We start from the raw sequence: 47,227 nt of genomic DNA, 5'->3' as shown, positions 1-47,227 counted from the left end.
TGTGTGGCGGTAGCAAATAGCAACCAATCTGATGTGGATGGAGATGGATTGGGTGATGCCTGTGATTCGTCGGATGATACGGATAGTGATGGCGACGGTGTAAAAGATAGTAGTGATAATTGTTCAATGGTTCCGAATCCTTTGCAAGAGGATCAAGATGGAGATGGCGAGGGTAATGAATGCGATTTAGACATTGATGGTGATGATGTAAATAATGAGGAAGATAATTGTTCAGAAATACCTAATTCCGGACAAGAAGATCAAGACAGTGACGGTTTAGGTGACGCATGTGATTTTTTAAATGTTATTGAGGAGCAGATTGTTAGCTCAGGTGAAGAGCCAAGTAATAATTATTTTGGTGGGGCGGTTTCTGTTAGTGGAGGCACCCTAATTGTGGGGGCTAAAGAAGAGAGTTCAAATAATGGAGCGGCGTATTTCTTTAGTCGAGATAATGAAGGGAATTGGGGTGAGATATTAAAAGTTGAGGCTCCTGTGGAACACCGAGATCAGCAATTTGGTACTAGTGTCGCGCTAGATGGCGATATTGCCATTGTTGGCTCCCCTCAAGGATTTAATTTTGAGAATAAAGAGACAGGTGCTGCGTATGTGTATTTTCGCTCGTCCTCTGAGACCGGGTGGAGTTTCGTCCAAAAGCTTGTTCCGGACGATTCCGTAGCTAATATAAAGTTCGGTGAATCTGTTGCTGTATCTGGTGGTGTGATCGCAGTGTCTGCGCTTTGGGGTGGGAGCGCAGACACTGCGAGGACTGGAGCCGTCTATTTGTTCGAAAGAAACTCGCAGGGGGTATGGGAGCAACAAGCGAAACTATTGGCGTCTGACGGTGAGATAAATGACTATTTTGGTAGATCTGTCGCTATAGATAACGGGATCGTTATAGTCGGCGCTGAATCGGCTGGAGCCGCATATATTTTTGAGAAGAATCTCACGAGTGGTATGTGGGTGGAGGCAAAACGGTTGGCGCCCATAGATATTTCTAATAATAGTTTTGGGTTCGATGTAGATGTCTCTGGAGAGTTAGCAATTGTATCTGACCCGCAAAGTTCAGAGTTAGGCTCCGCTGAGAGTGGTGTTGTTTATGTTTATTCTCGAAATGAGGGTGGTAGTGCAGGTAGTTGGGGACAGGTAGCGACGATTTTCTCGGATGTAAAAACGACAGGTATGCCTAAATTCGGTAAAAGTATCGCTATTGATGGGAGCAAAATCGTCGTTGGCGAGCCAGGGAATGATGGCGAAGGGGCTAATAATGGTACTACGTATGTTTTTGTAAGAGGGGTAGACCGCAATGAGTGGGTTTTGGTTTCTAAGACGGTAATTGTCGGATCATCTGAGCGCTCGGGGTGGGCAAGTGGTACAGCCGTTGATATTGACGAAAATCATTTTGTTTCTTCGTCCCCAGGTAGTGGCATAGGTTTATACAAAGGGGTTGTAGCGATATATAGTTTTTCTAATCCAGTAATGCATAGTGATGATGATAACGATAACGTACCTAATGACGTTGATAACTGTCCGTTAATTCCTAATGCTGATCAAATTGATAGCGATAATGATGGTATTGGTGACGCTTGTGAGGTGCGTGTTTGTAATTTGTTTGATATACGCACATATAGCCAGTGCTTTATTTATTGTACTGATCGAGATAGCAGTACATTGTGCCCCTTATCTATTGATGAATTTTCAGCTGTTCCCAACGACGTACTTTCTCAATTGACGGCTTGTACTGATAAAGATCCGTCAACTGCGTGCTTGATACCGGTTGATTAGTATGAAAATTACGCCTCTTTTTTAAAAAAGGGGCGTCCTCTAGTTTAGTGCTCGTACTTAACTATCGATTTGATATTTTCGTTACGACGTTGATTAATTACTTTGTCAGCATATACCAAAGCTGGCTAAGTTTTGTTCTACCGTCAGTGCGATGGGTTTGATAGCTCACCGCACTGTCGGGTGAATCGGGTGAGAGTTCGATACTCCACAGGGCGTCGAGTTCATTGGGAAGCAGGGAGTAGCGAATGTCGATAATGCGATTCGGGTCGTTTGGATCTTGAGCAATATAGCCTTTAGAGAACCAGCGGAAACGCGCTAAATCTATGGCTTGTCTGCTGTCGGCAACTAGCCAAGGCAGCTTTGCTAAATCTAGTATTGGAATACTTCCGCCGGGAAACACCTTCGCGTCATGGCCTACCCGCACCGCGTCAACGTAATAGGCGTCGTCGGTGCGATAGACAATTTTCCACAACAAAATATTTCCAAAGGATGGCTTTGCTTCTAGGTCATTCACATTATGGCCGCGTTCGGCGGCGATGTTGTGGCCGACTGCTTCAGCGCGATCCCGTTGCACGTAACCCAGTGTGGGGTAGGCGAAGACCCAGAACAGCGCTACTGATGCTGCCCAGCGTCGCTGCTTAGCCAAGCTAAGATAGAGCAATACAGCTATTGGTAGGGTGTATAGCGGGTCGATAATCGACATGATATTCCATGCGACACGCTCATTACTAAATGGCCAAAATAGCTGGGTGCCATAGGTTGTGCAGGCGTCGAGCAGCGCGTGGGTGGCGTAGCCTAGGGTGCAAAACAAGACGCTTTGCCGCCAGCTTAAGTTTTGCCGCCGCCCAATTAACTTATATAAAACTAAGCCGCAGATAAGGCCGCCAAAGGGAATAAAGATCAGCGAGTGGGTGAACTGGCGGTGATATTCTAAAAATAATAAGGGGTCGCTGTTTGAGCGAATCAGCACGTCTAAATCCGCCGCCATACCCGCTAAAAAGCCTAGCAAAACCGCACCGCCAGGTTTGGCCAGTTTGCGAGTGGTATTGCGAACGGCGACTGCGCCGAGTAAACCTTGGGTAAGAGGGTCCATGATTAGCTCAGTAATTTAAATCATGAGAGTGTAGCTGAAAACGAGCTTGGGGATCACGTTATAGGGGCTGAGCTAAGGCGGCAGCATCAGAAACATCCATGCTGCCAACCGGTGGCAGTGCGGCTAGCCTTAGCTGGCGACTGCCTCTTTGCATTGTAATACGGTGAGTAGGCTGTCCAAGTGGCGGATAACTTCTACGCCGCTATTGGTAAGGTAACCGCCGTCGGGCAGAGTAATAAGCTCTTTTTCGTAGAGGCGTTGGGTGGCGGCGATGGTGCTTGCCTCTGCGGTGTGATGAACCTTGATGCCTTCTAGGGCAGAAGCGGGGTTGAACTGGGTGAGTACACGTATTTCGTCTAAAACGTCTTTGGATAGTGGCATAGCTACAACCTTGTATTGTTATGGATTAAAGGTTTTGCATAGATCTTTTGTTGTTGATTCTGGAGGGTAGCGTTGTTATCTGCCCAGAGGCAATACTGTAGCGCGAAATTGCGCCGACGGCCAAAGGCATTTCGATTATTTGCGGATTATGGTGCATGGCTGGGATTCTTTAGGGCTTCTGCATTGTTATTGGGTGGCAATTGCTTGTTACTATCATCAAAACATAAAAGCGGGGCCGATAATGTTTAAAGAATACGGGCAATACGATGCACTTGGTTTGGCGGAATTAATTAGGTCTGCAGAGGTGACGTCGACCGAGGTGCTAGAGGCTGCAATCGCCCGTGCCAATGAGGTCAATCCAGCGATTAATGCCATTATTCATCGCTTTGACGAGCGGGCCTTTAAGCAGATTAAATCCGGCTTGGCAGACGGCCCGTTTACGGGGGTGCCCTTTGTATTAAAGGATTTACTAGCTGCCTTCGCCGGCGAGCCACTGACTATGGGTAGTCGTGGAATGACGGCTGTGCCAAATTACGATAGCGAGCTGGTGCGCCGGTACAAGGCGAGTGGAGTGAATATCTTTGCCAAAACCAATACGCCTGAGCTCGGTCTTATCATCACGACTGAACCCAAGGCCCACGGTGTTAGCCATAATCCACACAAAAGGGGATATAGCACCGGTGGTTCCTCCGGCGGCAGCGCGGCGGCGGTGGCTGCTGGTATTGTGCCTATGGCCCACGGCGGCGATGGCGGCGGTTCGATACGATTCCCCGCGTCTTGGTGCGGTGTATTCGGCTTAAAGCCTTCGCGGGGGCGCAACCCCTTAGGTCCTGATCAAGGTGAAGATTGGCAGGGCGCTGTTGCCGAGCATGTATTAACGCGCAGTGTACGCGACAGTGCCGCCATGCTTGATTGCTCCAGCGGCCATGAAATTGGTGCGCCGTATAATATTGCCCCGCCGAGTGCGTCGTTTTTGTCCGCTACCCAGCGTGAGCCTAAGTCGCTGCGCATCGCTTTGAGCAGAAGGCCTTTGGTGAATACGGACGTACATGCCGACGTAGAAGCCGCCTTAAATAAAACCGCAAAGCAGTTAAGTGAGCTTGGTCATGAGGTGGTTGAGCTTGAGCCCGATATTGATATCGAGCGATTTTGGCGCGACTTTTTTGTAGTGGTATGCGGAGAAGTCGCCGCTATGGTTGCGGGATATAAGTCTGTATACGGCGCGGCATGCGTCAATCAATTTGAGCCGGCCACTAAAAATATGGCGATGATTGGCCGCTCATTGAGTGCCGCAGATTTTGTTAGCGCAAAAAAGGGCTGGCACGATATTCAGTTGGCGATGGGGCGTTTGCTTGAAAATCACGACCTTATGTTATGCCCCACGGTGCCGACACCAGCCGTTCCACACGGACAGTTGCCAAATAGTCGTTTTGAAGAGCTACTGATGCTTGCCTCGCACCGTGTAAATGTTGGCAAATTATTGCTGCGCTCAGGCCTTGTTGAGCAAATGGCGTCGCCGGTATTAGAGAAAATGGCATTTACAATGATGGGCAATATTACTGGGCTACCGGCGATGTCGGTGCCCCTGCATATCAGTCAAGACGGTCTGCCAATTGGCATGCAATTTACCGGACGTATGAATGATGAGGAAACCTTGTTTAGTCTGGCTGCACAGCTAGAACGAGAACTGGGTTTTACATCGGTCGCGAATATGACGAGTTTATAGCAAATAAATCACAGCTTGTTTGTGGCTTATTGGGCGCTAATACTCATTGCTCGCTACTAAGTTAGCTTGGTAGATACAGCACAATTAGCGCCGCACAACATACTATTCCCCAGGCTTCACAAACAAGGCGTAGGCCCAGTGGCGCGTGATTTACTTCCATAAAATGCATAATCACGAGACGGGTTTTAAAGAACGCGATTAAAAGCATTGCCGCCGGAATATTGAGTGCGGCATCGCTACCCATATACCACGATAATACCGTTGCCAGTGCTAGTAGCGCCCATATAGCTGTATTAGTTTGTAAGAAAATTGATTTCATATTATTTAATTAAATAGAGAATTGAAAACAGCACGATCCATAATAGATCGACCATATGCCAGTATGTCGCGCCGCCCTCTAGCAGCGGCAAATCTTCAGCCAAAGGCTTATTCTTACCTAGACGCAAAATTAAATAAGCTAAAACACATAGGCCAATAATGAGGTGAAGAAAGTGAATGCCGGTGAAAATGTAGTAGTACATGAAAAAATCATTGCTGGTTAAGGTGATGCCATGCTCTATTTTTTCACCGTATTCAAAGAATTTAACGACCCCAAAACCGAAGCCGCAGAGCCAAGCTAAAGACAAACAAGCCCGAGACATCGATCTAAGATTTTTACGAATAGCACTCATGCCAATAACAACAAACCACGAACTGGTGAGCAGTAAAACGGTATTTAGGGCGCCCCAATTTTGATTGAGTTCAAGCTGAGATTGTTGAAACAGGGCGATATCTAAGCTGCGATAATAGGCAAAGGTGACGAAAAACAAGCCAAAGATAAACATATCGCCAAGCACAAATACCCATATACCGGTCTCCCCAGGTATATGTTTTTCTTTAACACTCTTATTCACACATTATTCCTATGTACAGGGATTTTATTAGGTGCGGATTTTGTAGGGCTAAATGAGCACCAGCATTTCTAAGCAGAAGTTAGCACATACCGAATGGTACGTGACAGCCTTATAAGCTAATAAGAAAATGGGTTTATAGACAAGGGCTGCGCATGTGTAGATCAAATTTAGGAGGGGCGGGGCTTTGGTGGGTTTAAGTACAAATATGAAGATATTTTTAATATGTTCTAATCACTGCACGGGCACTGCGGTTCATCATAAGCGCAGTGCCCGTGTATGACTAGAATCTCTAGTTAGCCGAGTACACTCGGCTTACTCGGGGTGTTCCTCAAGTTCGTCATTGGGTCGTGGAGAGCTAATGGATTCAGGGTCAATTACCTTGTCTATTTCACTAGGAGGACTTTCTTTGTCCTTGTCTGATTTCGGCTGATCCACTAATTGCGACGCATTGCGGGCAGCGTCTTGTACGGCCTTGCGAGCAGCCGCGCTAACTTCGGCGGGGTCGTTGCTGGTTTTGGCAGCGGTTTGTGCAGCCTCCCGCGCAACTTCCTTCATGTTCTCGGCCACGGGCTCTAGGGCTTCTGCAACGACGCTGTCTGCCACTTTGTCAGCGGCGACTTTCTTCTCATCAGCCGCAATGCCAACGTGATAGGCCGCAAAGCCTGGCATAACCATTTGGTTTAATGCGAGGCCAATTATTTGACCGTCTACATTGGTTCTAATAACCGAACTGCGGTTGGTAATAGGGTCGGTGACGGTGCCCAGAATGTCGCCTTTTTTTACGTTTTGGCCAAGCTTGGCTTCGGTAAGAAACACACCGCTTTGATCGGCGCGCAGCCAGGTAGATTTGTAAAACACGTTTTGCTTGGGTGCGCGACTGGGCTTTTGGCCGATCATATTCATGTGGTACATCACGGCTTTAATACCGTTAACGCTTTGTACCACTTCCTTAAGCTGCAGTCGCAGCGGCTCGCCGGCTTCCAGCGTTACCGCTGGAATTCCGGCATCTACAGCGGCGCGGCGCAATGTGCCGGGGGCGCCGGCACCGTCTAATACGGTAACGTCATGGAACATTTTGCTGAACTGCATCACGCTTTCTTTGCCGAGATTGCCCCGCAACTGGGTAAGGTTGGTGCGGTGAAAGGAGCCGGTGTGAATGTCTATTAAACGGTCACAATGGGTGATGATTTCATTAAAGAAACTGTGGGCGATGCGGCCAGCGGAGCTGCCCTTGGGGTCGCCAGGAAAATAGCGGTTGAGGTCGCGGCGGTCTGGTAAATACCGCGAGGTACGACGAAAGCCGTGCATATTAACGATAGGTACACCTATGACCACGCCATTGAGCTTGTCACTTTCTAAGCTGAACATCACGCGGCGTATGGCTTCTACGCCGTTGAGTTCGTCACCGTGTACCGCTGCCGTTAAGCACAGTGTGGGGCCGGGATTATTGCCCGCCGCAACGAGAATGGGGGTCGGCATGGCTAAGCCGGCGATGGCTTGGCCTGCAGTCCAATACAGGCGTTCAAAGCTGCCCCGTAAAATATCTTGCCCTAGAATGGTGAAGGCGACTTCCGAAGAGTTTTGTGAATCAGCGTTTTTATCAAAATCGCTGTTTAAAGAGGTGTTTCTACGTTTATTTGAGGTAAAGGTCGTCCCTTCCTCTTTCGTCAATTCACTGACGGTGGTGGAATTGAGCTCGCGGGACTCGTTAAGTGTCTTTGGCGATTGTTCGTTTGCCACTGCGTGTTGAGTTAGCAGTGGAAGGACGAGTGCTATGCAAAAAATAAAGATGCGTCGCATGATACAGCGGATTACTCCGTTAATTTGGGTGAGCAAACTGTTGGCTTGCTGGTTTGTTGTTAACTGTTATATCGATCAGGCCACAGTTGTGGGCTAAATTGTATACAAATTCGTCAATAGAAACGCCTGTAAATTGCGCTTTGCTTCAACTCACTTGCTGTGACCCTCCCCGAGTTTGACGTTAACAATGGCCTAAGTTCATTTACGGGCATTGGCATTTTTACCGAGTTTGGGCTGTGTTACGACGAAAAATCCCCTCTGGATGGTGAAAAGAGCCAAGAAGTCTGGCTCATGTCCGACTATAATTGCCGCATAGATTGCACGGCTGCTGTTAGCTGGCGACGAATGACGATGATGACGGGAGCTTTTCATGGCTAAAGATCGGCTGATTATTTTTGACACCACCCTGCGCGACGGCGAGCAAAGCCCTGGTGCGTCAATGACTCGTGACGAGAAAGTGCGCATAGCAAAAATGCTCGAAAAAATGGGTGTCGATGTTATTGAGGCGGGCTTTGCAATAGCTAGTGTTGGCGATTTTGAGTCAGTAAGGGCGGTGGCAGAGGCAGTTAAAGGCAGCACTATTTGCAGTTTGGCGCGTACCGGCGCTGAGGATATAGACCGCGCCGCAGAGGCTTTGCGCCCTGCGGAGTCGGGTCGTATTCATACCTTTATCGCAACATCGCCTATTCATATGGAATATAAATTGCGCATGGCGCCGGACAATGTCGTTGAGCGCGCAGTGGCTGCGGTTAAGCACGCCCGTAATTTAATCGGCGATGTTGAGTTTTCCTGCGAGGACGCCTCTCGTTCTGAACATGATTTTCTCTGCCGCATTATTGAAAAAGTGATCGACGCTGGTGCGCGTACGATCAATCTGCCAGATACCGTGGGCTATGGTGAACCTGGGGAGTATGGCGCGATGGTGGCTCGCATAATGAACTCGGTGCCGAATGCCGATAAAGCGATCTTCTCGGTGCACTGCCACAACGACCTCGGTTTGGCGGTTGCGAATTCACTGTCAGCGGTAATGCACGGTGCCCGGCAGGTGGAATGTACGATAAATGGCTTGGGTGAGCGTGCGGGTAATGCATCCTTGGAAGAGTTAGTGATGGCGGTGCGCACCCGCGCCGATATTTTCCCTGTTGAGGTCAACGTAGACGCCACTCAAATTGTGCCGACGTCGCGCTTGGTGTCGTCAATTACCGGTTTCCCTGTGCAGCCCAATAAAGCCATTGTTGGTGCGAATGCCTTTGCCCATGAGTCTGGTATTCACCAAGACGGTGTTTTAAAGCACCGCGAAACCTATGAAATTATGCGCGCGGAAGATGTGGGTTGGAACGCGAATAAATTGGTCTTGGGTAAACACTCGGGCCGCGCAGCGTTTAAAGCCAGACTGGAAGAGCTGGGTATTACCCTAGACAACCAAGCGGCATTAAATTTAGCGTTTACGCGCTTTAAAGAGCTGGCGGATAAAAAGCACGAAATTTTTGATGAAGACCTGCAAGCCTTAATGAGTGATGTGCAGCCAACCGAGCGTGAATTGCGTTATAGCTTTGTCGGTTTGGAAGCAAGTTCCCGCACCGGCGTTAAGCCCAAGGCAGATATTCAACTTTTGATTGATGGTGCTGCCCAGCAGGCATCCGCCGAGGGTGATGGCCCAGTTGATGCGGCTTTTAAAGCGGTGGAAAGCCTTGTGAGTAGCGGGGCGAACCTTCAGCTGTATTCGGTGAATGCCATTACCAGCGGCACGGATTCCCAAGGCGAAGTTCAGGTGCGTTTAGAAAAAGACGGCACTATCGTGAATGGCAACGGCGCCGATACCGACATTATCGTCGCGTCGGTCAAGGCCTATCTCGATGCGCTGAATTTACTCGCCGCCGGTGTGTTAAAAGCGCATCCTCAGCGGGGCGTGTAAGTGAACGAAGCACTGCGCTTAGATTATTTGCAGGCGATGGGCGTGGACAGCTATGTGCCACGCTTTGTGCTGGAAGGGGCGGCGGCCTCACCGCTGTGTGATCTTGATTTTCCCGTGCCGGAATACGATGACAGCGGGTCGAGCGCAGCAGACAGCTACGATATTGAAAACGAATATCAAAGTCATAGTGCCCAGCGCGATGCCGAGCAATCGGGCTCTGCTGTTGTTGCTCCGCTAGACAAGGGCCAAAGTCGATCTCGTATTGCCTCTGATTTAGAGGGGCTAACGCTAGGCGAGAAACCGCAGAAGCGCCCCGCTGCTGTGGCTGGTGGCGATGCTGCGGTGCAGCCTAATCCCGAGTTTAGTGTTGATTTGGTTGGAACAAATATTGGCGTGATATTTATTGCCGATACCAGCGATAAGCCACTTAATCCCTCCGAGAAGCGTTTGCTGGCTAATATTGCTGTTGCGGTAAAAGTTCATCACAAGATTGAGGCGGCTCCCGCTTTTTCGAGTGCTAAATTCCAGTGGCCGGTGGCAAAGACCCTCTGCTTGGCGCAGGGAGTCGAGGCAGCAAAAGATGCCCTGTTAGGGAATGTGATGGCCCACGCAGAGCGCCAAGATGCCCAGTGTGTTGTGGTATTTGGCGATGAGATCAAAGCCTATTTTGATCATGCATTGCTGTCCTCATCTGGCTTGAATGTCGTATTTAGTGCCGCGCCTGCGGCAATGTTGGCAGACGGCAGCTTAAAAGCGGTGCTTTGGCAGCAATTGCGCCAGCTGTCTCTTGCTTCAAAGGATGCTGTCTAACATCATGCCCCGTGTCGCTATGCTTGGTATACAGCATCTTGAGCAGTGTCTATTAATAGAAACCCGATCTGATCCGCACCCTTGGGGGCGGGTAAATTGGCTGCGCAGTCTTCGCGATGATCACTGTCTTGGTTATTGGCAGGACAATGAGCTCTTGGCGATTAGTGCTTATAGCCTAGTCTTGGATGAAGTCAGCTTATTAAATATTGTGGTGGATACCGATTCTCGCGGGCAGGGTGTTGGACGCCATTTACTGACCGAGGGCTTGGAGTGGATGCAGCAGTTTGGCGGTCAGCGCTGTTTGCTAGAAGTGCGGGTATCCAATACAGTAGCGCGAACCTTGTATAGCAAGCTGGGCTTTGTCGAAGACGGGATTCGCAAAAATTACTACCCGCTCGGCGATGGACACGAAGACGCGATGCTGATGTCCGCTGATCTGCCCTTAATGTAAGTAGAATAATCGCAAACCCTTGGCGTATTTATTGAGATAGAAATTATGCAGGAAGTTGAGTCTGACTGGTGGTTTATTGGTTTGCCCGAGGAATGGCGAACCGAGCAGGACGAGGACAGCATTCTGATCTTTGATCAGGACGAATTAGGCTGCATCAGCCTAAGTAGTTTGCAAGCGGAACACGGTAAGCCGGCCAACGAACAAGACCTAAAAACCTTGATGAAAGAGGTTGGTATGCCACTTGCACAGGGTAAACCGTGCAAAATAGGTGACGATTATCGGGGTTGGGAGTTTGAAACTGTCGAAGAAGGAGACTATATTCGCGAATGGTTCTTACTAGGTGGTGGTCATTTGCTGCTAGTAAGCTATGCCTGCGCAGAAGACGATCGGGATATGGATCGCGCTGCGGTTGACCAGATATTAGACACCTTACGCATAAAAAACGACGAATAAAGGGATTTTGTAGAAATATTGAACAGGTTGGCAGTTTGGCCATGATGGCTGTGCTACCTTCCGCTTAACTAATTGGTTAGAAGTGACGTAATGATTAAAATAATGATATCGCTATTTTTGTCGCTGTTAGCGTTGCCTGCAATGGCGGCGAACAGTGCGCCGGCAAAGGGCTATAACCCTGCAAATTTACAGTTGGCATCGGTCAGCGCCATGGTGGTAGACGCCGATACCGGCGAAGTGGTCTATCAAAAATATTCTGACATTGTGAAGCCTATTGCGTCCTTAACTAAAGTGATGACCGCGATGGTGGTACTTGATTCTAAGCAGTCGCTGCGCGAAGTGATTCGCTTTTCTCAAGAAGATCGCAAAGCGATCAATAACTACTATTCCCGCATTCGTATGGGTTCTGAATTGCCCCGTGGCGAAGCCTTGCGCTTAGCGCTGATGTCCTCCGAAAATTTGGCAGCGGCGGCCCTCGGTAGAAATTTCCCAGGTGGCACAAGCGCATTTGTCGCTAAAATGAATGCTAAAGCTCGCGCTTTGGGGATGAAGGACACCCACTACGTCGATACCAGCGGCCTGTCTCACCACAATGTGTCAACCGCCGCGGACATGGCCAAGTTAATAGCTGCTGCAGCTAAATACCCCGTGATCGCGGAGTATTCGACGACCACAACCCATACTGCGAATTTCCGTCGCCCTGGCTATAATCTTGCCTATGTGAATACTAACTCGCTGGTTCGCTATCAGCGTTGGGACGTGGCAGTGAGCAAAACAGGTTATCTTAATGAAGCCGGTCGCTGCCTTGTGATGAAGGCCAATGTTGATGGTAAAAATTTATTGTTTGTGATGCTGGATTCCTTTGGTAAAACCAGCCCCATTGGCGATGCCGGCCGCATAAAGCGTTGGTTAGAAACCGGCAAGGGCGGCAATGTTGCCACCGCTGCTCAGGTATACCAAAAGAAAAAGGTTTCTGAGTATCTTGCGGCGAGGACAACAGCAAGTATTCGTTAGTTTACATAGCGGCACAAAGATCAAAGGCCTTTCTGTTAGCAGAAGGGCCTTTTGCTTTTTGGGGCGGCTGGTTTTGCAGTGTGCAGGGCATAGCGGCGTATATTGCTCGGCTAAACCATGTTTGAATGATATAAAATTAAGGATTTTACAGCGATGAAGATTGAATGGGAGGTTTTGTCAGCTCCGGCGACAAATGGGGTCAAGGCGAGGTATTTCATACAAAGCGCGGCGCAGCTAGAAGCCGAGTTGGCGCCGTTACTGGCAGCCTGCGTGAATAAAGCGGTTGATGAATTGCATAGCAATATTCTCGATAACTCCCTTTATCTCTTATTTGAATTTGATAAAAATTTGGTTTTAAACATTGTAGTAACAGACGAAAGCAAACAGCAGGAGTCGCCGTATCGGGTGGTTTGCGATATGGCGTCATTGCAGCCCTATCTTCTTGAATCGACACATTGGAAATTTAAAGGTGAGGAGTTTGCAGATGTGGTTAAACACGAATTACGCGATTATTTGAGCACCTGCAGCGGGTTTATGCGTTATTCCTTGGTGGCAGTGTTCTCTGAGGGCGATCGAGCTAAAACCGAGTTATTGTAAGGTTTGGTTTTTAGGACAAAGCTAGGGGGCTAGGATGCAGGTGAAAATAGTTGATTTTCCCGAAACCAAAATTGCGGTGATTGAGCATTTGGGGGCGCCTGCAGCAGAGGGGCAGAGCATTGCTAAACTCGTAGCATGGCGAAAAGAAAATGGTTTAGCACCGTCACCAGCGCATCGTAGTTATGGCCTGCATTACAATGATCCACGGGTGGTAGCGGCTTCCGAGTATCGCGTGGATTTGGCGGTTTCGGTAATAGACGATGTGTTGCCGAATAGCTTTGGTGTAATAAATAAACGCATTCCGGCCTGTCGGTGTGCAGTGGCGCGTCACCTTGGTTGCCGTGACAATGTTGAGGCTGCGGCCTATCTATATGAGCATTGGTTACCACAAAGCGGTGAGCGGCTTGGGGACTTTCCGATTTTCTTTCATTACCTCAATGTCGGCCCTGATATTGCGCCTCAGGATATGGTGACCGATGTATACCTGCCGCTGGGCTAAATTCAAAAAGGCGTTCGGTTCGCGCAGTGGCATCGCGTATATCGGTGTGGCAATTTCGGCGTGATTCGAGCCGAGTTTACCCAAAGTTGCTTCGCTTAACGTACAATAGCGCCTTTGATCGATAAGGCGTAGTTGATGGCGATTCAGTGGTATCCAGGGCATATGCACAAAGCCCAAAAGGCGATAGCCGAGGTTTTGCCTCAGGTTGATCTGCTGATTGAGGTTTTAGATGCGCGTATCCCCAGCTCCAGCGAGAATCCCGCTATTGCAAAATTACGTGGCGATAAGCCCTGTATCAAGGTGCTGAGCAAGGCTGATTTGGCTGATCCCAAGGTCACTGCACAATGGCAGGAGTATTTAGAAAGGGATCGCGGTGTAAAGTCGTTTACCACCACCACAGATGATCCGACGAAAATCAAACAGCTTATTGAGCTGTGCCGCAAAATGTTTCCCGCCAAAGACGCCAGTTTAAAAACCATTAACACCATGATTGTTGGCATCCCGAATGTGGGAAAGTCGACCCTAATAAATATTTTAGCGGATCGCATTATTGCCAAAACCGGCAATGAGCCGGCGGTGACTAAAAGTCAGCAGCGCATTAATTTGGGCAGCGGCATTGTTTTGTTCGACACTCCTGGCATTTTGTGGCCCAAAATTGAAAACCCAAATAGCAGCTATCGGCTAGCCGTAACCGGTGCGATTAAAAATACCGCAATGGAATATGACGATGTCGGATTTTACGCCGCTGATTTTTTGATTAAGGCCTATCCCGAATTACTGCAGGCGCGCTACCAACTCGATAGTATTCCAAACACCGAACTGGCATTTTTAGAGGCTGCGGCACTGCGCCGTGGCGCCTTAAGTGCTGGTGGGCGTATTAACCTTCATAAAATTTGCGAAGTGCTAATCAACGAATTGCGCGCAGGTACATTAGGTCGCATTAGCCTCGAAACGCCAGCGATGATTGAACGTGAAAATCTCGCAGTCGCCGAAGCCAAAGCGAAAAAGGAAGAAGAGAAACTGGCGCGTAAACGCCGCTTTAAAGAAGGCTCTCGCCGCTCAGACGATTGATATAAAACCGTAATAGGAATCGACAATGGTAAATAACGATGTGTTGCGCCGAGTGCGTTACATCTTTGATTTTAACGATGCAAAAATGATGGCGATTTACGGTTTGGCAGATCACCACGTTTCTAGAGAAGAAGTTAGCGCGTGGTTAAAGAAAGAGGGTGATGAAGGTTACGAAAACTGCAGCGATTTGTTGCTGGCGGTCTTTTTGAATGGTCTGATTATTGATATGCGTGGCGCTAAAGAGGGGCCGAAACCTGTGCCTGAAAAGCGTTTGACGAATAATATGATTTTTATGAAATTAAAAATTGCCCTGAGTCTTAAGGCCGAAGACGTTATGGCAATTTTGGAATTGGCTGATTTTAAAATTAGTAAACACGAGTTAAGTGCTTTTTTCCGTAAGCCAGATCACAAGCATTACCGCGACTGTAAAGACCAGATATTGCGTAATTTCTTAAAGGGCTTGCAGCTGAAATATCGTAATACCGGCGGCGATGAATCCTAAGGGCGACAATTATTTGGGCGCTCCGTTGTTTTTAGGTTTGCGCCCATTGCCGCAGTAAATTGTGATAAACCCCAGTGAGTTGAATAATTGCAGGGTGGTCTTCATTGCCTTGGCTTAGGTTCTGAATACTCATATCCATGTCGTATAACAAGCTGCGCTTCTCGTCGCTGGCGATCATGCTTTGCAACCAAAAAAATGAGGCGAGGCGTCTGCCTCTGGTCACTGGGGTAACACGGTGCAGACTGGTGGAGGGATATAGAATCATATCTCCCGCTGCTAGCTTGACGCTTTGTGTGCCGTAGGTATCTTCAATAACTAATTCGCCACCATCGTACTCTTCCGGTTCTGAAAAAAACAGTGTCATCGACAGATCGGTTCGCACCTTAACTGCCGTACCCTTTACCTGTCTTATCGCATTGTCGACGTGTACCCCAAAGGAGTGACCACCTTGGTAGCAATTAAACAGGGGTGGGAAAATTTTTAGCGGCAGGGCGGCTGACATAAATAAATTATTGTTAGCGAGGGCGGCTAAAATAATGTCGCCAAGCTGGTTTGCGGCATCGGAATTTTCTAGCAATTGAATATTGTTTTTGCTCTTTGCCGATTGGTATCCCGCCGTTACTTTGCCGTCTACCCATTCAGCAGCTTCCAACACCCTGCGGCAGTGCGCCACCTCTGCTTTACTGAGAACTGCGGGAATTCTAACTAGCATGTTTTTAGACCTTTAACGAAAACGCCCCGCATAGGCGGGGCGGTGGTTTTCCCTGACACTCACATTATTGCGTGTTAGGAATTAGAACTCCAGACTGGCTGTGAGTGTAAAGCTTTTACCTGTGCCCGGTACGCCACGGCTACCGCGTGGTTTTAGCAGATATTTTTCGTCTGTTAAATTGTTGGCATTTAGCTGTAGCTTCACATTGTCAGTCGCTTGGAACGAGGCGGAGGCGTTAAGCAGGGTGGTGGCATCGAGTTCTGTGGTGCTGCCATTCTGATAATCACCGATGTATTGCAGGCCGCCACCAACTTGCCATGCGCGATCAATTTGGTAGGTCGTCCACAGGCTGGCGCTGTGCTCAGGAATATTGAAAATCACTTCACCTTCCTCAGTCGGGTCACCAGATTCAGTGACTTCGCTATCGGTATAGGTGTAGTTGGCAATGATAGCCCACTGAGCGTTAATGGTGCCGTTTATGCCCATCTCCAGTCCCTGTACAACTTGCTCGCCATCGAGCACCAATGCGTCGTCATTGTCGACGTCGTTAGTTGCTGCGTTGGTTTTAACTGAGCGGAATAGCGCTGCGTTGGCAAGTACCTTGGCGTCGAACAGCTCCCACTTGGTGCCTAGTTCTAAGATTTGGTCTTCTTCCGCGTCCAGATTTTGCTGGTCGGAACTCAGTGTTAAATTGCTGCCCAGCGGTGTTTGTGCATTGCCGATACCAAAATAAATGCTGCCGTTTTCAACGGGCTTATAGGTAACGGCGGCGTTCCAGCTTACTAAGGTGTCGCTAGATTTATAGGTGTACGGCGAAGTGATGCTGCCGTCGCGGTTGGTAGACGAGTAATCCTGTGTGTAATCTTGATCGTAATCTTCAACACGTATACCGACAGTGACCAACCATTGCGGTGTAAAGGTAAGAGTGTCGCTCACAAAGAAAGAAAGTGCGTCGTAGGTCCCTTTGCGCTTTCCACCCGCACGGGTAATAGAGCCGTTGTAAGGGTCATTGGTAACAGGATTGTATAGGTCAACATTGGGTGCATTGTCGTCGGTGTACAGCAGCTCGTAGTTGATGTATTCCTCTTGGGTGATATCAAAGCCGGTGACGAGGTTGTGCTGCACGCCGCCACTGATAAAGTCGCTGCGCAAGCTTGTCTGGTTAGAGAGGATGTCACGATCTTCGTCGCGACCTTTAGCGCCGCCGCGGCGCGCTTCGCCGGTCGCTGAGTCAAAGCTGGGGCGAGTGAAGGCAGCGGAGGTCTCGGTAGTGCCGATAAATGTTTGGTTGCGCAGGCTCAAAGTGTCGCTGAAGTTATGCTCAACGGCGAACTTAAAGGTGGTGATTTCGTTTTCGTCGTAATCACGATTTTCAACACCGTAGTAATTCTCTGCGGTCTTTTCGTCTAAGTAGCGCTCGCCGTTGGCGTTAGTGAGTAAGGGAACACCGCCGTCAGGAACGTTGTCTTGGTCTAGATAAGTAATACCGCCCGACAAAGTTGTTTTATCTGACAGCAAATAGCTAAGCGCACCGGCAAAGCCGCTACCTTTGTTTTCGGTCACGTCACGGCCAGGTACACCGCTGTCTTGTGTCATAAGGTTGATACGGCCAGCTAAATTGCTAGTCAGTGTCGCATTGATGTCTGCGGTGGCGCGCAATTGGTCTTCGTTACCAACCATGATGGTGCCGCGTTTAAAATCTTCAAACTTGGCAGTTTTGCTTACTAAGTTAACCGATCCACCTGCTGAGCCACGGCCGCTGACGGTAGATGAGGGACCTTTGGTGACTTCTAATTGCTCAAGGTTAAATGTGTCGCGGCTATAGGCGCCAATATCGCGAACACCGTCTACGTAGAGGTCGTTGGTGGCATCAAAGCCGCGAATGCTTAGGTTGTCGCCGGCTGCTGCGCCGCCTTCACCCGCCTGCATGGTAATACCTGACACATTGCGCAGTGCATCGCGCAGGCTCGTTACGGCTTGGTCACGTAGTATTTGCTCAGGTACAACGGTGATGGTTTTTGGGGTGTCTGCCAGCTTTTGGGTGTATTGGGGAGAAGAGGCTTTTTCTGCTTTATATGGAGAGATAACCGTAGATTCCACTTTCACCGCAGGTAAAGTCTGCTGCGCTTCTTCTGCTGCAAGTGATGGCAGTGCCGTGCTGGCTAATGCCAAGCCAATGGCTTGCGCAAGTAATTTGCGTTGCGGTCGGTTTGCTTGTTGTAGGTCGGTCACGTTGAAAATCTCCTGAGTAGTCTCTAGAACTGCCGATTGTGTATGCCACTTTTGTTGCGGCAGTGGATGTAAATTTAGGCAAAGCCTGAAGTCGGGTTGTATATTAATGAGAATCACTATCAAACACAAATAGTTTGTATTTAGATTATTGCTTTATTTGATCTTTCGAATTGGAATGGCACCCAAGTGCTGCATTTCGGAGGTAAATATGGCGGTTGAGGTCTAAGGCCGTGCGCAACTTTGGTGCGGTTGGGAGGTGGTTTGCTTATTAATTCGCGCGATGTGGGTTTTGTCTAAAAAGCGCCTTGTTTAGCGATTGTTTTTAACGATATTGTCCCGTATTTTGTATGCATGAATAGCACAAAAGCTAGGAGCAATGTGCAAAGTATTGGCAAGGATGTGCTTTCCAAGTAGTTAATGGGATAAAAATAATGATTAAAGAGATTGGCCCTGTCCACACCCGTCGTCACGGCAGAGTTCTGCATGTAATTTTAAGTCGTCCGGCCTTAAAAAACGCCATAAATGAAGAGATGGTGACCTCCTTATACCGCTGCCTGCGGGATGCAGCGCAGGATGATTCTGTAGGTGCGGTGGTCTTAGAGGGAGCGGGTGACGCGTTTTGCTCGGGGGCAGACATCAAAAATCTCGCGCTGGGTATCGAGCACACGCGCAAATATTCCACCGAAGTGTTGCTGCGGGTGGGAGCAGAGGCTGCAATGCTATTGCACGAGATGCCTAAGCCAACCATTGCTATGATTCGTGGCCCCGCTGTAGGTGGTGGATTGTCCTTGGCCTTGGCCTGTGATTTCCGTCTAGCTGACACCACCGCCACCCTAGGGTATGCCCATACCAAAATTGGTTTGTCTGGCGATTTCGCCGCCGCCTATTTTTTAAGTAAGTGGATGGGCGCAGGTAAGGCGCGGGAATTCTGTCTGCTTTGTCCAACTTATAGCGCAGACGAGGCCTTTAAGAATGGCTTGCTAAGTAAAGTCTGTGAGGTGGATGCGCTGTGTGGCGAAGTGGAAAGCTTGGCAACGCGCTTAGCCGATGGGCCGACAAATGCGCTGGGATGTATAAAAAGCAATTTGAAAAACGCTGAGGAAATGAGTTGCGAAAGCTATATCGCAGAGGAAATTAAAAACTTCCAGCGTTGCCGCAATAGCGAAGAACACCGCGAAGCGCTGGCGGCATTTTTAGAAAAGCGCGAGCCAGTCCTTCCCCGCGTAAAAGCAGCACGATAAAAAGCTGCAGCTAATCGTAAATAGTGGGATCAGCAAATCCCACTATTTAATTCCCTTCTTCTAGTCTTACTATTTCGCATTCTTTAATAGTCGATTGTTGCTTAAACTGCGCATCTTAGTTATTTCATTCAAGCGTGTTCTTATTCATAGCGGGCATTCATGCGTACAAGTTGGGATATTTTTTGCCATGTTATTGATAACTATGGCGATGCGGGCGTGTGTTGGCGCTTGGCGCGGCAATTGGCAGTTGAGTACGACGCTGAGGTGCGGCTTTGGGTCGATGACCCTGAAACTCTAGCTCGTCTGTGTGCACTTGCACCTTCCCAAATTAGCGGCGATACCCCGCGCCTAATCGACGGAGTTTGGGTTCACTATTGGTCTAGCACCTGGCGGAATGTAGTGCCGGCCGATGTGGTAATAGAGGCCTTTGCTTGTCAGCTCCCCCTAGATTATCTGGTCGCAATGGCTGAGCGCTCAAGGCCGTCGCTGTGGTTAAACTTAGAATATTTGAGTGCCGAAGAGTGGGTGGCTGGCTGTCATGGGCTACCGTCGCTGCAGCAAAACGGTTTGCAGAAGTATTTTTTCTTTCCTGGTTTTAGCCCAGAGACGGGCGGCTTGCTCCGTGAAGCCGACCTATTAAAACGACGGACTGAATTTCAGCAAAGCGAGTGTGCCAAAATTCAGTTTCTTCGTTCTCTTGGTGTTGAGGTGGCGGCTGAGAGCGCCTTGGTTTCTTTGTTTTGTTACGACAGCCCAGCGCTGGCGCAGTGGCTTGATGCGGTATCTGAAGGCGAAGGAAAACGTCATTTTTTGGTGCCAGCGGGCCGAGTTGTGGCTGATGTCTGCCGTTGGTTGGGGCAGGAGAAATATGAATTGGGCGAGCCTTATCAGCGCGGTAATGTATGCATACAGTTCATCCCATTTTTGAGTCAGCGCGACTACGATTTACTGCTGTGGAGCTGTGATTTTAATGTGGTTAGAGGGGAGGACTCCTTCGTTCGCGCCCAGTGGGCGGCCAAGCCTTTTTTATGGCATATCTACCCTCAGCAAGAAGGCGCCCATTTCCCAAAATTGGATGCATTTTTACATTGTTACACCGAGGGTCTGAGTGCGGATCTTAAGGCCGCAGTGGTGGGTTCGTGGCGGGCTTGGAATGCCGGTGTTTTACCGGCAGATATGCAGGGTCAGCTATTTGCCGGAGGGGCCGAGCTGATGGGGCATTCAGCGCGATGGTGCGCCCGTTTAGAGGGGCAAAATAATCTTGCAGAATCGCTAGTGCAGTTTTACCAGAATTGGGTATGATACGCAGCCAAAAAAATTGCTGGCTTATATCAATTTCCATTCGGATAAACCTATGAAAACAGCACAAGAAATGAAGCCCAATAGCGTGATTCTGATCGACGGCCAGCCTTGGATGGTTCAGAAAGCAGAATTTACTAAATCTGGTCGCAACAGCGCCATTGTTAAAATGAAGTTGAAGAATCTGCTTAGCGGTTCAACGACGGAAACAGTTTATAAAACAGACGATAAAGTAGAGCCAGTTATTCTTGAGCGCATCGCGGTAACTTACTCCTATGTTGCCGAGTCCACTTATGTATTTATGGACGAAGAATACAATCAATACGAACTAAATGAAGAAGATATTGAAAGCGTATTGCCTTACATCGTCGATGGTATGACGGATATTTGCGAAGCGGTATTCTTTGAAGGCAAAGTAATTTCCGTCGACCTGCCAACTATGATTGTTCGTCAGATTACCTACACCGAAGGTTCTGCACGGGGTGATACCTCTGGCAAGGTTATGAAGCCTGCTAAGCTGAGCAACGGCACGGAAATCAAAGTTGCCGACTTCTGTGAGATTGACGATTGGATAGAAATAGACACCCGCACCGGTGAATATAAATCACGGGCAAAAGCACCAGTATAAGTACTGGGCTAGGCGTAAAAAAACCGACCTTAGTGTCGGTTTTTTTACGCCTTATATTTTAAGAGCTTTTGCTATAGCAGCGCTTGAGTGCCTCAGCGCGGGCTTCTTTAAAGCCAGATAGGGGGAAGCGATCGCTGTTGTTATTAAAATGGCGTGATAGTGAATTTCCCGCCGGTATAAAGATATTAACCGTGGCCGAGCTGGTCATAAGGTCCAGTAATTCTGGATTGGCAAATACATGCCCCATAATCACCTCATGGCGGTCACCTACCAGCGGTCGAATAGCCACTACCTCTAGGGGCAGGCTCATCGAGATGCCGTCAAACTCCGCATCCATCTCAATAGTCTGCCCCGCTAGAGACCAGATCTCGGCGCTATTGCTAGACCAGCTTACATATAATTCGTCGCTGCCACAGGTGTTGCTGTGTTTTACCAAACCGAACTGGTGGTTTGCCTTGTTTTCACCGACGACGGTATACCCCGTAGAGCGTGAAATGTCGTCAATTTTCCACGTTGTTGCAATATTGGCGAAGACGCTGATTGATAGGGAAAGAGATCCGATTAATATTGGGTAAGATAGGTATTTTCTCATGGCTGGTCACCTTGGCTATGCTGCGTTTATTCGAAGATGCCTAGTGATCTTGGTGATTAAGTAGCTGCATTCGTATACGTAGTCACCGCGAATGTGAGCGCAATCACGAAATCTAACATTTTAATTTAGTCTTTCAGGTTGGTCTGTATGTGGCAAAGACAAAAAATCTGCACCGGCACTCTGCCGCTATTCAAGAATTGGCCTGTACAAGACTTAGTGGGGATATGCGTCTATAGTGACATTACTGTCCTGAGCTATTTTGCTTTGTGGCTTATGCCTATTGGCTGGAGTAGTTCGTGGAATCTGTTCGCCTTCGTTACCAAACCATCGATGTTCAAGGTTTTGATATTCACGTCCGCGGTCTTCGCGATAATCAGCAGTTTTCAGATGCCTTGGGTGAAGCAGAGGCGCTGGGAATTTCTTCTGCTCAGTGGTCTTTATTTGGCGTGGTGTGGGATTCTAGCGCGGTATTGGCAAATGAGATGGCGACCTTTGCAATTGAGGGGAAGCGCATTTTAGAGGTTGGCTGCGGTTTGGCGTTGACGAGCTTACTACTTAAAGTGCGGCAGGCCGACATTACCGCCACGGATATTCACCCTGAGGCGGGTAATTTTCTGATCGAAAATGTGCGCTTGAATAGCGGGGGAAAAATTCCGTTTTTGCGAGCAGGCTGGAATGATGCTAGTGATGGCTTAGGGAAATTTGATGTTATTGTGGGCTCTGATGTCCTGTATGAGCGTGAACATATTGTATTGTTGTCAGAATTTATTGAGCGTCACGCCAAGCCAAGTTGCGAAGTAATTTTGGTCGATCCCGGTAGATTGAACCATGCGGCTTTTAGTAAAAAGATGGTCGCCCTCGGTTATTCGCACAGCCAGCACAAGCCAGAAACTAGCGGCTTTTTGAGTAAGGAATTTAAAGGCCAAGTGCTGCGCTATTTGAGACTTGCTTAACTTCCTAGTGATGATGCTCTCCACCAATATCATTGCCCTGTGTGTCATACATGCCGGAGCTGCCGTGCTCGATAAATCCTAGTCGAATCATTTTTCGTAAAAAGGGATCTGATTCGCTGTCGCCAATGTCGGCGTAGTCTGTGGTTTTATAATCTGAATATTGCTTAAAAAAATGATTAATGCTGTTTTTGTCCGTCGTCATTTTGTTTAGTGTCCACACTTGTTCCCGCGATCCACTTTGCATGTGATAGGACTTTACTAGGCGATAGGCCGGTAGCCAAACTAGGGTGGCAGTGTAATTTTTTTCGGCTAATAAATAGCTTTCTTCGCGGTCACAGCCGCTGCCTTCGCGATTGCTTAAACTCATTTTTTGTAACAGCGAATCGGCGACAAGTTGGGTTTTCATGCTCCAGTCATCGTTGCCGTTTACATCTTTCACTTCGCTTGGTGAATATTCTATGCCGCGTTGATAGGCGTCGAAATAGCGATTCAGTTTTATGCTATTGCTGTGGTTGCGTTCCCATATTTCTGTAATTCCCTTGGCTGGAAATTGCTCGGCCACACTGTTTTTCTGGCGCCATAATATCAGTTGTTTAGTGGCGGGTTTTTCTGACTGTGCAGTATTGCGACTGGTGACTTGGTAGTGGGCGCTGATAGGGGTGTTGGGGTTGCACTCTTCAGCGTGTGTGGGCAGTGCGGTGATCAAGGCGCCAATGAAAAGCATCGCTGCTTTGGGACGATTAAGAATAAGCTTAAAGCGTGTTGCGAACGTCACGGGGAAATCCTTGCGAATGTCAGTTTGTCACTTTTTAAAAATAAAGACGCTGGCGTGAACCAGCGTCATGATGGTCTAAACGTTTTTATTATTTAATCAAGGGGCCACTTGCTTGCTATTGGCTTTGTTCACAAGGTCTGCTGCGTAATTCATTACATGGAAGACCATGTTTTGCTCGTTAGTGCCGCTAACCAATGCGGCGCTAGGGCCAGATGCATAAACGCCAACGTCTTCGCCCGCATGGGTTTCCGAACCGAGAGGAATTAATGCCTCTTGATGGAAGCCTGGCGCTTGGGTGTCAATTTGCGACAGGTCTTTGCGGCCAGCGTCAATTGCTTGGTTGTAAGCTTCGTCGGCGTCGGTTTCATTGCCGAGATCGCGGAAGCCTAAACCGTTGGTGTAGCCCAAGGTAGTATAAGGTGTGCCATCGGCAGCCAGCGATGGGCTGTTAGAGCCAATACCGACGACTTTGCCGAGGATGGGGTTGCCGCGTTTAGGATAGCCAGCAATAGTGAAAACATGGCTGTGGTCGGCGGTAACAATAATGAGCGTGTCATCGCTATTGCTAAGTTCAACGGCCTTGGCAACAGCTTCCGATAATTCTACTGCGTCGTTTAGCGCATTGTAGGCATTACCAGCGTGGTGAGCGTGGTCAATACGACCAGATTCAACCATCAAGAAATAGCCGTTGTCGTTATTGTCTAAGATCTTGATCGCTTTTTCTGTCATCTCACTTAGCGAGGGTTCGCCGGCAACGTCGTTGCCACGGTCGGCTTCGTATTGCATATGTGATTCATTGAATAGGCCGAGTACTTTGCTTGTGCTTTCGGTGTCGATGGCGTCAAAACTGGTTTGGTCAAAAATGTAATTGCCGCTGGGGTAGCGTGTTTTCCATTCAGCGGTTAGATCGCGACCGTCGGTGCGATCACCTTCAACGCTGCTGACGGCGTCTGGGCTGTTAAATGTCGCGTCTTTAGGTAAAAAGCTGCGACGACCGCCACCCATGACGACTTCGATACCATCTACATCGACGCCATTAATTCGCGCTTCTAAATTAGGCTCAAAGTTAATGAGCTGCGATGCAATGTCTTCACAGCCAGCGCTTATTGCTGCGTCTGGCATGTCGCCATCGTCTTCCCAGTCGCGATCAGCAGATTTTGCGTAGGTTGCCGCAGGAGTGGCGTGGGTGATGCGGGCGGTAGACAGTATGCCGGTAGACTTGCCGGCAATTTCCGCGAGTTCAAGGGCGGTCACTAATTCGTTGCCTGCAACGGTTGTGCAGTCGCCGCGAACAATATTTTCATTCACGCCAATAACGCCAACGTCAGTTTTTACACCCGATATCAGGGCTGTCATGGTGCCGGCTGAATCTGGAGTTTGCGCATCGACGTTATAGGTTTTTGCTAAGCCGGTGTAGGGGAATAGATCGAAGCTTAGATTGTTTTCTTCGCCCGATTGACCCTTAAGCTGGCCGGCAAGAATACGGGCGGCGGTCACGGTAGAAATACCCATGCCGTCACCGACAAAAAGAATAACGTTTTTTGCCGCGCCACGATTGAGGTTGGCTTGGGTGGTGGCGGCTATTTTTGCTTCTGCGTCGCTATACCATGCATTGCTGCGGGTATTTTCAATAATGGCAGCGCTGCTATTGTTGTTTGAACTGCTCTTTTTGTCATTGTCGCCGCCGCAGGCTGCGAGGCCTGCTACGGCCGCGCTTAAAATTGCTACTTTAAAATATTTCATGGTCACTCTCCTTATTCGCTGGCCAGCAGATCAAGTGCTTGATTGATCAAGTGGAAAACTAGGTTCTGCTCGACAACGCCGCGCACAAATTGTGAGCCAGGGCCGCGGGCGTGAAGGCTGATATCTTCGCCGGCATGGGTTTCAGAATCCAGTGGTACTAATGCTTCTTGGTGAAAGCCTGATGATTCCGTGTCGACACTGGCCAGATCCGCTCGTCCTGCTTGAATGCCTTCAGAATACAGCGCGTCGCCATCGGTGGCGTTGCCAAGATCGTGAAAGCCAAGACCATTGGTGTAGCCGACAGTGGTGTAAGGCATGCCATCGGCGGCGGTAGTTGGCGTTGTTTCACCTACGTTAACCACCTTACCTAGAATCGGATTACCGCGTTTAGGGTAACCGGCAATGGTGAATACATGGCTGTGGTCGGCGGTAACCAGAATTAAGGTGTCGTCTGCGCTGGTGGCGTCGGCGGCGGCTTTTACTGCATTAGACAATTCAATCGCATCGGTGAGTGCGCTGTAAGCGCTACCGGCGTGATGACCGTGATCGATACGACCCGACTCCACAACTAATATATAGCCTTTGCTATTGTTGTCTAAAATGTCGATGGCCTTTGTGGTCATTTCGGTCAGCGATGGTTCGCCGGCAACGTCGTTGCCACGGTCAGCCTCGTACTGCATATGTGACTCGTTAAACAGGCCAAATAGTTTGGTGGCGGTGTTGGCATTTACGCCGTCAAAACTACTTTGATCAAACACATAGTCACCGTTTGGATAGCGTGCTTTCCATTCCGCGGTGAGATCGCGGTTGTCAGTGCGATCGCCCTCAACACTACTTACCGCGTCGTCGCTGTTAAAGGCAGCATCTTTGGGCAAAAAGCTGCGGCGACCGCCACCCATCACAACGTCTAAACCATCGACGTCTGCACCTTCAATGCGGGCTTCTAGATTGGGTTCAAAATTAATTAGTTGCGATGCAATGTCTTCGCAGCCTGCGGCTTTGGCATCGTCTGGCAAGTCGCCATCGTCTTCCCAGTCGCGGTCAGCGGATTTTGCATAGGCTGCCGCGGGGGTAGCGTGGGTGATACGTGCGGTAGAAATAATACCCGTCGACATGCCTTTTAATTCGGCTAGCTCAATGGCGGTGATTAATTCATTGCCGCTAACCGTGCTGCAATCGCCGCGTTCGATGTTTTCTGAGACGCCAAGCACGCCGGCATCACTTTTCACTCCAGACATCATCGCGGTCATGGTGCCGGCTGAGTCAGGGGTTTGCGCGTCCACATTATAGGTTTTTACTAAGGCGGTATGAGGGAAGCTTTCAAAGCTTAAAAGACCTTCCTCGCCTTGATTACCTTTTTGCTGACCTTGCAGGATGCGTGCGGCGGTTAGCGTAGACACCCCCATGCCGTCACCTACAAAGAGGATGACGTTCTTTGCTTTATTGGGTGTGGTCGCTGTGGCTTTAGCGTTTGTGCTAGTGGCGGCGTCGGTATACCAGGGGTTGCTGGTCTGATGTGCGGGCATTACCGCAGCGGCGGCGTGGGACGCAATTGCGATGGGCAATACCCCTGACAAAATGGCGGTTCTTATACGCATGTGAAGGCTCCTAGTCTGGAAATTTGAAATTTCCTTTTGTCGGTATGGCATGGCTGTAGCTGTGGGCGGTGGTATTGAGCAGGGCTCTAATACCAATGAGTGGCTAAGAGACTAGGGCGAAAGGTTTACAGTTTGATTGCGTTTATATAGAAGTTTTTAGACGAAATGATGACAGGCGACTGACATGAAACTAAGGCGGCGGAAATAAGGCGGAAGGCGCGAGGGATTGAATGGATTCCATTTGGAATCAGAAACAGGAATTTTTGGGCTGCAAGCGCTCGCCTTGCCGAGCAACTACTTAGCGATATCTTGGTTGACTAGCAATAGTAACTAAATATATTCTCACTTTACCTTTGATAATCATTCTCATTAATAGTATTCTTGCGCCGCTGCATTGTGCTGGTGAATTCCTGCGCGCTTAAGAAAGCTGCGCAGGCAAATACACAGCGGGCACTATTTAGTTCGCAGACTTGGCGGGCTGGGGCGGCGATCTTACACATATTTCACGGAATTTAAGCGACAAAATGAAGGCTGCGGTAACGCGATACAGCGCGGAGAGCTACGGTTCGGCGACAGTGCGAGTAGGAAATGCTGGCAGCAAACACGGTTGTCTGAAAAATGGCGGCTGGATTATCGAGAGAGCCGCACTGTGAAGTCGGCATACGACTCTTGGTGGGGGCTTTTATTGGTGCTCGCCATACATGGCGGTGCTATCGCAGCGGTGGTGTATATCCCATCGCCGGAGCACAAGCAGGTGGTAATGCCTAGTATTCAGGGGGTGCTGATTCCCGCGCCACCGGCCGAGGCAGTGCAATTACCGAGTGAGAGAAAAACGCCGCCGCCAGAAAAAACGCCGGAGCCACCTAAACCTAAGCCAAAGCCCAAACCCAAGCCGCTGCCAAAACCTAAGCCCAAGCCGAAATTGCCGCCACCTAAGGCGCCACCATCGGAAAAGGCGATTAGCCGCGAAGAGCAGGCAGAAGAGCAACCGGCACCGCCGCCGCCCGCGCAGAAGCAGGCACGGGTTTCGGAAAATGACAACAAGACCTTGGGGGCGCCGATTACGCCGCCGCGTCACGACGCCAACCCTCTTAATAATCCGGCACCCGCGTATCCGAGTATTTCTCGGCGTTTAAAAGAAGAGGGCATTGTGGTGTTAGAACTACTCATTTTGCCGAACGGCACCGTGGGTGAGGTGAGAATTAAACAGTCCAGCGGTTTTGAGCGATTGGATAAGACGGCGATGAAGGCCGTGAAACGCTGGCGCTATTTACCCGCTAAACGCGGTGATGAGCCGATTCCATACTGGTATTTGCAGCCGCTGGAATTCTCATTGAATCAGTAGCGGTGGGGCATTTAGGTTTTTTTACGCCGCTGTTAGCAGTCGGCAATATTAAGTTTGAGGATGTAGTTTTATGGAAAATCCCTATGGCGTAGAGGCCCTGTGGACACAGGGCGATATGGTCATCAAGGTTGTGGCGGTAATGCTGCTGGCGATGTCCATCGCATCTTGGTATGTCATTGTGATTCGCTCTTGGCGTTTGTATCGCCTGCGTAAACCCGTGCGCGCCTTGGTTGATTTTTGGCATGCGCAAAGCTTTGCCGAGGGTTTGCATATGCTGGGTAATCAGCAAAACAATCCTTTTCGCCACCTTGCCGAAGAGGGCCAGTCTGGCTTGGATCACCATGTAAATCACAAGGCCGATTTGCACGGGCATTTGCCGTTAGCCGAATGGCTCACCGCCTGCTTGAAGGGCTCAATCGACGAAAGTTCAGAAAATCTTCAACGCGGACTTGCGGTGTTGGCATCGGTTGGTTCAACCGCACCGTTCATAGGCTTGTTTGGCACCGTGTGGGGTATTTACCACGCCTTGGTAAACATTGGTGTGTCTGGCCAAGCAGGTATCGATAAAGTTGCAGGCCCAGTGGGTGAGGCTTTAATCATGACGGCCTTTGGTTTGGCGGTCGCCATTCCTGCGGTACTGGCATACAACACCTTGGCCCGAGGCAATAAGGCCATCATCAGTAAGTTAAATCGTTTTGCGCACCAGCTCCACGCCTACCTTATTACTGGCGCGGCGCCGGCAAATCGCAGCGGCGATGTTGTCAGCAGCTTAGCCAAGGCGCAGCAAAAGCGCGAGGGAGTGTGACATGGCATTTGGCGGCGGCTTAGACGATGACAGCAGCGAGGTAATGAGCGAGATCAATATGACGCCGCTGGTCGACGTTATGTTGGTATTGCTGATTATTTTTATTATTACCGTGCCCGTCATAACCAACTCGGTAAAAGTGGATTTGCCCCGCGCTGACAATACTCCCAACGATATCAAACCTGATGCGGTAACTCTGTCGATTACCGCCGAGGGAATAATTCATTGGGATAAAACTGAAATGACAATGGAGGCGCTGGAACAGCGTTTAATCGCCGCGGCGGCGAGTCCGGTGCAGCCGGAGGTGCATATTCGCGGTGATCGCAATGCCAGCTACGAGCATGTATTAAAAGTGATGGCGGCAGTGCAACGATCGGGAATTTTAAAACTCGGCTTTGTTACCGAGCCAGAGAGTTAAGCCCAGTGATGATTCGCGATTGCGGAATTAGAGTGACGTATTGGAAGCCTAATTTATGGCGCTAAAAATTATTCCTGCGCACTGGCATCTTGGCTCCCTGCGTCAATGGCATTGGATCAGTTCGGCGGTTTGTCTCGTGGGCATGCTGCTGTTTGCGGCCACAGGAATTACCCTTAATCACGCTGCGATAATTCCCGCGACGCCGGTAGTGACCTCTATAGAAAGTGTATTACCGCCGTCGGTGTTAGACGCGGTGATTGTACCCGACAGCGACAAAGCCTCGTTGAGTAAAGACTTGCGGGCATGGTTAGAGCGCGAGTTGGGTATTTATATTCCTGCCTCAGCGCGGGGCGAGTGGAGCGACGAAGAGGTCTATGTCGCGCTGCCAAGGCCAGGTGGCGATGCATGGCTGAGTATCGATTTAGCCGGTGGCGATATTTTATATGAGCGCACCACGCGGGGCTGGATTGCGTATTTAAACGACCTTCACAAGGGGCGTGATACCGGCACAGCATGGAGCTGGTTCATTGATGTATTTGCAATTGCCTGTGTGGTGTTTTGCGTATCCGGTCTGTTGTTATTGCAGCGCCATGCCGGCAGTCGGCCTAGCACCTGGCCAATGGTTGGCTTGGGCTTAGTTATACCGCTGATATTAATTATTTTATTTGTCCATTAACTGTCTTCTCGGGGCGAAGTTAGCTAAATATTTCGCTGAAATTAGGCCTAAACAAAGGAAGGGAAATTTGATGATCAAGAAAATGACGGCGATGACCTTGCTGGGCTTCGCATGTATTAGCGCCGCACGGGCGGGAGACATGACGCTTTCTGTTGAGTTGCCGCGCATCGACGTGGCGGAGTATCACCGTCCCTATGTTGCAATGTGGGTTCAGAACAAGGATAGCGGCGACGTTACTAATTTGGTCGTATGGTATCAGCTTGATAAGAGCGGTGAGAAAGGTGAACAGTGGCTGAAAGATATGCGCCAGTGGTGGCGTCGTAGTGGTCGCAGTTTAGACATGCCCGTGGACGGTATTACCGGTGCGACTCAGCAACCGGGTGTACATACGGTAGATACAAAAAACCTGAAGAATTTAGCAGCGGGTAGTTACAAATTATATGTCGAGGCCGCCCGCGAAGTTGGTGGTCGCGAGTTGTTGCAAATCCCATTTGAGTGGCCGGCTAAATCTAATCAGCTCTTAGAGGCTCAAGGAAAAACTGAGTTAGGAAAAATTGCCCTACAGCTTACGCCGTAAGTATTTTTTCGATTGAGATGCTCGCTGCGTATTCACGTATACAAAACATGATTGGGAATGAAAATGATGAAAACTAAATTACCACTTATTGCTTTACTAGCTATGTCTCTGCCCCTAGTGGCTAATGCTCACCGCGCATGGGTTTTACCCGCCGCCACAGTATTGTCTGGCGAGAATGCCTGGGTAACCTTTGACGCGGCCGTGTCTAATGATATTTTTTACACCGACCACGCTCCTATGCGTTTGAAGGGCATGAAGGCTATTGGCCCAGATGGTAAAGAAGTAGAAATGCAAAACCAGCATACTGGTAAATACCGTAGCAGTTTTGATTTAGAGCTAAGTAAAGAAGGCACATATAAAGTATTCAGTGCCAGCAGTGGGCTTCGCGCGCGCTGGGAAACCGAAGATGGCAAACGCGGTTTTTGGCCTGGCCGTGGTGAAACACCAGCACCCGGCGATTTTGAAAAAGCCGTACCTAAAAATGCAAAAAAATTACAGGTAAGTCAGTCTTCGCGTCGCATGGAAACCTTCGTTACCGCCGGTCAGCCTAGTAAAGTGGTATTTGAATTGCAAAACGAAGGCTTGGAAATGCAGCCCATTACTCACCCCAATGATTTGTTCTCCGGTGAAACAGCGCAGTTCCGTTTTATGATCGACGGCAAGCCTGCAGTCGGTGTTGAAGTTACGGTTATTCCAGACGGCTCGCGTTACCGCAACAGTCCTAATGAAATTAAAGTCGTTAGCGATAAAAAAGGCGTGGTCAGCGTTGAGTGGCCATCAGCGGGACGTTACTGGCTAGAAGCTGAATACCAAGATGATAAGGCCGCGAAGCCGGCGACAACACGGCAAGGTAGTTATTCAGCAACATTGGAAGTGTTGCCACAGTAAGTTTTAATTGCGCGTTAATTTATCGTGGCCATTTGGGAGCGAGTACTGCTGGTTGTGGCGGTGTCGACTTTGTACGCATTGCTGTGGGTGTATTGCCTATGGCAATTTCGCCGCCGTAATAGCGGCGGCGTGCAATTTCCTGTTGATGCAGAAAGCCAGTCTGTGGCCTCCGTACTGGTGGCCTATGCCAGCCAAAGTGGCGTTGCCCTAGGCTTGGCTCAGCAAAGCGCAAGCGCATTACAGGCTGCTGGGCCGGTGCGGGTGCTGCCGCTAGACCGAGTGAATGACGAGGTCTTGGCGAGCACCAAACACGCGTTTTTTATTGCCAGCACCTATGGTGAGGGTGAGCCACCGGATAATGGCAATCGCTTTGCAAGGCGCTACCTAAATAGCGATTCTTCGCAGTTTTCTCATTTAAAATTTGCGGTATTGGCGCTGGGCGACAGCGCCTACCAACATTTTTGCGCTTTTGGTCACAAGCTGCACGCGGGTTTGTCTGGCCATGGTGCTGAGCCGGTCTTTGCACCTTTAGAACTTGATGGAAACGACGACACTGCAAAGGTAGGTGTCATGCAGCGCTGGTATCAACAGCTGCAAACTTTCGGTGCAGATATTCCTTCGCAAATGCCAACGCTTGTCGAGGCTGACTATCACGCTTGGCGTTTAGAATCTCGCCAAGTGCTTAATCAGGGCAGCTTAGGTGAGCCATTGCTTCATTTACGATTTTTCTCTTTGCAAGAAAACGATCAGTGGCAAGCGGGGGATATCGCAGAAATCATTCCGCGTAACAGCGCAGGGCGTTGTGCGGAGTTTGCCGCGCAGCATCAACTCGATGGTAGCCTAGTGTTATCGATACAGGGTGAATCTCGTAGTCTACTCGAAGAACTTGCTCGCAGAGATTTAACAGCTAAAAACACTGCGGCGCCAGATGGCGATAACGTAAATGCTGTTACTGCGTGGCTTAATGAATTTCCCTTATTGGCCAAGCGAGAATATTCCATTGCGTCGATCCCGCAAAGCGGATGTCTTGATTTGCTGGTAAGGGTGCAGTGCACTGATGGCGTGCCGGGTGTAGCGTCGAACTGGCTGGGTGTGCACCTCGCAATTTCCGACACCGTTATGCTGCGCTTGCGCAGCAATCCATTATTTCATGCGCCGGCGTCGAATATACCAATGATTTTAATTGGTAATGGATCGGGCTTTGCCGGATTGCGCGGGCATTTGCAGGCCCGTAAATTGGCTGCCCGTCATGACAATTGGCTGCTGTTTGGTGAGCGCAGCGTAGATGCAGACCGCATATTTAAAGATGAAATTGCAGATTGGCAAAATAGCGGATATTTGCCGCGTATTGATTTGACCTTCTCGCGGGATCCCAATCAACCCGCCTACGTACAAGACGCCATTTTGGTAAATGCTGAATCAATAAAAACATGGGTGGCGACAGGGGCAGCAATTTACGTTTGCGGAAGTCGCGAAGGCATGGCCAGCGCAGTAGACCGGCAACTTCGCGCCATATTAGGCGACAGTCGTGTAGATGCCTTAAGCGACGCCGGCCTATACCGCCGCGACGTATACTAATATTTGGGTGCTGTATAAAAACGCTTAGCGCGATGATCTGCTTTAATGTTGGCTTCTTGCCTATATTCGAGTAAGGAGTGTTTCTATCTGAGTTTTTACACTGACCCGAAATATACTGGCTGAAATACCCACAGGATGGTTTGAGGGTATACTCAGCATAATTTTTTGCGTTTAAAACGAGGGGTTTTTCCCCTTGCTGTGTTTAATCATTAATACTTTTTTCACTGCTCAGCGATGATTGTTGATGTTGCGCTGAAGCGCCCGCAATGGTTTTTTATAAATGAATAATTCCCCGCGTTTAAGTAGTTCTCGCAAGGCTGTCATTTGGGTTGTGATATTGCTGCTCTTTGTTGTCGGTATTTGGTATTTATTGGGCCGCACGCCGCCAGCACCAGAGCCTATGATGCGACGCGGCTGGGGTGGCCAAACCTCTTCGGTGAAGGTGGTTCCTGTTGAAATGGGTGGGCTAGATGTGCAGGTTCGCTCTATTGGTACGGTTACACCCTTAAATACCGTCATTGTTCGCAGTCGGGTAGGCGGTGTACTTAATAAAATCACCTTTACTGAAGGGGCGGAGGTTAACAAAGGCGATTTATTGGCAGAGATTGATCCCGCACCATATCGGGCGCAATTAGAACAGGCGCTAGGTCAGTTACAACAAAACCAAGCGCAGCTTGCCAATGCGGAAGTTGATTTAAATTTGTATCAAGGACTTTACGCTGAAGACTCTATTGCCCGTCAGCAGTTAGATAGTCAGGCGGCGCTAGTGCGGGAATTAAAAGGCGCTAATAAAAGTCAGCAGGCACAGGTTGACGACGCCCGCTTGCAGCTGTCTTGGACGCGTATTGAAGCGCCGATCTCTGGCCGTTTAGGTTTGCGCCGTGTAGATGCCGGTAATTTAATTGCTGCTAACGATAGCGACGGTATTGTGACCATTACTCAAACCAAACCTATTGCGGTGATGTTCACCGTGCCTGAAGTGGAAGTTCCAGCATTAGTGAAAGCCTTTAACGGCGATAAATCGTTGCGGGTCGAAGCCTTGAGTCGCAATGAGCAAACTGTAATTTCCACCGGCAAACTCGCGACTTTAGATAATCAGATTGATACCACCACGGGGACCTTGCGAGTGCGGGCGGTATTTGAAAACGCCGACAATGAATTATTCCCAAATCAATTTGTGAATGTGCGTTTGCGTTTAAATAGTATTGACGATGTATTAACGATTCCCGCCGATGCCGTACAGCATGGCTCGCAGGGCAGCTATGTTTATGTGGTGGAAGATAGTAAGGCCTATATTCGTCCGGTAACAACTGGTGTGGTAGATAGTGGTCGCGTTGCGATTACTGATGGATTAAAGCCTGGCGATAGGGTGGTGCTAGAAGGCTTAGATCGTTTGCGCGATGGTCGCCAGGTGATTGTTGAAGGCGATGTGCCGTCAACTGGGATTGACTCAGTACAGGGACAGCGGCCCCGCGATGGGAAGAAAATGGAGCGCGGTGAAGGCGGTCAGCGTCAGGGAATGCCGATGCGTGAAGGCGCGGGCAAGGGGCCGAATGGTGCCGGTGGTCAACGTCCAAATCGTGACGCTAGCGCTGCTACTTCCGCGCCCCGTAATCATTAGGCACGACGATGAATAGCATCTCACGCCCCTTTATTTTACGGCCGGTTGCCACCTCGCTGCTGATGCTTGCGTTATTGGCGGCGGGTATTTTGGCATGGCGCCTATTGCCGGTGTCTGCCTTGCCACAGGTTGAGTATCCAATTATTCAGGTATTCACCTTTCACCCAGGCGCAGGCCCAGATGTCACCGCACGCACGATTACCGCACCGCTGGAAAGACGACTGGGGCAAATCCCCGGCCTTAAGCAAATGGCGTCTACCAGCTCCGGCGGCGCGTCGGTAATTACTCTGCAGTTTGCGCTAGAAGTCGATTTAGGTGTGGCTGAACAAGAGGTGCAGGCCGCGCTCAATGCGGCGGATAGTTTATTGCCGAATGATTTACCAACGCCGCCAATCTACCGCAAGGTAAACCCGGCAGATGCGCCGATCATGACCTTGGCGATCAGCTCCGAAAGCTTAGCGCTACCAGAGGTTCACGATCTTGTGGACACCCGCATGGCGCAAAAGCTGGCGCAGTTGCAGGGCGTGGGTTTGGTGAGTTTGGCGGGGGGGCAGCGTCCGGCGCTGCGTATACAGGTTAATCCTACTGCGGTTGCCGCCTATGGTTTGAGTTTAAATGAAATTCGTTCGGTCATTGCTGCCACCAATGTGAACCAACCCAAGGGCAGTTTTGACGGACCTAATCGCACGACCTTGCTAGATGCTAACGACCAAATTCGCTCGGTCAAAGATTATGAAAAGCTCATTATTGCCTATCAGGATGGCGCGCCGCTGCGTCTTGGCGATGTGGCTAAAATTAGTGACGGCGCGGAGGATAGATTCTTAGCGGCATGGGCAAACACTCAGGCGGCGGTGTTACTGAATATTCAAAAACAACCTGGCGCCAACGTAATTGAAGTTGCTGACCGCGTGCGGGCGCTATTGCCGCAGCTTTCTGCCACTATGCCTACTGCTGTCGATGTCATGGTGCTGACTGATCGCACGGATAGTATTCGCGCCTCAGTGAAAGATGTGCAAAAAGAATTACTGTTCGCAATCGGTTTGGTGGTATTAGTGACCTTTGCATTTTTGCGCAGCGTGCCCGCCACTATTATTCCCAGCATCGCCGTGCCTTTGTCATTGGTCGGTACCTTCGCCTTTATGTATTTGGCGGAGTTTTCAATTAATAATTTAAGTTTAATGGCTTTAACTATCGCCACCGGCTTTGTGGTCGATGACGCGATTGTGATGTTAGAAAATATTGCCCGTCATCGCGAGAACGGCGAAACCCCATTGGCGGCGGCCTTAAAAGGCGCAAAGGAAATTGGCTTTACCTTAATATCTTTAACGCTGTCTTTAATCGCCGTACTTATTCCGCTGCTATTTATGGCGGATGTGGTTGGCCGTATGTTCCACGAGTTTGCCGTTACCTTGGCGGTGGCTATCGGTATTTCACTACTGGTGTCGCTCACACTCACGCCGATGATGTGTGCGCGTATGTTGCGCGAGCCACTGCAAACTGAACATCAAGAACTGGGTGCAATGGATAAATTTATTGCGCGCTACGGTGAGATGCTGGACTGGGTATTGGCTCGTCAGCCCGCCGCGATGCTGGCGATGTTGGCGACGATTTTACTGACGGTTTTATTATATTTTGCCGTCGATAAAGACTTCTTTCCGGTACAAGACAGCGGCGTGATTCAGGTCGTGACTGAAGCGCCACAGAACTCGTCTTTTGCAGCCATGTCGCGCCGTCAACAAGCTTTGGCGGCAGCCTTATTAGAAGATCCGGGCGTGTCGAGTTTGTCGTCTTTTATTGGTGTCGATGGCAGCAATACCACCCTGAATAGCGGGCGGATGTTTATCAATTTGCCCGCCCATCATTTACGCAGCGAATCAGTATTTGCGGTGATGGAGCGCCTGCGAGAACGCGCTGAAGATGTACCGGGAATTGAAGCGTGGTTTCAACCAGTACAAGAACTCAGCATAGAAGATCAAATTAGTCGCACCCAGTATCGTTTCACCTTAACCGCAGCCAGCACCGCGGAACTTGCGGAGTGGGTGCCTAAACTTATGTCAGCACTGCAGCAGCGATCAGAGCTTGTTGATGTTGCCAGCGACTTGCAGCAGCAGGGCGAGCAGGCGTATATCAATATCGACCGCGACGCAGCGGCGCGGCTTGGCGTTAGCGTATCGTCTATCGCAGATACATTGCAGAATGCTTATGGCCAGCGCCAAATCGCAACGCTGTTTACCCAGTCGAATCAATACCGCGTGGTTTTAGAAGTCGACCCTGTGCAGAGCAGCGGTTTGGCGGCACTAAAGAGTTTGTATGTGCCAACGGCTTCTGGTGTGCCCGCGCCCCTGAGCAGTGTGGCGAAGGTAGAGCGACGGCCGGCGGCCTTGGTAATTAATCATCAGGGGCAGTTTCCCGCCGCAACCCTATCATTCAATTTAGCCGAGGGCGCGTCGCTTGGCGAGGCGGTGGCCGCAATACAAGAGACCGAGTTAGAGATTGGTTTACCGCTGGGTATAGAAAGCCGTTTCCAAGGCGCGGCGGAGGCGTTTAGGGCCTCGCTGTCTAATACGCTGTGGCTGGTCCTGGCGGCGGTGGCGACCATGTATGTGGTGCTGGGAGTCTTGTATGAAAGCACGATTCACCCGATTACGATTTTGTCTACGCTGCCATCGGCGACGGTTGGGGCCTTACTAGCACTGCTTATTACCGGCCGGTCTTTAGATATGGTGGCGGTCATTGGCGTGGTGTTGCTAATTGGTTTGGTGAAGAAAAACGGCATCATGATGGTGGATTTTGCCCTCGACGCTCAGCGCAAGCACGGCATGAGTCCACGTGAGGCTATTCACCGCGCGGCACTATTACGATTCCGTCCTATTTTAATGACGACCTTGGCGGCCCTGTTTGGCGCTTTGCCGCTAATGTTAGCCGGCGGCTCCGGTGCAGAATTACGCCAGCCCTTGGGCCTGGTGATGGTCGGCGGCTTGTTAGTGAGTCAGGTCTTAACGCTGTTTACCACGCCGGTGGTGTATTTGTTTTTTGATCGGTTTAGTGGCGCAGAATACACCGATTCAGATCTTGGTTTGAACGACGACATTGATTTGCCGAGTAGCAGGGGATGAATCTTTCGCGGCCATTTATTTACCGTCCAGTCGCCACGGGCTTGTTGTCTTTGGCGCTGGTTTTGGTCGGCTTGCTCGCGTGGCGGCTGCTGCCAGTGGCGCCGCTTCCACAGGTCGATTTTCCGGTAATTAGTGTGACCGCCAGCCTGCCAGGTGCTAGTCCAGAAAGTATGGCGAGTACGGTGGCGACGCCCTTGGAGCGCGCACTAGGCAGTATTAGCGGTATTTCTGCAATCTCGTCGTCGAGTAATCAAGGTTCTACCCAAGTGGTGTTGACTTTTGATCTTGATCGCAATTTAGATGAAGCGGCGCGGGACGTGCAGGCCGCTATCAATGTGGTGCGAGGCGAATTGCCGGCGGGTATGCCGGGGAATCCTGAGTTTCGTAAAATCGATCCATCACAGGCGCCGATCATGGGTTTGGCGCTAAGTTCGCCAAACTTGTCTCCCAGTGAATTATACGATGCCGCCTCAACGATTCTCTCCCAGCGTTTGGCGCAAATTGTGGGTGTGGGCGAAGTTGGTGTTAGCGGAGCTTCTTTACCCGCTGTGCGGGTGCAGCTTGACCCCGGTGCGTTAATACATCGCGGCATTGCCCTAGACGAAGTGCGTAGTGCTATTAGTCAGGCGAATGCCCTGCGGCCACTCGGTGTTATTGAGGATAGCAGTCATCGCTGGCGGGTGAGCACCAATGACCCCTTGCGCAAAGCGAGCGAGTACCGTGATTTGGTTATTCGTCATAACGACGGTGCTGTGGTGCGTTTGGGCGATGTTGCCGAGGTGTCTGAGTCGGTAGAAAACCGTTATAGCAGTGGTTTTCATAATGATCGTCCCGCTGTCATCCTAATGATCAGTCGTCAAAGCGGCGCCAATATTGTTGAAACTATTGATGCGATTTACGCGGAGCTCCCTAGGCTGCGGGCCTTGATGCCGGCAGATAGTGAGTTGTCAGTGATCATGGATCGCTCGCCGGTTATTCGTGCAACGCTAAGCGAAGCCCAACTGAGTTTGCTGATATCTGTAGCACTAGTGATGTTGGTAGTTTGGTTGTTTTTAGGCAGTTTACGCACGGCCTTGATTCCCTCGATTGCGATTCCGGTGTCGTTGATTGGCGCCTTTGTTGTTATGTATTTTTATGGCTTTTCCCTTAATAACCTGTCGCTTATGGCCTTGGTGGTCGCCTGCGGTTTGGTGGTCGATGACGCCATTGTGGTGCTTGAGAATATAGAGCGTCATATCGAGGCGGGCTTATCGCCACTGCGCGCTTCTCTGGTTGGCGCAAAAGAAGTGGGGTTTACGCTGCTGGCAATGAACTTGGCGCTAGTGGTGGTGTTTGTATCGATACTCTTTATGGGGGGCGTGGTAGAGCGTTTGTTCCGCGAGTTCTCCATCACCCTTGCTGCGGCAATGTTAATTTCTTTGTTGGTGTCGCTCACCTTAACACCGAGTTTATGCGCCCGTTGGCTGCAACCACATCGCGAAGCCAATTCTTCTGACGAAGCTAACTTAGCTGCGGGCATGGAAAATCGCATGGCGGCCTATAGCCATGAGATGTTTGAGTCACTTAAAAATGGCTATGCCCGCAGCTTGGATTGGGCGCTCCGTCACGGCATTGTTGTAATGTTCGTGTTGGCGGGGGTAATTGCCTGCAATGTGTATTTATATATCGCCTTGCCAAAAACCACGTTACCCCAACAGGACACCGGACAAGTGCGGGGCTTTGTGCGCGGTGACGACGGCTTTTCATTCCAGTTGATGCAGCCAAAAATTGAAGTCTTTCGGCAGTATATTTTAAGCGACCCTGCGGTGGCGGATGTAACTGGTACTAGCGGCGGCAGTGGTGGTTTAACCAATGCCCAGCTCACCCTAAATTTAAAGCCTTTGTCAGAGCGCGGTGTGTCTGCGCAGGTGGTGGTAGATCGGCTGCGGGCAAACGCGCCGAAGGTGCCGGGGGCGATGTTACACATGATGGTGGATCAAGACATTCGCCTAAGCTCGCCCTTTAGTCGCAGCGAATACGAATTAATTCTTCGCTCAGATTCCCTAGAAGCCTTAGACAAGTGGAGCCGCATTGCCTCGCAGGCCATGCAGGATTTGCCTGAACTGGTTGACGTGGATTCGGTGGGGAATGAAGACGCGCGGCAGGTTACTCTGAATATAAATCGCGAGTTGGCCAAGCAGTATGGTGTTGATATGAGTACCGTTGCGTCGATGCTAAACAACGCCTTTTCCCAGCGTCAGGTGGCTACCTTATACGACGATATGAATCAGTATCGCGTGGTGATGGAACTCGCTCCGGGTTATACCTCGCAGCCTGCGGTGCTGAGCCAGTTAAATGTTTTAACTAGTGACGGCGCCCGTGTGCCGCTGTCTACCTTTGCGACCTGGGATTACGGCATGGGCGAAGATCGCATTCGTCATGAAGGTCAATTTGCCTCCGAGGGCATAGGCTATGGTTTGGCACCAGACGTAACCGTGCAAGAGGCAGAACAGGCAATTGCTCGGGCACTCGACAGCATTATGCTGCCAACCGCAGTACACGTTGCTCCTGATGGCGGGCGGCCTGATTTTGGCGCTGACCTGAGTCAGCCCTGGTTAATTCTGTGGGTCTTGTTGGCGGTGTATTTGGTGTTGGGTGTGTTATACGAAAGCACTTTGCATCCGCTGACCATTTTATCCACCTTACCGTCTGCAGGCATTGGTGCATTACTGGCATTAAAATCTAGCCAAACCCAGCTGAGTTTAATCGCCTTGCTAGGCTTGTTTTTGTTGATCGGCATTGTGATGAAGAATGCGATATTGATGATCGACTTTGCCCTGCAAGCTCAGCGCCGCGACGGTATGCAGCCAGAGCAGGCAATTCGCGAAGCGGCTCGTTTGCGGCTGCGGGCAATACTCATGACCAATCTAGCGGGCCTACTTGGTGCGGTTCCCTTGGCGATTGGCTTTGGCGAGGGCGCAGAATTGCGTCGCCCACTCGGTATTACCATTATCGGTGGCTTGGCGGTAAGTCAGCTATTAACCCTGTATACCACGCCCATTATTTATCTGTATTTAGAGCGCTTGCGTCAATTTGTGTTGCGGGATAAATCCCCCGCTAAAAATCACGCTGTGCCTGCTGTCGAAAAAAAGTGAAATGACATTTATGAAATTATCCAACACAAAATATTTGCCAGCACTATCACTGCTTCTAAGTTTGGCTGCTTGTACCGTAGGGCCAGATTATCAGCAGCCAGAATCCTTGGTGCCGGCAGAATTTAAATACGATTCGGGTTGGCAAACTATTTCACCGCAGAGCTGGGCTGCGCAGGGTGACTGGTGGACAGCCTTTAACGATCCAGAGTTAAACCTGCTTATTAATCAGGCTAATAAGGCGAATCAAACATTGGCGCAGGCCGAGGCGCGCTACCGCGCCGCGCAAGGGCAATGGCGATTGGCGCGGGGGGATTATAGCCCGCAGTTTGACGCCTCTCTGAGCGGTAGCCGCAGCGGCGGTGACGATGTAAGTGTGAGCGAAAGTTATTCTGCGCGTTTAAATGCAAGTTGGGCACCCGATTTGTGGGGTCGCGTTCGCCGCAGCGTAGAAGCCAGCAAAGCCGGTATGCAAAGTAGCGCCGCGAATTTGGTGGCTGCACGATTGAATATTCAGCTCGCCGTCGCTCAGAGTTATATTCGTCTGCGCGCCTTAGATTTACAGCGCACGATTCTTGAACAAACAATGGAAGCCTACGAGCGTTCAACAACGCTGACCACCAACCAATATAAAGCGGGTATTGTGCCGCGATCAGACGTGATTCAGGCAGAGACACAGCGCGAGTCATTAAAAGTAGATCTAATCGATTTAAAAAATCAGCGCGCTATTGAAGAAAACAGCATAGCTGTACTGCTGGGTAAGGCACCGGTGAATTACTCATTAGCGCCCGCGCAAATATTACCTGAGCTACCGGAACTGCCGGCGTCGCTGCCCTCAACGCTGATATCTAGACGCCCTGATGTGGTGTCTGCGGAGCGCCAACTGGCCGCCGCCAGTGCCCAAATTGGCGTGGCGCAGGCGGCATGGCTGCCAAGCTTTAGTATTAGCGCGGGTTACGGCGTGAGCGCTGGAAGATTTAGTGATCTATTTGATGCACCGCAAGCCATATGGTCTGTCGGGCCGTCACTACTGCAAACCTTATTCGATGGCGGCGCTCGTCGCGCAAGCAAAGATATTGCAGTTGCCCAATACGACGAACAACTCAGCGCCTACCGACAAACCGTATTAGACGGCTTGGCAGAAGTTGAAAATGCACTAGCGACAATCAGTTTGTTAAAAGAAAAAGCTGAGCAGCAGGATATATTATTAAAGCTGGCGGAAGAAAATGAGCGCATTGTCAACAACCGCTATAAGTCGGGATTGGTGAGTTTTCTAGAAGTGGCTACCGCGCAAAATCAAACCCTTAATACACGGCGTACCAGATTGAATACCGCTGCAGACCGCTTGCAAGCGGCCTTGCAACTAGCCGCCGTGATTGGCGGCGGCTGGGATCTGAATGATCCAGTGGTGCAGTCGGTGAGTTTCGCCGCTGAAGCTGAAGAAAAGAATTAGCAGGTGTATATTTTTTTCGTAGGATACAAGAATAGGCAGTTAGGCCTCTTAAGCAGGGTGTACGCAAGGATTCGTGAATGAGTCATAATTATATTAAAGAGACATATTCATTTGATGCGAAACTAACTGATTCGACAGGGAAAACCATATTAGTCGATTGCACGGTTAAGCTCCCAAGTATTTGGGGGCAAGAGGTGGATATTCGTTTGGCTGTACCTCACATAGAGATGCCAGTCAGTAGCGTTGAGAATCCTTGCGAGTTAGCTGTCGTAAATGCAACACCAAAATTGCAACTCGAAATGAATGAAATTTCGTATCGACATCTGCCTGTAGAAATGTCGCTAGAAAGAAAGTTTGGTACTTCACCTGTTTCGCTAACACATGTAGCGAGCTTGACATTGGTTGACCAAATTTCAATTTTAGATAATAAGTTTTACGTATGTCTTTCTCATGTAGATTACTTATCAGGCAACGTCATGACGGCGGGTGCAAACGAAATGATCAAAGACATCGTTTCTTTTACCTGCCCGAAACTTGGAGATATTACTCTTCAACGATACTGTACAAAATCTCGTATTGATTCCTCCGATAGCTTTGTGTTTAGTTTTGGTTATTGGTTGGAAATACCTATCGGCCAACTAGACTTTAGTGCTAATCAAATATTGAGCTTTGTTTCGCCAATTCTTGATGTTTTGTCAATATTTGTTTGTCAAAGGGTCTTGGCGATCGGTTGGCAGTCGTTCAAGGGAGGTGTAAGGACTCGGTTCTGGAAAGATCCAATTCAACCGTTAAAAACCAGCTATGTAGGCGTTGAGCCAAAACGATATCTAGTGCCGATTAGTGATCTTTCAAGGCAGATAAATAGAGCAATTGCTACATATTACAATCTTAATGAGAAAGAACGCAGTTTCGTTTTTTCTTTGAGTTACAGCTTGTGTCCTGCGATTAGCTTGAGAGACGGGGAACGTTTTATGTCTCTATTTAGAGTGCTTGAAGAAATTGCAACGAAATGTTGGACGAAAAGACCACTTACAGATTCAGAGAAAATCGCAATTTCAATGATAGACGATGTTGTGAATTCAATGGAGGAGGGAAACCCAGAAGTTTGTAAGATTATTAGGCGGTATTCCAAAGAGATCGCGAGGGGGGAGAGTTCTTTGACCACCAAATTACTTGATCTATTACGAAGCCAAAATGTAGATAATTCCGATCTGTGGAATATTGGTGGAGGTAGCGGATTGGTCGGAATTCGAAATAAGTTGGCACATCGTGGAGCGCACTCCATCCATCACCAAGGATTAGCTGTAGCGACTTTCCATTTGTCTCTCCTATCTGAACGGCTGGTGTGCGCTTTTCTTGGTCTTTCATTTAAGGATAGTCTTCGCCGAATTAGAAGAGATGAGTGGCTTGAGATGGACTATGTTGAAGTAGTAAAAAAACGTATTTTTGATGTCAGTAATGTTTAGTCTAAGTCGAAGTGCGATGAGATCGAACGGGAAAATATATAGAAACTATGAATAATAAGGGGCTATTAACTTTTTTCTGCGGAAAAATGGGTGCAGGGAAATCTACCGAAGCTATTAAATTGGCGCAGCAAAGCAAGGCGGTGTTGCTGTCTGAAGATGAATGGCTTGCCTCACTTTACCCTCGTAAAATTTCATCACTAAATGACTATATTGAATATTCAAATCTGTTGAAGCCGCCGATTAAGAAGCTTGTTCAATCTATATTGTGTGCGGGAAGTGATGTTGTGATGGACTTTCCGGCGAATACCCTTTCTCAGCGAAATTGGTTTCGAGATATTTTCTCCGAGATAGATGCGCCACATAATTTGGTATATATCGATCTGCCAAATGAACTTTGCTTAGAGCAGATTGAACAGAGACGTAAAGAGCAGCCTGAGAGAGCAGCGACTGATACGCGAGAGATGTTTGAGCAGGTCACAAAGTATTTTATGGCTCCTACACCTGAGGAAGGTTTTAATATCAAGAAAATCACACGACATGCGCAATAATACTTACTTAAGGGTGTTTAGCTTAGGCTGCCTTAGGGCTGAGTCGTAGCCTTCCTCGCGGAGTATGGGAATAAAATGTATAAACTCTATAATTTTCAAAACTCAGGAAATTGTTACAAGATTCGACTTCTTATGAATCAACTCGGAATCGAGTATGAATCGATAGAAGTAAATATTTTGCAGCGCGAGTCTAGAACCGAGGAATTTCTTACTATAAATCCAAATGGTCGGGTGCCTGTTCTGCAAGTGGGTGAAAAGTATTTGCCTGAATCAAATGCCGCTATTTGGTATTTGGCTGAAGGGTCTAAGTTTATACCCACTGACCGTTTTGAGCGCGCTCAGGCATTGCAATGGATGTTCTTTGTAAGCGCTCAATAAACCCCATCTAATAATTTCGTCGCGGTAGATTTACTCTTCAGTTTTAAGCTGAGGAGTCGTCCATGAACACAATCAACAAAACACAATTCTGGCAAGACCACGTCTCTGCTTGGCAAGGCAGCAACCTATCTCAAGCTGCGTATTGCAAGCAGCATGAGATCAAGTTTCACAACTTTGCTTATTGGCGTAATCGGCTGAGCCCCGCAAAAGAACCGGCTGCGAAATTAATGAAGCTGGGCGGTATGCCGACCTCATCTCGTATGATCATGAATTTGCCGCTGGGCGTTCGATTGGAATTATCCGCCAACGATTTGCCTGTTGTCTTGCCCGTGGTACTACATATCCTGCGGGAGTCGAACTGATGCTGCGGCCGACCTCCCATGTTGAGGTCTATTTGTACATGGCTCCGGTGGATATGCGCAAGTCCATCAACGGATTGGCCGCGCTGGTTGAAACCGAGCTGGCGCTCTCGCCGATGATGGAGGTGCTATTTGTATTTTGTAATCGTGGCCGGGATAAAATCAAACTTCTGTATTGGGAGCGAAACGGTTTTGTGGTCTGGTATAAGCGCCTAGAAAAGCAGCGCTTTAAATGGCCTCGCCAATGCGAATCCGGCTATGAATTACGCGATGGTCGCGACTTAAACTTTTTGCTTGATGGCTTGGATATTTGGCGCAATAAACCGCATGAAACCTTGTATTTTGATTCGGTTAGCTGACTCACTTTTGATATAATACACAGCATGACACCGCCTCCCACCAACACACTTCCCGATGATATTTCTGCACTCAAAGCTTTGCTGTTTGAGAAAGAACTTCGCCTCAATGAGAAGGATAAACGCATCTCGTTACTCGAAGAGCAAGTGCGTTTACTCAGGCATAAACGCTTTGCGGCCAGTAGCGAGAAGTCGGACGAACAGGCCGAGCTGTTTAATGAAGCCGAAGCGGCTGAGCCTGCTTCTGAAGACGACCTTAGCGAAAACACGGATGACGCCGAAACCGAAACGATCCAATACGAGCGTCGCAAATCTCGTGGTCGTAAATCGTTGCCTGCTGACTTGCCTCGCGTCCGTATCGAACATGACCTGTCTGATGTAGAGAAAGTCTGTGACTGCGGTTGTGCGCTAACGCATATTGGCGAAGACACCAGCGAGCAGTTGGATATCATTCCCGCAACCGTCCAAGTCTTAGTACACGCCCGACTGAAATACGCCTGCAAAGCGTGTGAGTCGACAGTATGTACCGCCGCATTACCCGCACAGCCCATTCCAAAGAGCAATGCGAGCCCAGGCCTACTGGCGTATATCGCTACCGCGAAATACCAAGATGCGCTGCCGCTGCACCGCCAAGAAGCCATCTTCAAACGGATGGAAATTGATATCCCCCGCAACACCCTCGCGAATTGGATGATGCGCAGCGGCGAATTGATCGCGCCACTCATCACCCAGCTTGATCACGAGCTTCGCCGAGGCAAAATCATCCAGTGCGACGAAACGCCGCTTCAGGTATTAAACGAACCGGACAGGCCCGCGAGTAGCCAATCGTATATGTGGGTCAGGCGTAGTGGCGCCCCAGATCACCCCATCGTGTTGTATGACTATGCGCCGAGTCGCGCTGGCAGCGTGGCGAAGAACTTACTCACGGGTTTTAGTGGTTATCTGCAAACCGATGACTATGCAGGCTACCATGCCGTCGGCCGCCAAGAAGATATTAGCCATGTGGGGTGCTGGGCACACGCACGCCGTAAATTCATTGATGCCCAAAAGGCGGCTATCTCCAAAGACAAAAAGACTACCCGCACCGGCAAGGCCGATGTGGCCATTAACTATATTGCCAAGCTGTATGCTATCGAAAAGCAGGCGAAGGACGCGAGCAGCGAAGCCCGTCACCAGCTGCGACAAGACAAAAGCGTTCCGATCCTCAATGCCCTTAGGGAGTGGTTGGACAAAACTTTACACAGTACCTTGCCCAAAGGCCTGCTGGGTACCGCACTGGGTTATCTCAATAAAAATTGGGAAAAGTTGATTCGATACACGGAAGATGGTGACGTGAATATTGATAACAACCTTGCCGAGAATGCCATCCGGCCTTTTGTTATAGGTCGCAAGAACTGGCTGTTTAGCGCAACGCCTAGAGGTGCTCATACCAGCGCCGCTATTTATAGTTTAATCGAAACGGCAAAAGCCAATGGCCTTGAGCCTTACGTGTATTTGTGCAAAGTCTTTAATCAATTACCAAGTATGACAACAACCGAAGAATTACAGGCATTGTTGCCGTGGGCAAACGCCTAATACAGAAAAGTAGCAGGAAGGCAGTCGCCTTCTTGGCAACGCCATCCAATCCCTTGCTGCCCCTCATCCTTGAGATTACCTTCCATGCTGTAGACTCATCCAGAGCCTGTAGAAAACTATAGGTGCATTATCTGAGTTTGCAAATAATTAATTGGGCGGGGTTTGTTGAGCGCTTAC

General features: G+C 49.5%; 43 protein-coding genes. 32 read left to right on the top strand and 11 right to left on the bottom strand.

The window, feature by feature from the left end; genetic code table 11:
* The coding region (locus C0068_RS18755; protein ID WP_199176238.1) for a thrombospondin type 3 repeat-containing protein at window positions 1-1,782 on the top strand (1,782 nt) is incomplete at its 5' end.
* 97 nt (window positions 1,783-1,879) lie between these two features.
* On the opposite strand, the gene C0068_RS18750 is transcribed toward C0068_RS18755, so the two are convergent.
* On the bottom strand, window positions 1,880-2,875 hold the full coding sequence (locus tag C0068_RS18750; RefSeq protein ID WP_103686000.1) for a metal-dependent hydrolase: 996 nt from the start codon (window positions 2,873-2,875) through the stop codon (window positions 1,880-1,882).
* Between the two features lie 129 nt (window positions 2,876-3,004).
* The gene (locus C0068_RS18745; RefSeq protein ID WP_103685999.1) at window positions 3,005-3,256 is read right to left on the bottom strand and encodes a TIGR02647 family protein; all 252 of its coding nucleotides are present in this window, start codon (window positions 3,254-3,256) and stop codon (window positions 3,005-3,007) included.
* Between the two features lie 241 nt (window positions 3,257-3,497).
* Between C0068_RS18745 and C0068_RS18740 the strand changes: the two genes are divergently transcribed.
* A complete protein-coding gene (locus tag C0068_RS18740; RefSeq protein WP_103686105.1) occupies window positions 3,498-4,982 on the top strand; it encodes an amidase in 1,485 nt (494 codons plus the stop codon).
* A 61-nt stretch (window positions 4,983-5,043) separates the two neighbouring features.
* On the opposite strand, the gene C0068_RS18735 is transcribed toward C0068_RS18740, so the two are convergent.
* The 3 genes from C0068_RS18735 to C0068_RS18725 all read right to left on the bottom strand — a co-directional run bounded on the left by C0068_RS18735 (window position 5,044) and on the right by C0068_RS18725 (window position 7,615).
* On the bottom strand, window positions 5,044-5,301 hold the full coding sequence (locus tag C0068_RS18735; RefSeq protein WP_103685998.1) for a cytochrome C oxidase subunit IV family protein: 258 nt from the start codon (window positions 5,299-5,301) through the stop codon (window positions 5,044-5,046).
* Between the two features lies 1 nt (window position 5,302).
* Window positions 5,303-5,875: a cytochrome c oxidase subunit 3 family protein gene (locus C0068_RS18730; protein ID WP_199176236.1), complete on the bottom strand. Its 573-nt coding sequence runs from the start codon at window positions 5,873-5,875 to the stop codon at window positions 5,303-5,305.
* 312 nt (window positions 5,876-6,187) lie between these two features.
* The gene (locus C0068_RS18725; protein ID WP_233208872.1) at window positions 6,188-7,615 is read right to left on the bottom strand and encodes a succinylglutamate desuccinylase/aspartoacylase family protein; all 1,428 of its coding nucleotides are present in this window, start codon (window positions 7,613-7,615) and stop codon (window positions 6,188-6,190) included.
* Between the two features lie 430 nt (window positions 7,616-8,045).
* On the opposite strand from C0068_RS18725, the gene C0068_RS18720 reads away from it, so the two are divergent.
* From C0068_RS18720 to C0068_RS18680, 9 genes are all read left to right on the top strand, one after another.
* Window positions 8,046-9,590, top strand: coding sequence for a 2-isopropylmalate synthase (locus C0068_RS18720; RefSeq protein ID WP_103685996.1), 1,545 nt, complete (start codon window positions 8,046-8,048; stop codon window positions 9,588-9,590).
* Complete coding sequence (locus C0068_RS18715) at window positions 9,591-10,400, top strand: hypothetical protein (RefSeq protein ID WP_103685995.1); 810 nt, start codon at window positions 9,591-9,593, stop codon at window positions 10,398-10,400.
* 4 nt (window positions 10,401-10,404) lie between these two features.
* Complete coding sequence (gene rimI / locus C0068_RS18710) at window positions 10,405-10,851, top strand: ribosomal protein S18-alanine N-acetyltransferase (protein ID WP_158250030.1); 447 nt, start codon at window positions 10,405-10,407, stop codon at window positions 10,849-10,851.
* A 45-nt stretch (window positions 10,852-10,896) separates the two neighbouring features.
* Window positions 10,897-11,304: a hypothetical protein gene (locus tag C0068_RS18705; protein ID WP_103685993.1), complete on the top strand. Its 408-nt coding sequence runs from the start codon at window positions 10,897-10,899 to the stop codon at window positions 11,302-11,304.
* A gap of 90 nt (window positions 11,305-11,394) precedes the next feature.
* Window positions 11,395-12,318 carry a D-alanyl-D-alanine endopeptidase gene (pbpG, locus tag C0068_RS18700; RefSeq protein WP_233208871.1) on the top strand — a complete coding sequence of 308 codons (924 nt, stop codon included), beginning with the start codon at window positions 11,395-11,397 and terminating at the stop codon, window positions 12,316-12,318.
* A 153-nt stretch (window positions 12,319-12,471) separates the two neighbouring features.
* Window positions 12,472-12,915, top strand: coding sequence for a hypothetical protein (locus C0068_RS18695; protein ID WP_103685992.1), 444 nt, complete (start codon window positions 12,472-12,474; stop codon window positions 12,913-12,915).
* A 34-nt stretch (window positions 12,916-12,949) separates the two neighbouring features.
* Window positions 12,950-13,414 (top strand): AraC family transcriptional regulator, encoded by a 465-nt coding sequence (locus tag C0068_RS18690; protein WP_103685991.1) that lies wholly within the window; start codon window positions 12,950-12,952, stop codon window positions 13,412-13,414.
* Between the two features lie 135 nt (window positions 13,415-13,549).
* Window positions 13,550-14,485 (top strand): ribosome biogenesis GTPase YlqF, encoded by a 936-nt coding sequence (gene ylqF, locus C0068_RS18685; protein WP_103685990.1) that lies wholly within the window; start codon window positions 13,550-13,552, stop codon window positions 14,483-14,485.
* Between the two features lie 25 nt (window positions 14,486-14,510).
* The gene (locus C0068_RS18680) at window positions 14,511-14,987 is read left to right on the top strand and encodes a YehS family protein (protein WP_103685989.1); all 477 of its coding nucleotides are present in this window, start codon (window positions 14,511-14,513) and stop codon (window positions 14,985-14,987) included.
* A 31-nt stretch (window positions 14,988-15,018) separates the two neighbouring features.
* Here C0068_RS18680 and C0068_RS18675 read toward each other — a convergent pair whose 3' ends face one another.
* Window positions 15,019-15,699, bottom strand: coding sequence for a Fe2+-dependent dioxygenase (locus tag C0068_RS18675; RefSeq protein WP_103685988.1), 681 nt, complete (start codon window positions 15,697-15,699; stop codon window positions 15,019-15,021).
* A gap of 81 nt (window positions 15,700-15,780) precedes the next feature.
* On the bottom strand, window positions 15,781-17,931 hold the full coding sequence (locus C0068_RS18670; RefSeq protein WP_158250029.1) for a TonB-dependent receptor: 2,151 nt from the start codon (window positions 17,929-17,931) through the stop codon (window positions 15,781-15,783).
* A 431-nt stretch (window positions 17,932-18,362) separates the two neighbouring features.
* Here C0068_RS18670 and C0068_RS18665 point away from each other — a divergent pair, with 431 nt between their 5' ends.
* The 3 genes from C0068_RS18665 to efp all read left to right on the top strand — a co-directional run bounded on the left by C0068_RS18665 (window position 18,363) and on the right by efp (window position 21,099).
* Window positions 18,363-19,172 carry an enoyl-CoA hydratase/isomerase family protein gene (locus C0068_RS18665; RefSeq protein ID WP_103685986.1) on the top strand — a complete coding sequence of 270 codons (810 nt, stop codon included), beginning with the start codon at window positions 18,363-18,365 and terminating at the stop codon, window positions 19,170-19,172.
* Between the two features lie 159 nt (window positions 19,173-19,331).
* A complete protein-coding gene (gene earP / locus C0068_RS18660) occupies window positions 19,332-20,474 on the top strand; it encodes an elongation factor P maturation arginine rhamnosyltransferase EarP (RefSeq protein WP_103685985.1) in 1,143 nt (380 codons plus the stop codon).
* Between the two features lie 52 nt (window positions 20,475-20,526).
* Complete coding sequence (gene efp / locus C0068_RS18655) at window positions 20,527-21,099, top strand: elongation factor P (protein WP_103685984.1); 573 nt, start codon at window positions 20,527-20,529, stop codon at window positions 21,097-21,099.
* Between the two features lie 58 nt (window positions 21,100-21,157).
* Here the strand turns inward: efp and C0068_RS18650 are convergent, their stop codons facing one another.
* On the bottom strand, window positions 21,158-21,691 hold the full coding sequence (locus C0068_RS18650; RefSeq protein ID WP_103685983.1) for a hypothetical protein: 534 nt from the start codon (window positions 21,689-21,691) through the stop codon (window positions 21,158-21,160).
* A 296-nt stretch (window positions 21,692-21,987) separates the two neighbouring features.
* Here C0068_RS18650 and C0068_RS18645 point away from each other — a divergent pair, with 296 nt between their 5' ends.
* Window positions 21,988-22,644, top strand: a complete 657-nt coding sequence (locus tag C0068_RS18645) for a class I SAM-dependent methyltransferase (RefSeq protein WP_103685982.1) — start codon at window positions 21,988-21,990, stop codon at window positions 22,642-22,644.
* 4 nt (window positions 22,645-22,648) lie between these two features.
* On the opposite strand, the gene C0068_RS18640 is transcribed toward C0068_RS18645, so the two are convergent.
* The 3 genes from C0068_RS18640 to C0068_RS18630 all read right to left on the bottom strand — a co-directional run bounded on the left by C0068_RS18640 (window position 22,649) and on the right by C0068_RS18630 (window position 26,760).
* Window positions 22,649-23,419: a hypothetical protein gene (locus C0068_RS18640; RefSeq protein WP_103685981.1), complete on the bottom strand. Its 771-nt coding sequence runs from the start codon at window positions 23,417-23,419 to the stop codon at window positions 22,649-22,651.
* A 96-nt stretch (window positions 23,420-23,515) separates the two neighbouring features.
* Window positions 23,516-25,162 (bottom strand): alkaline phosphatase family protein, encoded by a 1,647-nt coding sequence (locus C0068_RS18635; protein WP_103685980.1) that lies wholly within the window; start codon window positions 25,160-25,162, stop codon window positions 23,516-23,518.
* 11 nt (window positions 25,163-25,173) lie between these two features.
* Window positions 25,174-26,760 carry an alkaline phosphatase gene (locus C0068_RS18630; RefSeq protein ID WP_103685979.1) on the bottom strand — a complete coding sequence of 529 codons (1,587 nt, stop codon included), beginning with the start codon at window positions 26,758-26,760 and terminating at the stop codon, window positions 25,174-25,176.
* Between the two features lie 649 nt (window positions 26,761-27,409).
* Here C0068_RS18630 and C0068_RS18620 point away from each other — a divergent pair.
* The 17 genes from C0068_RS18620 (at window position 27,410) to tnpC (ending at window position 47,050) form a co-directional block, all read left to right on the top strand.
* The gene (locus C0068_RS18620) at window positions 27,410-28,105 is read left to right on the top strand and encodes an energy transducer TonB (protein ID WP_233208870.1); all 696 of its coding nucleotides are present in this window, start codon (window positions 27,410-27,412) and stop codon (window positions 28,103-28,105) included.
* A gap of 70 nt (window positions 28,106-28,175) precedes the next feature.
* Complete coding sequence (locus tag C0068_RS18615) at window positions 28,176-28,910, top strand: MotA/TolQ/ExbB proton channel family protein (protein ID WP_103685977.1); 735 nt, start codon at window positions 28,176-28,178, stop codon at window positions 28,908-28,910.
* Window position 28,911: 1 nt separating this feature from the next.
* Window positions 28,912-29,328 (top strand): ExbD/TolR family protein, encoded by a 417-nt coding sequence (locus tag C0068_RS18610; RefSeq protein WP_103685976.1) that lies wholly within the window; start codon window positions 28,912-28,914, stop codon window positions 29,326-29,328.
* Between the two features lie 55 nt (window positions 29,329-29,383).
* Window positions 29,384-30,004, top strand: a complete 621-nt coding sequence (locus C0068_RS18605; protein ID WP_103685975.1) for a PepSY-associated TM helix domain-containing protein — start codon at window positions 29,384-29,386, stop codon at window positions 30,002-30,004.
* Window positions 30,005-30,074: 70 nt separating this feature from the next.
* Window positions 30,075-30,581, top strand: coding sequence for a DUF2271 domain-containing protein (locus C0068_RS18600; RefSeq protein ID WP_199176235.1), 507 nt, complete (start codon window positions 30,075-30,077; stop codon window positions 30,579-30,581).
* A 63-nt stretch (window positions 30,582-30,644) separates the two neighbouring features.
* Window positions 30,645-31,469: a DUF4198 domain-containing protein gene (locus tag C0068_RS18595; protein WP_233208869.1), complete on the top strand. Its 825-nt coding sequence runs from the start codon at window positions 30,645-30,647 to the stop codon at window positions 31,467-31,469.
* Window positions 31,470-31,493: 24 nt separating this feature from the next.
* Window positions 31,494-33,047, top strand: a complete 1,554-nt coding sequence (locus C0068_RS18590) for a flavodoxin domain-containing protein (protein WP_103685973.1) — start codon at window positions 31,494-31,496, stop codon at window positions 33,045-33,047.
* 280 nt (window positions 33,048-33,327) lie between these two features.
* Window positions 33,328-34,668, top strand: a complete 1,341-nt coding sequence (locus C0068_RS18585; protein WP_103685972.1) for an efflux RND transporter periplasmic adaptor subunit — start codon at window positions 33,328-33,330, stop codon at window positions 34,666-34,668.
* Between the two features lie 8 nt (window positions 34,669-34,676).
* Window positions 34,677-37,784, top strand: a complete 3,108-nt coding sequence (locus C0068_RS18580; protein WP_103685971.1) for a multidrug efflux RND transporter permease subunit — start codon at window positions 34,677-34,679, stop codon at window positions 37,782-37,784.
* Window positions 37,781-40,918: an efflux RND transporter permease subunit gene (locus C0068_RS18575; RefSeq protein ID WP_103685970.1), complete on the top strand. Its 3,138-nt coding sequence runs from the start codon at window positions 37,781-37,783 to the stop codon at window positions 40,916-40,918. The genes C0068_RS18580 and C0068_RS18575 overlap by 4 nt, the downstream gene beginning before the upstream one ends.
* A gap of 10 nt (window positions 40,919-40,928) precedes the next feature.
* Window positions 40,929-42,368: an efflux transporter outer membrane subunit gene (locus C0068_RS18570; protein ID WP_103686100.1), complete on the top strand. Its 1,440-nt coding sequence runs from the start codon at window positions 40,929-40,931 to the stop codon at window positions 42,366-42,368.
* Window positions 42,369-42,445: 77 nt separating this feature from the next.
* A complete protein-coding gene (locus tag C0068_RS18565; protein WP_103685969.1) occupies window positions 42,446-43,834 on the top strand; it encodes a hypothetical protein in 1,389 nt (462 codons plus the stop codon).
* 47 nt (window positions 43,835-43,881) lie between these two features.
* Entirely contained in the window at window positions 43,882-44,382 is a 501-nt protein-coding gene (locus C0068_RS18560) for a P-loop nucleotide/nucleoside kinase family protein (protein WP_103685968.1), read from the top strand.
* Window positions 44,383-44,457: 75 nt separating this feature from the next.
* Window positions 44,458-44,760 (top strand): glutathione S-transferase family protein, encoded by a 303-nt coding sequence (locus C0068_RS18555; protein ID WP_103685967.1) that lies wholly within the window; start codon window positions 44,458-44,460, stop codon window positions 44,758-44,760.
* Window positions 44,761-44,822: 62 nt separating this feature from the next.
* Window positions 44,823-45,122 carry an IS66 family insertion sequence element accessory protein TnpA gene (tnpA, locus tag C0068_RS18550; protein ID WP_103682445.1) on the top strand — a complete coding sequence of 100 codons (300 nt, stop codon included), beginning with the start codon at window positions 44,823-44,825 and terminating at the stop codon, window positions 45,120-45,122.
* A complete protein-coding gene (gene tnpB / locus C0068_RS18545) occupies window positions 45,122-45,478 on the top strand; it encodes an IS66 family insertion sequence element accessory protein TnpB (RefSeq protein WP_103682444.1) in 357 nt (118 codons plus the stop codon). Before tnpA ends, tnpB begins: the two co-directional genes overlap by 1 nt.
* 24 nt (window positions 45,479-45,502) lie before the next feature.
* The gene (tnpC, locus tag C0068_RS18540; RefSeq protein ID WP_103682443.1) at window positions 45,503-47,050 is read left to right on the top strand and encodes an IS66 family transposase; all 1,548 of its coding nucleotides are present in this window, start codon (window positions 45,503-45,505) and stop codon (window positions 47,048-47,050) included.
* The last annotated feature ends 177 nt before the right edge of the window (window positions 47,051-47,227 follow it).

Origin of the sequence: Zhongshania marina, assembly GCF_002915595.1 — a bacterium.
Lineage (GTDB): Bacteria > Pseudomonadota > Gammaproteobacteria > Pseudomonadales > Spongiibacteraceae > Spongiibacter > Spongiibacter marinus_B.
The sequence above is the reverse complement of the archived record's forward strand: the minus strand, read 5'-3'. Positions and strand labels throughout refer to the sequence as shown.

Excerpts from the sequence above, each read along its gene's own strand:
- C0068_RS18750 (WP_103686000.1), bottom strand. The coding sequence starts at position 2,875 with ATGGACCCTCTTACCCAAGGTTTACTCGGCGCAGTCGCCGTTCGCAAT.
- C0068_RS18745 (WP_103685999.1), bottom strand. The coding sequence starts at position 3,256 with ATGCCACTATCCAAAGACGTTTTAGACGAAATACGTGTACTCACCCAG.
- C0068_RS18740 (WP_103686105.1), top strand. The coding sequence starts at position 3,498 with ATGTTTAAAGAATACGGGCAATACGATGCACTTGGTTTGGCGGAATTA.
- C0068_RS18735 (WP_103685998.1), bottom strand. The coding sequence starts at position 5,301 with ATGAAATCAATTTTCTTACAAACTAATACAGCTATATGGGCGCTACTA.
- C0068_RS18720 (WP_103685996.1), top strand. The coding sequence starts at position 8,046 with ATGGCTAAAGATCGGCTGATTATTTTTGACACCACCCTGCGCGACGGC.
- rimI (WP_158250030.1), top strand. The coding sequence starts at position 10,405 with ATGCCCCGTGTCGCTATGCTTGGTATACAGCATCTTGAGCAGTGTCTA.
- C0068_RS18705 (WP_103685993.1), top strand. The coding sequence starts at position 10,897 with ATGCAGGAAGTTGAGTCTGACTGGTGGTTTATTGGTTTGCCCGAGGAA.
- pbpG (WP_233208871.1), top strand. The coding sequence starts at position 11,395 with ATGATTAAAATAATGATATCGCTATTTTTGTCGCTGTTAGCGTTGCCT.
- C0068_RS18695 (WP_103685992.1), top strand. The coding sequence starts at position 12,472 with ATGAAGATTGAATGGGAGGTTTTGTCAGCTCCGGCGACAAATGGGGTC.
- C0068_RS18690 (WP_103685991.1), top strand. The coding sequence starts at position 12,950 with ATGCAGGTGAAAATAGTTGATTTTCCCGAAACCAAAATTGCGGTGATT.
- ylqF (WP_103685990.1), top strand. The coding sequence starts at position 13,550 with ATGGCGATTCAGTGGTATCCAGGGCATATGCACAAAGCCCAAAAGGCG.
- C0068_RS18680 (WP_103685989.1), top strand. The coding sequence starts at position 14,511 with ATGGTAAATAACGATGTGTTGCGCCGAGTGCGTTACATCTTTGATTTT.
- C0068_RS18675 (WP_103685988.1), bottom strand. The coding sequence starts at position 15,699 with ATGCTAGTTAGAATTCCCGCAGTTCTCAGTAAAGCAGAGGTGGCGCAC.
- C0068_RS18665 (WP_103685986.1), top strand. The coding sequence starts at position 18,363 with ATGATTAAAGAGATTGGCCCTGTCCACACCCGTCGTCACGGCAGAGTT.
- earP (WP_103685985.1), top strand. The coding sequence starts at position 19,332 with ATGCGTACAAGTTGGGATATTTTTTGCCATGTTATTGATAACTATGGC.
- efp (WP_103685984.1), top strand. The coding sequence starts at position 20,527 with ATGAAAACAGCACAAGAAATGAAGCCCAATAGCGTGATTCTGATCGAC.
- C0068_RS18650 (WP_103685983.1), bottom strand. The coding sequence starts at position 21,691 with ATGAGAAAATACCTATCTTACCCAATATTAATCGGATCTCTTTCCCTA.
- C0068_RS18635 (WP_103685980.1), bottom strand. The coding sequence starts at position 25,162 with ATGAAATATTTTAAAGTAGCAATTTTAAGCGCGGCCGTAGCAGGCCTC.
- C0068_RS18630 (WP_103685979.1), bottom strand. The coding sequence starts at position 26,760 with ATGCGTATAAGAACCGCCATTTTGTCAGGGGTATTGCCCATCGCAATT.
- C0068_RS18615 (WP_103685977.1), top strand. The coding sequence starts at position 28,176 with ATGGAAAATCCCTATGGCGTAGAGGCCCTGTGGACACAGGGCGATATG.
- C0068_RS18610 (WP_103685976.1), top strand. The coding sequence starts at position 28,912 with ATGGCATTTGGCGGCGGCTTAGACGATGACAGCAGCGAGGTAATGAGC.
- C0068_RS18605 (WP_103685975.1), top strand. The coding sequence starts at position 29,384 with ATGGCGCTAAAAATTATTCCTGCGCACTGGCATCTTGGCTCCCTGCGT.
- C0068_RS18600 (WP_199176235.1), top strand. The coding sequence starts at position 30,075 with ATGATCAAGAAAATGACGGCGATGACCTTGCTGGGCTTCGCATGTATT.
- C0068_RS18595 (WP_233208869.1), top strand. The coding sequence starts at position 30,645 with ATGATGAAAACTAAATTACCACTTATTGCTTTACTAGCTATGTCTCTG.
- C0068_RS18585 (WP_103685972.1), top strand. The coding sequence starts at position 33,328 with ATGAATAATTCCCCGCGTTTAAGTAGTTCTCGCAAGGCTGTCATTTGG.
- C0068_RS18580 (WP_103685971.1), top strand. The coding sequence starts at position 34,677 with ATGAATAGCATCTCACGCCCCTTTATTTTACGGCCGGTTGCCACCTCG.
- C0068_RS18575 (WP_103685970.1), top strand. The coding sequence starts at position 37,781 with ATGAATCTTTCGCGGCCATTTATTTACCGTCCAGTCGCCACGGGCTTG.
- C0068_RS18570 (WP_103686100.1), top strand. The coding sequence starts at position 40,929 with ATGAAATTATCCAACACAAAATATTTGCCAGCACTATCACTGCTTCTA.
- C0068_RS18565 (WP_103685969.1), top strand. The coding sequence starts at position 42,446 with ATGAGTCATAATTATATTAAAGAGACATATTCATTTGATGCGAAACTA.
- C0068_RS18560 (WP_103685968.1), top strand. The coding sequence starts at position 43,882 with ATGAATAATAAGGGGCTATTAACTTTTTTCTGCGGAAAAATGGGTGCA.
- C0068_RS18555 (WP_103685967.1), top strand. The coding sequence starts at position 44,458 with ATGTATAAACTCTATAATTTTCAAAACTCAGGAAATTGTTACAAGATT.
- tnpA (WP_103682445.1), top strand. The coding sequence starts at position 44,823 with ATGAACACAATCAACAAAACACAATTCTGGCAAGACCACGTCTCTGCT.
- tnpB (WP_103682444.1), top strand. The coding sequence starts at position 45,122 with ATGCTGCGGCCGACCTCCCATGTTGAGGTCTATTTGTACATGGCTCCG.
- tnpC (WP_103682443.1), top strand. The coding sequence starts at position 45,503 with ATGACACCGCCTCCCACCAACACACTTCCCGATGATATTTCTGCACTC.